Here is a 56828-nt window from a genome sequence, read left to right as displayed (position 1 = left end):
GTGCCGAACACCAGCCGGGACAGCCGGCTCTCGGTGGGCAGGTCGGCGGTGAGCACGGCCAGCTCCTCCAGGCGGCGGGCGGCGAGCGCCAGCTCCATCCGGCGGATGAACGTGTCGTGCGACAGGCGCCCCATGGCGACGCCGTCCCGGAGCACGCTCAGCGCCTTGTCGCGCTCCGCGTCGGACAGCCGCGCGGGATACGTGGGGAACTCGAAGGACGACGTCACGCAGCTGATTGTCGGTCAGCGGAGCCGGAGTGTCCAGAAAACGGGAAAACGGCGGCCGCGCCGCGCGCCGGTGTCACGACACCCGCCGCGCGCGAGGGCAATCCTCAGCGGAATGATCCCTTCGTGCTGGAACATGGACGCGCTACATCACGGTGAGCAGACGAAGGGGACCGTCCGTGCAGTTCGAGGTGTGGGCACCACAGGCCGGCCGAGTGACGTTGCGGTGCGACGGCGCCACGCGCGCGCTGGAGCGCGATCCGGAGCGGGCCGGGTGGTGGTGCGGTGAGGCTCCGGCGCGGGACGGTTCGCGGTACGGCTTCGCGGTGGACGACGGTCCGGTGCTGCCCGACCCCCGCTCGCGCCGCCAGCCGGACGGTCCCGACGGGCTCAGCGCGGTGGTCGACCACGGGCGGTACGCCTGGCGCACCGCGTGGGCCGGGCGCCCGCTGCCCGGCGGCGTCCTGTACGAGCTGCACGTGGGGACGTACACCCCCGAGGGGACGCTCGACGCCGCCGCGGAGCGCCTCGGACACCTGGCGGGACTCGGCGTCACGCACGTCGAGCTGATGCCGTTGTGCCCCTTCCCCGGGCGGCACGGCTGGGGTTACGAGGGGGTCTCGCTGTGGGCGGTGCACGAGCCGTACGGCGGGCCCGAGGCGCTGAAACGGTTCGTCGACCGGGCGCACGACCTCGGGCTCGGCGTGGTCCTGGACGTGGTGCACAACCACCTGGGTCCGTCCGGCAACCACCTGCCCGCCTTCGGCCCGTACTTCACCGACACCCACCACACGCCCTGGGGCGTCGCCGTGAACCTGGACGCGCCCGGCTCCGACGAGGTGCGGGCGTATCTGGTCGACAGCGCACTGGCGTGGCTGCGGGACTACCGGATCGACGGGCTGCGCCTGGACGCGGTGCACGCCCTGGCCGACACGCGCGCGTGCCACTTCCTGGAGCAGCTGTCGACCGCCGTGGACGGCCTCGCGGGCGACCTGGAGCGGCCGCTCTTCCTGATCGCCGAGTCCGACCTGAACGACCCGCGGATCATCACCCCGCGCGCGGAGGGCGGCCTGGGCGTGCACGCGCAGTGGAACGACGACTTCCACCACGCGCTGCACGCCGCGCTGACCGGGGAGTCGCAGGGCTACTACGCCGACTTCGCGCGCGATCCGCTGGCGGCGCTCGCCAAGACGCTGACCCGGGGCTACTTCCACGACGGTACGTACTCCGGCTTCCGGGGCCGCTCGCACGGCCGTGCGCTGGACCGGGGCCGGGTCGCCGCGCACCGGCTGACCGGCTACAGCCAGACCCACGACCAGGTCGGCAACCGCGCCCGGGGCGACCGTCTGGCGTCCCTGGTCTCCCCCGGCCTCGCCGCCTGCGCGGCCACCCTGACCCTGACCGCGCCGTTCACGCCGATGCTGTTCATGGGCGAGGAGTGGGCGGCGGGCACCCCCTGGCAGTTCTTCACCGACCACACGGACCCCCAGCTCGCCCAGGCGGTACGGCAGGGCAGACGGCGGGAGTTCGCCGCGCACGGCTGGCGGGAGGAGGACGTGCCCGACCCGCAGGACCCGGCGACGCGTGAGCGCTCCTGCCTCGACTGGTCGGAGCCGGAGCGCGAGCCGCACGCGCGCGTACTGGACTGGTACCGGCGGCTGATCGCCCTGCGCGCCGAGCAGCCGGACCTGACCGACCCGGACCTGGCCGACACCAGGGTGGCGTACGACGGCACAGGGCGCTGGCTCGCCTTCCGGCGCGGAGACATCCGGGTGGCCGTCAACCTGGGCACCGAACCGGCGGCGATCCCGCTGGGCAACCGGCCCGCCCAGGTACTCGCGGCGTGGGAACCGGTGGAGGGTCCGGGCGCGAACGGAATACTGCGGGTGCCGGGCGAGTCGAGCGTGGTGCTGGTCCAGGAGTGAGCGGGGGGTTCGAGGCGCTCAGGCGGTGTCGTCCCGGCCGTCGTCGCGCAGCTCGGTCACGCGTTCCAGGAGGATCGGTTCCCAGGCGCGTCGCAGCCGGGTCCTGAGCAGCGGCACGGCCGCGGGCAGCGGCCCGCCGGAGTGGCCGTCGAGTGCCGCCGCGAGGTGGACCACCGCGTCGCAGCGGGCCAGCCACAGGCCGCGCAGGCAGGGCCGGGCGCCGTAGCCGGCGAGGGTGGCCGCGCGGACGGCGGCCGGTGAACCCACGGAGCGGGCGAGCCCGGCGATGTCCTCGGCCGGGTCGCCGAGGACCGCGTCGCTCCAGCCGAGGACGCCGCGCACCCGGCCGTCGGCGCCGACCACGAGGTGTCCGCCGGTCAGCCCGTGGTGGACCAGGACCGCCGCGCCCGGCTGGACGCCGAGCTGGGCCGCCGCTTCCCGGGTGAGCCGCTCGGGCCGCGCGGTGTCGAACTCGTCGGCCGCGGCGAGGCGGCGGGCGGCGCGCTCGGCGGACTGGCGCAGCGCCTCCAGGGAGCGCGGGGCCGCCCGCGGTACGCCGAGCGTCTCGGCCTGCCGGACCGGCACCTCGCGCAGGCCGGTGAGCAGCGCCGCGAGGTCCGCCTCGCCCAGGGCGGACACGTCGTGGTCCTCGCCCGACCCGCCGGCCACCTTGGCGTCCAGGGTGTACGCGAGTCCCGGCGCCCACTCCCCGTGCGCCACGCTGGCCGGCAGCGCGACCGGGAGGTACGGCCGGACCAGTTCGCGCAGGCGCAGTTCGCGGCGGCCGCGCACCGCGGTCTCCCGGTCGGGGGCCAGCCGCAGGACGTGCCGGGTGCCGACCCACCAGGTGTCGGCTGCGGCGCCCCCCGCGACCGGCCGGACGTCGGGTTCCGTGCTCCCGCCCAGCAGGGAGCGGACCAGTCGGCGGACGGTGTCCGCGGTGAGTGTCGGTGCCTGGGTCATGTCGCGCCGTCGTCCTCCGGGTCTGCCGGGGCGTTCGGGTCTGCCGGGATGTTCGGGTCTGCCGGGGTGTTCGGGGTCGGTCCGTCACGGGTCACTCGACGACGACCATCTCCCGGGTGGTGTCGTTGAGCCGCCTGCCGCCGTCCTCGGTGACGGTGACGATGTCCTCGATGCGTACCCCGAACCGGCCGGGCAGATAGACGCCGGGCTCGACGGAGAAGCACATGCCGGGCACCAGGGGCTGCTCCTCGCCCTCGATCATGTACGGCGGTTCGTGCGTGGTGACGCCGATGCCGTGCCCGGTGCGGTGGATGAAGTACTCGCCGTACCCGGCGTCGGCGATGACCGCGCGGGCGGCCCGGTCGACGTCCTGGCAGGCGGCGCCGGGCCGCACCGCGCGGAAATCGGCCTCCTGCGCCTCGCGGACCAGGTCGTGCACCCGGCGCTCCTCGTCGGTGGGTTCGCCCACGTGGACGGTGCGGGAGGTGTCCGAACCGTAGCCGTCCTTGAGGCCGCCGAAGTCGAGGACGATCATGTCGCCGTCCTCGATGACGCGATCGCCCACCTCGTGGTGCGGGTTGGCTCCGTTGGGTCCGGAGGCGACGATGGTGAAGTCGACCTGGGAGTGCCCGAACCGGCGCAGCAGGCCGGCCAGGTCGGCCGCGACCTCGGACTCCCGGCGCCCGCCGAAGCGGACCTGCCGGATCTCCTCGAAGGCGGCGTCCGCTGCCGCGCCCGCCGCCGCCAGCAGCTCCAGCTCCGCCGCGTCCTTGACGGCGCGGAGCATCGGCAGCGCCTCGGTGAGGGAGGCGTACGACGTGTCGGGCAGCGTGCTCTGGAGGGCCAGCAGGTGCATGGCCCAGGCGTTGTCGCTGATGCCGAAGCGTCCGGATGCGTCGAGGAGGGCGGCGGTGGCCGCGTAGGGGTCCTTGCCGTCGGTCCAGTCGCGCAGGGTCAGGGCGGGGGCACCGGCCGCCTTCGCCGCGTCGGGGGCTTCGAGTGTCGGGACGACGAGCACGGGGTCGCGGTCCGGGGCGAGGACGAGCAGGGTGAGCCGTTCGGTGTCCGCCGTGGGCGCGTAGCCGGTGAGCCACACCAGGTCCGGGCCCGGGGCCACCAGCAGCCCGGCGAGACCGGCGTCGGCGGCCGCACGCGCGGCGCGCTCCATACGGGCCCGGTAGTCGTCGGCGGTGAAGGAAGCGGCGGGGCTGCTGCCGGTCATCCGGGCCTCCCGGGGCGGAAGAGTGGGCGGAGGGGTGAAGGGACCACGGGCAGCATCCTGCCCGCAGGACGGGGGCGACGCGAGCCGATTGGCGTTGATCGATCCCCACGACTAATGGTTGTATGCCTATCAAGCATTAGCATCGGGGGCGTCGCGGTCCGGGCGCCCGGAGGAGGCCGGCACCGTGCTCGTACTCGCCCACATCAGCGATCTGCACCTGGACGGAAGCCCGCGGGCCACCGAGCGCGCCGAGCGGGTGCGCGACCGGCTGTGGCGGCTGCCGGGGCGGGTGGACGCGCTGCTGGTCACCGGGGACATCGCGGACCACGGCACGGAGGCGGAGTACGAGGAGGCCGCCCGCGTCCTGGGGCTGCGCGACGGCTCGGCGCCGCTCCCCGTGCTCACCTGCCCCGGCAACCACGACAGCCGTGCGCCCTACCGCAAGGCCCTGCTCGGCCGCCCCGCCGCCGACGGCCCGGTCAACGACGTGCGCGTCTTCGACGGCGGCGCGGTCCTGATGTGCGACTCCAGCATCCCGGGCAGCGACGAGGGGGAGCTGGACGGGGAGACGTACGACTGGATCGAGGCCACGCTCGACGGTCTCGACGACGGCCTTCCGGCCCTGCTCGCCTTCCACCACCCGCCCACGCCCGTGCACCATCCCCTGCCCGACTCCTACCGACTGCGTCACCCCGAGCGCCTGGCCGCGCTGCTGGAGCGCAGGCCCGCGATCGCCGGGCTGATCACGGGTCACGCGCACTCGCCCGCGGCCACCGTGTTTGCCGGGCGGCCGCTGGTGGTGGGATCCGGGGTGACGTGGACGCTGCGGCTGCCCTGGGAGGGCGAGCAGGTCGCGGACCGGGACGCGCCGGTCGGGCTCGCCTTCCATGTGCTGGACGACGCCGGACGGCTCACGAGTCACTTCCGCACCGTCGCGTGACGGCGGCCTCGTGCGGCGGCACCGTCATGTGACGACGCCCGGTACCGCCGTCAGCTGCTGGTAGCCGCCGCTGCGGTGGCGCACGGTGAGCTTGACCTCCTTGCCGGGCCTGGCGCGGGCCACGGCGTGCGCCAGGTCGGCCGCCGAGTCGACGCGGGTGGTGCCGACGGCGAGCAGCACGTCGCCGCGCACCAGGCCGGCCGTGTACCCGGGCCCCGGCACGTGGACGCCCACGACCCGGGCCCCGGGCTTCTCGTCGTCCACGGCCTCCACCCCGAGGGTCGCACCGGCCGGCGCCGGGGAGGGGGACCGGCCGGCGGACGGACCGGCCGACGGGTGCGCCGGGGCGCCCCGGGTGCCCGTCGCCGTCCCCGCGGCTCCCTCCCCTCCCGCCCCTGGGGCCCCGCCCGGTCCCTGCGCCGCGGCCCGCTGCTGCAGTTCGGCGAGCTTGCTCATGCCGATCACCGTGGCGCCCACCGTGCCGAGTCCCACGCCCGCGAGGAGCAGGACGGCCGCGGCGAGCACGCCGAGCAGCAGGGTGGTGAGCCGCCGACGGCGCCGACGGCCGGGGTGCGGGTGCCGGGCACCGTCGGGCTCGGTGCCGGGCCCCGGATCCCGGCCGGGCATCGGCTTGGGACGCAACGCTGTCTGTTCCATGGATCGCCTCCGGCAGGTGCTCTACCCGGCGCACCGGCGCGTGACGAGCCACGAAAGAGTGAGACTGAACGTCGGTCAGTGCGCCAGGGCGGGACTGCTCCTCGGCACGGGCGCGGCCGGGATCCGGTCCGGCAGGAAGCCGTGGGTGCGTCCCGCCAGGTACTCGGCCTTGTAGCGCGGGACGTTCCGGTGCCAGTTGAGGATGCCGGCCATCCAGTTCTGCAGGTCGGTGACGTAGCCGCGCATGACGGCCCGCGCCTCTTCGGAGAGCTGGAAGTCGTCGTAGACGACGGGGAGTTCGTGCGCGACGACGTGCTCGAACTGGCGCATGCGCTGGTTCATCAGGTCCTGCACGACGCCCAGGGCGGCCGGGTAGTCGACGCCGAAGAAGTTCTGCACGACGAGGACCGCGTTGTGGATCTCGCCCTCGTACTCGATCTCCTTCTGGTAGGAGAAGACGTCGTTGAGCAGGCAGGCGTAGTCGATCGCCGCGTTCTCCAGGGAGCGGACGGGGCCGCTGCGGTAGACCTCGGGCGGCACCGCCGGGCCGTGTCCGGCGCGGCACAGGCCCAGGGTGAGGTCGGAGCCGAAGGTGGCGCGGCGCATCTCCAGGTAGTCCACGGGGTCGGGGACCCGGTTCTGGATCTGGTTGGACAGCTCCCACACCCAGGCCTCGGTCATGTCGTCGACGGCCTTCTTCAGCGGGCGTCGCTCCTCGGGCGTCATACCGGCCGTCGTGCGCACCCACAGGTCGATCAGGGAGCGTTCCATGGCGTTGCCGGGCGGCGGGACCGGTTCGCTGTCCAGCGGCATGCAGTCCGACAGGCGGGCGGTGGTCAGCCGGGCGGCGGCGAGGTCCCGGCGGTGGCCGTAGACCAGCGGGTAGTAGTCGTCGCCGTAGGTGCCGAAGGCCAGCCAGCCGGAGGCGAGGTCGAGCTGGTCCTGGGTGGCGTCCGGGTCGAGTCCGGCGGCGCACAGCGGGAGGTCGCAGCTTTCCAGCTTGTCCTCGTCCCAGACGCCCTCGCTGAGGATGCCCATGCTCCGGCACCACTCGGACAGGTGCCGCCGGGCACCCTCCAGGGCGGGGCTCAGCTCCAGCGGGTAGGGCATGCGGATGTCGGGGATGACGGACGGGCCGACCTTCTGGAAGGGCACGTACGTGTACGAGCGGGCCCGGCGGGCGGCGGCCTCGGCGAGCAGTGCGCCGACGTCCGCGGCGGAGGTGCCGGGCCCGGTCAGTGCCTGCCAGCCGGCCAGGGGACGCTCCCCCTTGTTCATGTAGCGGCTGGAGCGCATGTGCCACTCGTGGCCGCCGGACTGCCAGTCCTGGAGGCCCTTCGTGTACGCGCCGACGGCGGCGACCTCCGGCGGGGTCAGGCCGTTCTCCAGGGCGACGGCGGGCACCTCGGTGAACGCGGTGTGCTCGAACTGGTGCAGCCGCGAGGTGAGGACGTCGTTGACCAGTTCGGCGGCCTCCTGGGTGGTGCAGCCGAAGAAGGTCTCCAGCACCAGCACCCCGTTGCTCAGCTCGCCCTCGTCCTCGACCTCGCGCTGGTAGGAGAAGAGGTCGTTGCGCAGGTGCACGGCGTCGGAGAACGTCTCCATCAGCACCCTGAGCGGCCGGGTCCCGGCGACGGCGGCCGGCACCTCGGCGGTCGCGTACTCCACGAGTCCGGCGGACCAGGGGGCGCCGCCGACCTTGCGGCGCATCTCGATGTACTCGACGGGGTTGGCGACCCGCCCCTCGTTGATGTTGGACAGCTCCCACATGGACTCGTTGAGGAGGTGCTCGGTGGCGACGGCGAAGCGGCGGCGCCAGTCGGCCGACATCGCGGGCACCGTGCGGGTCCACAGGTCGGCGAGACCGGCCTCGACCGGGTTCCGCGGCTCGGGCATCGCGGCGGCGTCGTCGAGCGGCATGAACAGCGGGAGCCGGTCCAGGTGGGCCTTGCCGGCGAGGCGGTCCTGGCTGCGTTTGTACTTCTCCAGGAAGTGGTCGTCGAAGAAGAAGACCCACACGTACCAGTCGGTGATGAGGGAGAGCGCCGGCCCGTCGCAGTCGGGGTGGGTGTAGGCGCAGAGCAGGCCGTAGTCATGGGCTTCGAGGTCGGACTGCTCCCAGACCCCGGAGCCCTCCAGCATGCCCATCTCGCGCGCCCACGTCGTCGAGTGGGCGCGGGCCTCGTCGAGATGCGGGTTGAGCCGTGCGGGGTGCGGCAGGTAGAAGTGCGGGAGTTGGAAGGGCTGTTGCGTCATGGCCCGGCCCTACCCAGGGCTCTTCGACCGCATCCGCCGGGCCGCACATGATCACACCATCGCGTGAATCGACCCGGAATGCGGGAACTTCTCCCCGCCGCTCTCCCTCGGCTTCCCGTCGCTCTCCCTCGGCTTCCCGCGCCTCTCCCTCGGCTCCCCGTCGCTCCGTCTCAGCGCCTGACCTGGATCAGGGCGTGCGTGCCGCTCGTCCGCCAGCGCGGCTCGCCGCTCGCCTCCAACGCGGCCTCGGTCTTCGCGTCGAGCCCGGTGACCACGTCGGACTTCAGGGTGCGCAGCGCCGCGACCGGGCCGGGGAAGTACGCGGTGACCTGTGCGAAGGAGGTGGTCGGCGGCCACCACCGGTCGCCCACCAGACGCCGGTAGTTCAGGTCGCCCTTGAGGACGGTGACGGTGGCCGCGGCGAAGTCCTCGCGCAGGTCGTCGGGCATGTCCGCGTACGGCAGCGGGGCACAGGAGAAGGGGTGGGCGCGGACGGTGACGCGGCCGTCGGTCAGCGCGGTCCAGAGCCGCTCGCCGTGGGCCGCGGCCGCGCCGCCCGCCGCGACCAGCCGCCGCAGGGCGTCGAGCACGTCGGTGGGCGTGGCGTCGGAGACGTAGTACGGGTACGGCTTGACGTGCAGGACGGCCCGGTCGACGCGGCCCTCGGCGAGGAGGTGCGAGACGAGGAGCAGGTCGGGGACGAGTTCGCGGCCCGCGTTGTCGGCGACCAGGCACAGCGTGGCCGGACCCCGGTCCGCGGGGCCGGTCCCGGGGGCCGGGAGCAGGGACCATAGGGTGTCGCTGTCGTCGGCGACGAGTGCCTCCACCGCGCCCTCGGTGCCGGTGCCCCGGTCGGAGAGGCGGAAGCCGAGGTCGGCGCGGTTGCCCCAGAGCGAGCCGTGCAGCAGTGCCCGGGTCCGCTCCTCGGGGGACAACGCGTCGAGGCCGTCGAGCGCGGCGAGTTCCTCGTCCGTCTCCGGCGCGTCGAGTTCGGCCAGTTTGGCGGGCCGGAAGGGGTCGACGCCCTGCCAGGGGCCGGGGCCGAAGTAGCCGGCGGCGTCGAGGAGCCGGCGGTAGAAGTGGCTCTCGGCCCACAGCCAGGGCACGTCGTACCAGGAGAGGCCGGCGTACACGTCCATGCCCCACCGCGCCCAGCGGTCCCGGTCGCGGCCGGTGGGGTCGGCGTCGGCGGGCAGCGGCTCGACCACGCCGTCGGCGCAGCTCGCGAGCAACGCGTCGAGCGCGCGGCGCCGTTCGGAGTCGAAGGGGAAGGCGTCCCGCACCTGCCGCACGATGGCGGGGTGCCGCTCGGCGAGCACGCCGTGCGGGAAGGAGCCGGGCTCGTCGCCGAGGATGACGGGGGCGGTCACGGACGGGGTGTCGGGCATGCGCGTCACCGTACCGGTCGGACCGCGCGCGCCCCCGTTCCGCGTGGTCGGACCGCGCGCGTCCCCCGTTCCGCGCGGTCGGACCGTGCGCGTCCCCGTCCCCGGCAGTCGAGCCGAGCGCGTCTCCCGTTCCCTGCGGTCAGGCCGGGCCCGTCTGCTGCTTCAGGCGGGCCGCGAGGGTGACGTAGCGGGCCCGCCGGGGCACCGGGACCATGCCCCGGATCAGGATGTACCACATCTCGGCCAGGCGACGGGGCCCGCGCCCGGCCGGTTCGAGGGTGCCGCTCACGACGCGGGTGCCGACGACGGAGCAGACGAGGGTGTGGGCGACGGAGTCGACGTCGATGTCCGGATGCACGTCGGACTGCCGCACCGCGCCCAGCAGCCGGGCCCCGGCCATCTCCCGCCACTCGGTGAAGGGGTGCGGCAACGGCGGCCGTACCGGTACGCCCGCGGTGGCGAGGCGCAGCCCGGCCCGCAGCACCGGCCCCTCCTCGCAGAGCCGGGCCATGCCGAACGTGAGGCGCATCAGCGCCTCCAGCGAGGAGTAGCCCCGCCCGTCCAGGTCCTTCGCCAGCCGGCGGGAGATGCGGGACTGCATCTCCATGATGGCGTGCGCGAGGTCTTCCTTCGCCGCGAAGTGGAAGTACAGGGCGCCCTTGGTGACCCCGGCGTGGGCGACGATCTCGCTCAGGGTCGTCGACTCGTAGCCGTGGCGGTCGAACAGGTCGGCCGCCGCACCGACGATCGTCGCGCGGGTCCGTTCGGCGCGTAGCTGCCTCGCCATCGGCTGGACTCTCCCGGGCTGAAACTCGACAGACCGTGCCGCCTGTCTTTACCCCCCGCACACGATAACTCACCGACTAACGGACCATCAGATCAGCTCCGTGGCCCCGTGATCGCCCGCGGACGCCGCCGGGCATACCGCCCGGCATTCCGCTTCGGCCCGCTTTCGCCACCCCCGTTCATCACGATGCGGCACCGACAACTCAGAGCAGTTCGCTGGTCACTTGACTACCAGCGGTCACACACGGTTTGCTCCGGCCAGGCGAGTTTCACCCGGTTGGCGCACTGACCCGCGGCTCCGGGCCGTCCCGCCCCGTTCCTCCTGCTCGGCCGCACAGCGAGGTGCCCCCGCCCCCATGAGTACAGCTCCCCCGCCCACCCACTCCCCCGGACCCGCGCGCGCCGCGGCCCTCACCGCGGCCGTCTGCCTGCTGGTGGCCGGCTGCTCCGCCCTCGGCGGGGACGAGGACGGCTCGGCGGCGGACGCCGCGGGCGGGTCCGGCGGCGACCGGATGAAGATCGTCATGGTCACCCACGGCGGTGAGGGCGACGCCTTCTGGGACCGGGTGCGCAAGGGCGCCGAGGCGGCGGCCGCCAAGGACGGCGTCGACCTGACCTACGCCGGGGACGCCGACACCGCCGGCCAGGCCGAACTCGTGCGGGACGCCATCCGCGACAAGGCCGACGGCATCGCCGTGACCCTGGCCAAACCGCAGGCGATGAAGGCTCCGGTCGCCGAGGCGAAGGCCGCCGGGATCCCGGTGGTCGGCCTCAACTCCGGCATCGACGCCTGGCGGTCCACCGGGCTCCTGGAGTACTTCGGGCAGGACGAGAGCGTCGCGGGCCGGGCCGTCGGCGACAAGCTGGACGACCTCCGGGCGAAGCACGCCCTGTGCGTCATCCACGAGCGCGGCAACGTCGCCCTGGAGGCCCGCTGCGCCGGTGTGAAGAAGACCTTCGGCGGCCGGACCGAGATGCTCTACGTCGAGGGCACCGACATGAAGGCGGTCGGCGCGGCCGTCACGGCGCGGCTGCGGCAGGACCGCAGCATCGACGAAGTCGTCATGAACGGCGCGGCGTTCGCCCTCACCGCGGTCGAGGCCGTCGAGGAGGCGGGCAGCGACGCCCACGTCGCCACCTTCGACCTCGACAACGACCTGGTGGCCGCCGTCAAACGCGGGGACGTCCAGTTCGCCGTGGACCAGCAGCCGTATCTGCAGGGCTATCTCGCGGTGGACGGGCTCTGGCTCCACCGCACCAACGGCAACGTCAGCGGCGGCGGCGTGGCCCCCGTGCTGACCGGCCCCGCGTTCGTGACCCGGACCAACGCCGACTCGGTCGCCGAGTTCGCCGCGGGCGGCACCCGGTGACCGGGCCCCGCGGCCGCCGGCACCTCCGCCTCCCCGCCCCACTGATCGCCTAGGACGACGATGCCTGCACGGAAGTCACGGAAGTCACGGAAGAAGGGTGCCCGGCGCCGCCTCGGCTCCATACGTCTGTCCCTGATCCTCCTGGCCCTGGTCCCCGGCGTCACCCTCGCGGCCGTGTGGGGCGTCACGACGATCCAGATGTTCTCGGAGGGCCTGCGGCTGCGCGCGCAGACGGAGCTGAGCCGCGACACCGGCGCGATGGGCACCGAGGCCACCCTGGCCCTGCAGAAGGAGCGCAGCCTGTCGGCCGCCTGGCTGGCCGCCCCGGACGGCGACCGGAGCGAACTGGACGCGCAGCGCAAGAAGACGGACGAGGCGGTCGCGCAGTTGGTCGGCCAGTCCGACGCGATCGAGAGCGCGCCCTCCCGGGTCTCGGACCGGCTGTACTCGGTACTCGGTTCGGTGGGCAGCCTGGAGTACTACCGCAACCAGGTGGACGACCCCAGCGACATCACCGCCGAGCAGGCGCTCGACCAGTACACCTCGATCGTCGACGAGCAGATCCACGCCTTCCAGGAGCTCTCCCAGGTCGACGACGGCGACCTCACCTCCCAGGCCGGTCCGCTGGTCGCCCTGGAGCACGCCGCCGAGCTGGTCTCCCAGGAAGACGCCCGGCTCACGCTGGCCTGGCCGTCCGACCGGATGGACGAGGAGCAGTGGTCCCGGTTCGCCCAGCTGGTGCACACCCGCCGCTGGCTGGTGCAGGACCAGATCGTCCCCTCGCTGACCGGCAGCGCGAAGACCCAGACCGAGCGGATCCTCGCCGGCTCCGAGTGGAAGTCCATGCAGGACGTCGAGGACCAGGTGCTTGAAGCCCGTTCGGCGGACGGGGGCGACCGGATCGACCTGCCGGACGCGCGGCAGCGCTGGATCACCGCGTTCGAGGAGATCTCCACCCAGTACGGGCAGCTCATCCGGCAGCAGACGGACGGGCTCCTCGACCGCAGCGCCGCTGAGGCCCGGAGCCTGCTGATCAAGGCCGGTGTCCTCAGCGCGGGCGGCCTGATCGCCCTGCTGCTGTGCATCGTGATGTCCTGGCGCATCACCCGCTCGCTGTCCCGGCGGCTGCGCGGGCTGCGGCTGGCCACCCTGAGCCTGGCCGAGGAGCGGCTGCCCGACGTGGTGGCCCGCCTGGAGCGGGGCGAGACGGTCGACGTGGAGTCCGCGACGCCCCCGCTGGACTACGGACGGGACGAACTCGGCCAGGTCGCGCAGGCGTTCAACACGGCCCAGCGCACCGCCGTGCACACCGCCGTCGAACTCGCCGACACCCGGCGCGGCTTCCAGAAGGTCATCCTGGGCATCGCGCGGCAGAGCCAGAACCTCGTCAACATGCAGCTCGGCAAGCTGGACGCGCTGGAGCGGGAGCACACGGACCCCGAGATCCTAAAGGGCCTGTACGAACTGGACTCCACCGCCAGCCAGCTGCGGCGCTACGAGGAGAACCTCGTCATCATCAGCGGCGAGCAGCCCCGGCGCACCTGGCGCGAGCCGGTGTCGCTGGTCGACATCCTGCGCAGCGCCGTCGGCGAGGTCGCCGAGTACCAGCGGGTGGAGCTGCACGCCGACGAGGAGGTGGCCCTCGCCCCGCCCGCGGTGGCCGACGTGATCCACCTGCTGGCCGAGCTGATCGACAACGCGACCGCGTACTCCCCCGCGCCCAACCCGGTCGGGGTGAGGGCGGCGCTGGTGGCCAAGGGCTTGGCCGTCGAGATCGAGGACCGCGGGCTCGGCCTGTCGGAGGAGGACTACGCCTCGTTCAACGCCCAGTTGGCGGTGGCCCCGCAGTTCGACGTGGTGGCGCTCGCCGACGACCTGCGGCTCGGCATGTTCGTCGTGGCCCGCCTCGCGCACCGGCACGGCATCACCGTCACGCTGCGCCCCTCGCCGTACGGCGGGACCACGGCGATCGTGCTGATCCCGCACGAGATCGTGGTGCGCGAGCCGGCCGGCGGCGCGGACGGCACCGGTGCCGCGGCGAACGGCGCACGGGTCCCCTGGGTCGCCGGGGCCACCGCGCCCGACTCGGCCGACCCCGCGGGCCCGGTCACCGGCGCCGGTCCGGCCGCCCCGGCCACCGCCGCCGACCCGGACGACGGTCCCCGGCCGGTGCGCCCCGCACGGTCGTCCCGGCCGGCTCCCGCGAGCCCGTCCGCGGCCGCGGCGGGGTCCCCCGGCGGCCGCTCCGGCGACTTCGGCCCCGGCTCCTCCGACGGGCGCGGCGGACTGGCGCCGCTGCCCCGCCGGGTACCGCAGACCAGCCTCGCCGCCGAACTGCGCGACGAGGATCCGGGCGGCCGCCGGGACGGCCCGGACGACCCGGCCGGCGACGACTACGCCGACTTCACGGCCGAGCGCGCCGCCTCGTCCCTCGCCGGTTTCCAGCGGGGCACGCTGCGGGCCCACACCGTTGACGAAGCAGCCGAGCCGGCCGACGCAGCCGACGCGCACGAAGCACATGAAGCACACGAGGCGGACGAGGACGCCGGTCGCGCGGGCGACCGCGCCACCGACGGGCACGCGCTCTCCTCCGCCGCCCACTCGACCCCGACCGCCGACCGCCGACCGCCCACGAAGGACACGCGATGACCCGACCCTCCCCCGCCACGCACACCGAGCTGGACCAGTTGCTCACCGGACTCGTGGAGCGGGTCGCCGACGTGAACCAGGCCGTGGTGCTCTCCGAGGACGGCCTGGTCGTCAGCAAGTCCACCGGGTTCCTGCGGGACGACGCCGAGCGGCTGGCGGCGACCGCGTCGGGCCTGATGAGCCTCAGCAAGGGCGTCAGCATGGACTTCCGGGGCGGCCCGGTGCGCCAGGCGCTCATCGAGATGGCCAACAGCTATCTGATACTCACCTCCGCGGGCCCCGGGGCGCACCTGGTCGTGCTCACCGGGCCGAACGCCGACGTCGGCGTGGTGGCGTACCAGATGAACATGCTCGTGAAGAAGATCGGCGAGCACCTGAGCGCGGCACCGCGGGCCACCGCCGGCCCCGGCGAGTGACGTGACCGGAGGCGACGCTGCGGGCCGGCTCGTGCGGCCGTTCACCCTGACCGGCGGCCGGACCAGGCCCAGCCGCGCCGACTTCACCCTCATCACGACGGTGACCGCGATCGACCCGCAGCCCGCCCGGGCGGCGCGGCCGCAGCCCGAGCACCTGCGGATCCTGCGGCTGTGCGCCGAGCCGATGGCCGTGGCGGAGATCGCGGCCCGTCTCGACCTGCCGGTGAGCGTGGTCGTCATCCTGCTCTCGGACCTGCTGGAGGCCGGCCGCATCACCGCCCGGCCGCCGCACCCGGTCTCCCGCGCCACCGACGACCTGGACCTGCTGCAGAAAGTGAGGGACGGCCTTGGCCGGCTCTGAGCGCGTCGCCGAGACGCCCACGGCATCCGCCCGCGCCACCGCGCCCGAGGCGGTGAAGATCCTGATCGCGGGCGGCTTCGGCGTCGGCAAGACCACCATGGTCGGGTCGGTCAGCGAGATCGCCCCGCTGCGCACCGAGGAACCGCTGACCGCGGCCGGCCTGGACGTCGACGACCTCAACGGCATCGAGGAGAAGCGGGCCACGACGGTGGCCCTGGACTTCGGCCGGATCACCATCGGCCGGGACGTGGTGCTGTACCTCTTCGGCACGCCCGGTCAGCAGCGGTTCTGGTTCATGTGGAACGACCTGGCGATCGGGGCGCTCGGCGCGGTGGTCCTGGTCGACGTCCGCAGGCCCGAGTCGAGCTTCGCCGCGATCGACTTCTTCGAGCGGCGGGGCATTCCGTTCGTCGTCGCCGTCAACGGCTTCCACGGCCGGCACCCGTACCCGGCGGCGGAGATCCGCGAGGCCCTCGCGCTGCCGGAGCACGTGCAGGTGCTGCTGTGCGACGCGCGGGAGCGGACCTCCAGCCGGGACGTCCTCATCGCCCTGATCGACCAGCTGATCGACGCCGCGACCGGGGCCGCGGCGTCGTAACAGGTCGTAGCGGGTCGTGGCGAGGCGTCTTCGGGCGTCCGTCAGACCAGGCCCGCGGACTTCAGCCACTCCTTGGCCACGTCGAGCGGGTCCTTCTTGTCCAGCTGGACCTGGGCGTCCAGGTCGAGGAGCGTCTCGGTGTCCAGCTTGGCGGAGACCGCGTTGAGCGTGGCCACGCCCTCCTCGTTCAGCCCGTCCTTGGTGACCAGCGGGGTCACGTTCGCGTGGCCGAAGAGGTTCTCCGGGTCCTTCAGGACGACGAACTTCTCCTTGATGATGGTCGGGTCGGTGGTGAAGACGTCCGCCGCCTGCACGTCGTTCTTGGTCAGCGCCGACTGGGTCAGCGGGCCGCCCGCGTCGAGCGCCTTGAAGGACTTGAACTTCAGTCCGTACACCGACTCCAGGCCCTTGAGCCCCTGCTGCCGCGTCTGGAACTCGGGCGAGCCGCCGATCACCAGGTCCGGTGCGACGTCCTTGAGGTCGGCGAGGGTCGACTCGGCGGTGAGGCCGTGCTTCTTCGCGGTCTCCGCGTTGACGCTCACCGAGTCCTTGTTCTCGGCCGGTGACGACTCCAGCAGCGTCAGTTTCTTGTCGAGCTTGGCCTTCGCCGCCTCGTTAACGGCCTCGACGGACTTCTGCTGGGCCTTCGGGTCGAGGTAGGCGAGCAGCGAGCCGTTGTACTCCGGCAGCACCGTGACGGAGCCGTTCTTCATCATGCCGTAGGTCGTCTCCCGGCTGCCTATGTTGTGCTTGTAGGTGACCTTGAGGCCCTTGGCCTTGAGCGCCTCCCCGTAGATGTCGGCGAGCAGGGTGCTCTCGGCGAAGTTGTTCGAGCCGACGACGACGGTGCCGGCCTCCGCCTTGTCACCCGCGAGCGGGTTGTCGGAGGCGTTGTCGGAGTCGGAGGAACAGCCCGCGAGCAGCGCCGCCGCGGCGGTGAGCGCGACGGCCGCCGCGCCGGTGTGCCTGGTCCTGGACCTGCTGCTCTTCGCGGTGAAATTCATCCGTCGATCCAAACGATCCGCTTGCCGGTGAGTCAAGTACGGCCTGGTTACGGTTTCTCCGCGGCCCGGGCGCTCAACGCCTGCGCACCCCCGGCGAGACCGCGATCCGTCCCGCCGCCCAGAAGACCGCGAGGGTGACCAGGGCCAGGACGGCCACCAGGGTGGCGCCGCCGACGACCTTCTCGTAGTCGCGCTGGTAGAGCCCGTCGATGATGTAGCGGCCGATGCCGCCGAGGCTGACGTAGGCGGCGATGGTCGCCGTCGACACGACCTGGATGGCGGCCGAGCGCAGCCCGCTGAGGACCAGCGGGAGGGCGACCGGGAGTTCGACCCGGAAGAGGATGCCCGACTCGTGCATGCCCATGCCCCGGGCGGCGTCCACCGGCGAGGGGTCGACGGAGCGGACCGCCTCGTAGGTGGTGACGAGGATGGGCGGGACCGCGAGCACGACGAGCGGGACCATCACGGGCAGCAGGCCGATGCCGACGACGACGGCGATCAGCACCAGCAGACCGAAGCTGGGCAGGGCGCGGGCGGCGGTGGCGACGAAGGCGACGGCGTTGCCGCCGCGTCCGGTGTGCCCGGTCAGCAGCCCGACGGGCAGCCCGACGGCGGCGGCGAGTCCGAGGGCCATCAGGGTGTACTGGACGTGTTCCAGCAGGCGCGTGGGGATGCCGTCGTAGCCGTGCCAGTGGGCGCTGTCGCTGAAGAAGGCGTTGACGAAGTCGAGGACGTTCACCGGGTCGCCGCCTCCTGCGGTTCGGGCCGCTCCTGCCGTACGGCGGCGTCGTCCTTGGCGCGCCGCCCCTTGCCGCGCGGCATCCACGGCGTCAGCAGGTTGCGGGCCAGGACGAGCAGCGCGTCGCACAGGACGGCCAGTACGGCGGTCGTCAGGACCGAGTTGACCGCCAGCTCGGGCCGGCCGTACTTCTGGGCGTCGGCGAGGAGGTTGCCGAGGGCGCCCTGGTTGCCGATCAGGGCGCCGACGCTGACCAGGGAGATGCTCGCCGACACGGCGACCCGCAGCCCGGCGAGAATCGCGGGCACGGCGATCGGCAACTGCACCTGGAGGTAGCGCCGTACGGGCCCGAAGCCCATGGCGCTGGACGCGGCCAGCGTCTCCTCGGGCACCGAGCGCACGCCGTCGACGATCGCCGGGACGAGCACCACGAGGCTGTACACGGCCAGCGGGATCATCACGGTCAGTTCGGTCTGCCCGGTGTAGTCGATGAGGACCACGAAGACGGCCAGCGACGGGACGGCGTAGAAGACGGTGGTCACGCCGAGCACCGGCGGGTACAGCCAGCGGAAGCGCACACAGAGCTGGGCGAGGGGCAGGGCGGCCAGCAGCCCGGCCAGGACCGGCAGCAGCGCCTCGCGCAGATGCAGGCCGATCAGGCCGAAGTAGGTGTTGTCGAGGTCGCTCGGTATGTCGAAGAAGCCGTTCACGGGGCGACCTTCGTGACGTCGCCGGGCTCCTCGGCCCGCGCGTCGCCGGGGGTCCCCGCGTCAGGGGCGCCCGCACCGGGGCTCCCCGCGCCGTGCGCGGCGCGGATCGCCTCCGCGATGGTCTGCTGGGAGACGACGCCGGTCACTCGCCCGTCGGAGTCCACGGCGACCGCCCAGCCGGTGGGCGAGAGCACGGCGCAGTCGAGGGCGGCCCGCAGCGAGTCGGTGCCGGGCACGAACGGCCGCCCGTAGGACAGCAGCCGCCCGGCCGCGAGGTCCCCCGCGGCCGGATCGCCCGGCTCGGCCCAGCCCAGCGGCCGGTCGTTGGCGTCGGTCACCAGCAGGTGGGCGGCGCCGTCGGCGGCAGCGATCTGCTCGGCTCCGGCGTCGGCGCGCACGACCGGGCCGGTGGTCAGCTCCAGGCCTGCGGACGGGAAGAAGGAGAGCCGCCGGATGCCGCGGTCGGCGCCGAGGAAGTCCTCGACGAATTCGTCCGCGGGGTCGGACAGCAGCTCGGCGGGCGGTGCGAACTGGGCGAGCCGGCCACCGGTGCGCATCACCGCGACCATGGTGCCCAGTTTGATCGCCTCGTCGATGTCGTGCGTGACGAAGACGATGGTCTTGCCCAGCTCGTCCTGGATGCGCAGGAGTTCGTCCTGCAGCCCCTTGCGGACCACGGGGTCGACGGCGGAGAACGGCTCGTCCATGAGCAGCACCGGCGGATCGGCGGCGAGCGCCCGGGCCACGCCGACGCGCTGCTGCTGGCCGCCGGAGAGCTGGTACGGGTACCGCTTGGCGAGGGAGGCGTCGAGCCCCACCCGTTCCATCAGCTCGGCGGCCCGCTCCCGGGACTTCTGCTTGCCCCAGCCGATCATGCGGGGCACGGTGGCGATGTTGTCGAGGATCGTGCGGTGCTGGAAGAGACCGGCGTTCTGGATGACGTATCCCATGGACCGGCGCAGTGTGGTGACGGGCTGCTGCTGGAGGTCCTCGCCGTCGAGCAGGATCGTCCCCTCGGTGGGCTCGACCATTCTGTTGATCATCCGCAGGGTCGTCGTCTTGCCGCAGCCCGAGGGCCCGACGAGGACCGTGATCGAGCGGTCGGGTATCTCCAGCGACAGCCGGTCGACCGCCACGGTGCCGTCCGGGTACCGCTTGGTGACTGTGTCCATCCGTATCAAAACGCCGAATACCCTTCGGGTCTGGCAGAAGCTGCCCGCTCCGGCCGCGGTCGGTGGGGCCGTCGCCGGTCGAGTGTAGACGCCTGGTCCGCGGGGCCCCCGTTGCTCCGGGGCGACTCCTTCCCGCTGTTCGGGCGTTCACACTCGGGCGTTCACACCGCAAACCCGCCAGACCGGCGGCGGCCGGGAGCGACGGTGTCCACCGTGCCGCTCCCGGCCGCCGTTCACCGGGCGGTTCAGCCCGCCTTCGGCTCCAGCCGCAGCGAGATGCTGTTGATGCAGTACCGCTGGTCGGTCGGGGTCGGGTAGCCCTCGCCCTTGAAGACGTGACCGAGGTGGGAACCGCAGCGGGCGCAGCGCACCTCGGTGCGGACCATCCCGTGGGAGCGGTCCTCGATCAGCTCGACCGCGTCGGTGTCCCTCGGGTCGTAGAAGGACGGCCAGCCGCAGTGCGACTCGAACTTGGTCGTGGAGGTGAACAGCTCCGCACCGCAGGCGCGGCAGGAGTAGACGCCCTCGGTCTTGGTGTCGGTGTACTCACCGGTGAAGGCCGGCTCGGTGGCGGCCTCGCGCAGCACGGCGTACTCGGCCGGGGCCAGCTCGGCCCGCCACTGCTCGTCCGGCTTCTCGACGTCGTACGACATGAGTCTCAGCCCCTTACTTCGACAGCTCGTCCAGAATGCGCGGTCCGAGGTCCGTGACGTCGCCCGCGCCCATGGTGAGAACGAGATCACCGGCCTTCGCCATTCCCGCGACCAGCGCGGGCGACGCGTCCTTGTCATGGACCGGTGTGACGTCGGCGCCGGCGGCGCGGGCCGCCTCGACGATCAGCTCGCTGGTGATGCCCGGGATCGGGTCCTCGCGGGCCGGGTAGATGTCGAGGACGACCGAGGCGTCCGCGAGGGCCAGGGCCTGGCCCATCTCCTTGCCCAGCTCCTGGGTGCGGGAGAAGAGGTGCGGCTGGAAGAGGACCAGGATGCGGGCGTCGCCGACCGCGGCGCGCATGGCCTCCAGGTCGGCGGTCATCTCGGTGGGGTGGTGCGCGTAGGAGTCGACGACCTGGACGCCGGCCGCCTCGCCCTTGAGCTGGAGGCGCCGCTTGACGCCCGTGTAGGCGGCCAGCGCGGGGGCCAGCTCGGCGGCGGGGACGCCGAGGGCGGCGCCCGCGGCGAGGGCGGCGACGGCGTTGTGGGCGTAGTGGCGGCCGGGGACGGAGACGGCGAAGGTCAGCTGGGCGCCGTCCATGACGACGGTGACCTCGCTCTTCAGGCCCTGCGGGACGACCGACAGGATGCGCACGTCGGCGTCCTCGGACTCGCCGTACGTCACCGTCCGCACCCGGCCGGCCAGCCGTCGGGTCAGCTCCCGGGCGCCCTCGTGGTCGGCCGCGATCACCAGGGTGCCGCCGGGGACGATCTTGTCGGCGAAGGTCTCGAAGGACTCGTAGATCTCGTCCATCGAGGCGTAGTTGGCGTGGTGGTCCAGCTCGACGTTGAGGACGATGGCGACCTCGGGGGCGTACTTGTGGAAGCTGCGGTCGCTTTCGTCCGCCTCGGCGACGAAGATCTCGCCGTCGCCGTGCAGGGCGTTGGAGCCGGGCGCGTCCAGGTCGCCGCCGATCGCGTACGACGGGTTCAGGCCCAGCTCGGACAGGGAGACCGCCAGCATCGAGGTGGTGGTGGTCTTGCCGTGCGTGCCGGCGACCGCGAGCGGGCGCAGGCCGTTCATCAGGGCGGCGAGGGCGTCGGAGCGGTGCACGACCGGGATGCCCAGCTCGGCGGCGCGGACCAGCTCCGGATTGTCCTCGCGGATGGCCGAGGACACGACCACGCAGCTCGCGTCGCCGGCCAGGTGCTCCGCCGCGTGCCCGATGTGCACGGTGGCGCCCAGCGCGCGCAGCGCCCCGGCGGTCGCGGACTCCTTGGCGTCGCTGCCCGCCACGGCGGCCCCGCGCTGGGAGAGGATCTTGGCGATGCCCGACATTCCGGCGCCGCCGATGCCGATGAAGTGCGGTCGGTCCATGGCGGTGGGAAGGCCGGGTGCCATGCGCTGTTCTCCCAGAGTGATCCGTTGGTGGTCCGTTGGGGCCGCGCCCCCTCGGCGGGGGCGCGGCCCCAGCCTATGCCTTGCTGTGGGAGAAGAGTTTCAGGACCGGTACGCCGACCTTGTGCCGGGCCCGGGAGGCCCAGTCCCGGTGGAAGAACTCCTCCACGTAGTGGGGGTCGGTCAGGACGATCACCTCGTCGGCCCCGATCTCCATGACCAGGGCCTTCAGCTCCTCCAGCGGGTGGTCCTCGATCAGTCGCCCGTCGGCCTGCGCACCGGAGGCGCGCAGGGCGGTCAGCGACACCTCCAGGGCCCGCTCCCCGACGCTCTGCGCCTCCCGGCCCTCCGGGGTCTCCCCCTCACGCACGGCGTCGTCCAGCTCGCCGAGCGCGACGTCGTCGATGGCGCGCAGCAGCCGGTCCGCCTGATCGCCGCGCGGCTGGAGCAGCACGTGGAAGCCGACCTGCTCGTCCCCGTGCAAGGTGGTGACGAACTCCACGTCGGCGGACGTCAGGGCCTTCTCGATCATCAAAACGCTTGTGAACACCAGGCGCCCCTTCTCCTTCGAGGGCCCGTGGGCCCACCCTCCGTAGGCCGTACCAGACCCTGCGGAAACCATCCTGCCCCGTGATCGCACGGGTACTGCCGGAATCAGTGTGCCCGGCGCGGACTAAACGGAACGGAAGATTCCGCCGATTCCCGGATGCGCGGTAACGACCGAACCCGTGTCCGGTCGCCGCCGCCCGCCCGGGTCCCGGGATCCCCTAGTCGCGCCGGTACCGGCCGAAGAGGAAACCTTCCTCCTCCAAGAGGGACACCAGTGCGAATCGCCGGGGCATCCCGACGGCCGGTCCGCCCGCGATCCGCTGCGCGTCCCCCGCGGTCAGCATCGGGGAGACGGTCAGGCACAGCTCGTCGAGCACCCCGGCCGTGACGAACTGCCCCAGCAGCCGCGGGCCGCCCTCGGTCAGCAGCCGGGTGTGCCCAAGCTCCGCGAGCGCCGCGAGCGCACGGGCCGGGTCCACACCGACGCCGTCCCCCGCGATCACCACCCGGGCCCCGGCCCGCTCCGCGGCGGCGATCCGGTCCGGGGCCGCCGCGGCGCCGGTCAGGACCAGGGTGGGCACGACCGGGGAGGTGAACAGCGGCAGGGAGAAGTCCAGCTCCAGGCTCGCGCTGACCACCGCGATCACCGGCACCGGCGCCTGACCGGCCGCCCGCCGCGCCTCGGCGAAATCCGACCGCGCGCGTCCCGGGCGGTACCCCTCCTGCCGTACGGTCTCGGCGCCGGCGATCACCACGTCAGCCAGGGCCCGCAGGGTGCCGAAGACCCGCATGTCGGCCGCGCTGGAGATGGGCTGGGAGCGGCCGTCGTGCTGGGCGGCGCCGTCGAGGGTGGAGACCATGTTGGCCCGCAGCCACGTCCGCCGGTGCCCGTCCGGCTCGGGGTACGCGTAGGCGGCGGCCAGCTCGGCCAGGCTCCACTCCCGGTCGGCCTCGGCGCCGCCGCCCGGACCGGCGGTCGGATCGGTCACGGAGGACACGGGGGACACGGGGGACACGGGGAACAGGCGTCGCATGGGGTGCAGTGTTCCACGCACCCGCCGCCCCAACCGCGCAGGCCGGAGGCCCTGCCCCGTCCCCCCGCACACACCGCACCCACGACGCCGGGCCCGCGCCTGGCCCCGCGTGGCGCCCGTTTTCCACCCCGGGGCCCCGCACCACCGCGGCGCCCCGCCGCACGAGCGTCCGGCACCGTGCCCGCCCGCCTCCCCGCGCCCCGCCCGCGCCGCCGCCGGCCGACGCCGGGGCCCTCCGCGCAGGCCCTACCATTGAGTACCGTGTCGTCCTCCTCCCCCGCCTCCGTCCCCGCCCCGATAACCGGGACGGCTCCGGCCACGGTCTCCCTGTGCGCCCGAGAGCCCCGAGTCCCCGCGGACCGCCTGGTCGCCGAGATGGTGCCCCCGCCCCGTTTCGACTCCGTCCGCTTCGGCACGTACCTCCCGGACCCGAACCAGCCCAGCCAGAGCGAGGCCGTCCGGGTCCTGGAGGGCTTCGCCGCCGGACTGAGCGAGGCACCCGGCACGGGAGGCGGCAGGCGCGGCTTCCTCGGGCTGGGCCGCGGCAGGGCGCCGAAGAAGCCGGCCGGACCCCGCGGCGTGTACCTCGACGGCGGTTACGGCGTCGGCAAGACCCACCTGCTGGCCTCCCTGTGGCACGCCACCCCGGCCGAGCCCTCCCGCAAGGCCTTCGGCACCTTCGTCGAGCTGACCAACCTCGTCGGCGCCCTCGGCTTCCAGCAGACCGTGCAGACCCTGTCCAGGCACCGTCTGCTGTGCATCGACGAGTTCGAGCTGGACGACCCGGGCGACACCGTCCTCGTCTCCAGCCTGCTCGCCCGGCTCGTCGAGGCCGGTGTGGCGCTCGCCGCCACCTCCAACACGCTGCCGGGCAGGCTCGGCGAGGGCCGGTTCGCGGCGGCCGACTTCCTGCGCGAGATCCAGGGTCTGTCCGCCCACTTCCGCGCCCTGCGCATCGACGGCGAGGACTACCGCCACCGCGGTCTGCCCGAGGCCCCGGCGCCGTACTCCGACGAGCAGGTGACCCGGGCCGCCGAGGCCACCGAGGGCGCCTCCCTGGACGACTTCACCGCCCTCCTCGACCACCTCGCCCGCGTCCACCCCAGCCGCTACGGCGCCCTGACCGACGGCCTGACGGCGGTGTGCCTCACCGGGGTGCGTCCGGTGCCGGACCAGTCGACGGCGCTGCGGCTCGTGGTGCTCGCGGACCGGCTCTACGACCGCGAGGTGCCCGTCCTGGCCTCCGGGCTGCCCTTCGACCGGCTGTTCGGCGAGGAGATGCTGAGGGGCGGGTACCGCAAGAAGTACTTCCGGGCCATCTCCCGGCTCACCGCGCTGGCCCGGGACGCGGCGCGGCTCGTCGAGACCTCCTGAGGGCCGTCGTACGGACACGGGCCCGGCGCGCGCCTGACCCACGCCTGACACGGGCCCGGCGGCGGGCCTATCGTGACAGTAAGGGTGAAAACCGTCCTCCGTGCGAGGAGGTCGTCATGGTCCAGGAGCTTCTCACCGCGGCCGCCGCCGTCGGCAGCGCGGGCGTCCTGTACGTCGCCTCGGCGGCGCGGGTCGTCAAGCAGTACGAGCGCGGGGTGGTCTTCCGGCTCGGACGGCTCGCGGGGCAGGCACGCGGCCCCGGGTTCACCATGATCGTGCCGTTCGTGGACCGGCTGCACAAGGTGAACATGCAGATCATCACGCTGCCCGTGCCCGCCCAGGAGGGCATCACCCGCGACAACGTCACCGTGCGGGTGGACGCGGTCGTGTACTTCAAGGTGGTCGACGCGGCCAACGCGCTGGTCCGGGTCGAGGACTACCGGTTCGCCGTCTCGCAGATGGCCCAGACCTCGCTGCGCTCCATCATCGGCAAGAGCGACCTGGACGATCTGCTGTCCGACCGGGAGAAGCTGAACCAGGGGCTGGAGCTGATGATCGACAGTCCCGCGGTCGGCTGGGGCGTGCAGATCGACCGGGTCGAGATCAAGGACGTGTCCCTGCCGGACACCATGAAGCGCTCGATGGCCCGCCAGGCCGAGGCGGACCGGGAGCGACGCGCCCGGGTGATCAACGCGGACGCCGAGCTGCAGGCCTCGAAGGTGCTCGCGGAGGCCGCCAGGGAGATGTCCGAGACGCCCGCGGCCCTGCAACTGCGGTTGCTCCAGACGGTCGTGGCGGTGGCCGCCGAGAAGAACTCCACCCTGGTGCTGCCCTTCCCCGTGGAGCTGCTGCGGTTCCTGGAGAAGGCGCAGGAGCACCCCGTCGATCACCCGGTCGAGCGGTGACACGAGCAACGCGCGTGGTTCCCGGGACTCCTGGCAGGTGATAGACACAGCGGGGTCACAGTCCTGTCCGCCAGCAGGAAGGTTTCCCCATGTCCACGTCCCAGAACGCGGCGACCCGCCGCCAGGTGCTCGCGCGTACCGGAGCCCTGGGCGCAGGCATCGCCTTCACCGGCGCCCTCTCCGAACTCTTCGCCGGCACCGCCGCCGCCCAGTCCCTCGGCCACTCCGGCTACGGCCCCCTGGTCCCCGACCCCGACGGACTGCTGGACCTGCCCAAGGGCTTCCGCTACCGGGTGCTGTCCCGCGAGGGCGACCGGCTGCGCTCCGGGGAGGGCCCGGTGCCCTCCAACCACGACGGCATGTCCGCCTTCCCGGGGCGCTCCTCCGGCAGACACGGCCGCACCACCCACCTCGTCCGCAACCACGAGAACCGCGAGGACGGCCGCGTCCCGGTCCCGACGGTCGAGGGCCTCACCTACGACCCTGAGGGCAAGGGCGGCTGTACGGCGCTGACGCTGGACTCCCGCAACCACGTCCTGTCCGAGCGGGTCGCGATCGCCGGTACGGCCGTCAACTGCGCGGGCGGCCCCACGCCCTGGCACACCTGGCTGACCTGCGAGGAGACCGAGGACCGGGCCGGGACCAACGGCTACACCAAGGACCACGGCTTCATCTTCGAGGTCGACCCGGCCGACCCGCACCGCACCGGGGCGGTGCCGCTGACCGCGATGGGCCGCTTCCAGCACGAGGCGATCGCCGTGGACCCGCGGCGCGGGGTCGTCTACGAGACGGAGGACGCCTTCGAGCGGCCGTTCGGCCTGTTCTACCGGTTCCTGCCGGAGAAGCCGCTGGGCGGCCGGGGCTCGCTGCGGGCGGGCGGCCGGCTCCAGGCGATGCGCGTGCCCGGCGTGCCCGACCTGTCCTCGATCCAGGAGACGGGCGCGACCTTCGACCGCATCGAGTGGGTGGACGTGCCCGACCCGCTGGCGGACGGGACGCCCATCCGCTTCCAGGACTTCGGCCGGGGCGGCATCACCCACGCGCAGAAGCTGGAGGGCTGCTACTGGGGCGGGCGGAGCGTGTACTTCGTGTCGTCCTTCGCCCACAGCGACGAGGGTTCGGCGGCCGACCACTACGGCCAGATCTGGCGCTACGACCCCGAGCGGCGCCGCCTCACCCTGGTGATCGTCTTCGGTCCGGACACCGACGTGCAACTGCCGGGCGAGTCCCCCGACAACATCTGCCTGGCCCCCAGCGGCGGCCTGATGGTCTGCGAGGACGGCAACGGCGCCCAGCACGTCTTCGGTGTCACCCGGCGCGGCGAGGTGTACGCGATGGCCCGCGGCGCCCAGAACATCGGCACGCGGGAGGAGCCGGAGTGGGGTGAGTTCGCCGGCGTCACCTTCTCCCCCGACGGCGACACGATGTACGTCAACTGCTACACGCCGGGCACCACCTTCGCGGTGACCGGTCCCTGGCGCAGGTAACCGCGGGGCACCGGCGGGGCGCGCCGTCCGGTCACTGAAGCCGCGGCCACGGGGTACCCGGGCCGCATGACTCAGAACGTGCGGGTCGGCGAGTCGTACTGGCTTCGGACGGCACCGGGCGGCGCACCCCGTCCCGCGCTCGCGGAGGATCTCGACGTCGACGTCGCCGTGATCGGCGCGGGTGTCGCGGGCCTCAGCACGGCCTGGGAGCTGACCCGGGCCGGGCGGAGCGTGGCGGTGCTGGAGGCCGGGCGGGTCGCCGCCGGGGTCACCGGGTACACCAGCGCCAAGCTGACCGCCCTGCACACCCTGGTCTACGACCGGCTGCGCCGCACCCGCGGCCCCGAGGGCGCCCGGCTGTACGCCCGCTCGCAGTCCGAGGCGATCGAGCACGCCGCCGGGATCGTCGCCGAGCTGGGCATCGACTGCGACTGGGAGACCCGGGACGCCTGCACGTACGTCCGGGACCCGGGCCGCGTGGACGAGGTGCGCGCCGAGGCGGCCGCGGCGAAGGAGGCGGGGCTGCCCGCGTCGTTCGTGACGGAGACCGGGCTGCCGTTCCCGGTGGCGGGCGCCGTGAAGGTGACCGGACAGGCGCAGTTCCACCCCCTCAAGTACCTGTCGACCCTCGCCGGGAACCTGGCGGCGCGCGGCGGGCGGATCTTCGAGGACACCACCGTCCAGGGTCTGGGAGAGGGCGAGCCCTGCCGGGTGAGGACGGAGGCGGGGGCGACGGTCACCGCCCGGGACGTCGTGGTCGCCACCCACTACCCGGTCTTCGACCGGGCGCTGCTCTTCGCCCGCCTCTCCCCGCGCCGCGAGCTGGTCGTCGCCGGGAGCATCGAGGCGGACCGCGACGTCGACGGCATGTACATCACGCCGGAGGACAACACCCGCTCGGTGCGCACGGCACCCCTGGCCGACGCGGGCCGCCGCCTGCTCGTCGTCACCGGGGAGCATTTCACCCCCGGCACGGGCGACACCCGCGAGCGCTTCGAGACCCTGGCCGCCTGGGCGGACGAGCACTTCCCCGGTGCCGAGCGCACCCACGCCTGGGCCACGCAGGACATCGACCCCACCGACACCGTGCCGATGGCGGGCCCGCTGCACCCGGGCGCGCACCACACCTACGTCGCCACCGGCTTCGGCGGCTGGGGGCTGAGCGGCGGCATCATGGCGGGCCGGCTGCTCACCGCGCAGATCACCGGCGAGGAGTGCGCGTGGAGCGGGCTGTACGACCCGCGCCGGCTGCGCACGGCGGTGCGTGAGGCACCCGCGCTGCTCAGGACGCAGGCCGAGGTGGCCCGGCACTTCGTCGGCGACCGGCTGCGGCCCACCCCGCCGGTGGAGGCGCTGCCGCCGGGCGAGGGCGCGGTGGTCCGGGCGGGCGGCGACCGGCTCGCGGTCCACCGGGACGAGGACGGCGCCCTGCACGCCGTATCGGCGCGCTGCACCCACCTGGGCTGCCTGGTCGGTTTCAACGCGGCCGAACGCGCCTGGGAGTGCCCCTGCCACGGCTCCCGCTTCGGCACGGACGGCAAGGTGCTGGAGGGCCCGGCGACCAAGCCGCTTCAGCGGCGGGACATCTGACGCCCGGGGTCTGAGCCGGGCGGGTGACCGAGGCGGCACGTCACCCCTCATAGTCATACAAAACGAACATCGCACTCCTACGTTCGTACGGTGATCTCTCTCGTACGACGCGCCACCGCGCTCTGTGTCCTGGGTGCCGCCCTCGCCGCCTGCGGAACCACCGGTGCCGAGCGGGCCCCCCGTCCGGCACCCTCGGCCCCCGCCCCGTCCCCGTCCCCCTCCCGGACGCCCACCCCCACCCTCGCCCCCGGCCCCGCGGGCCTGACCCCCGTCTTCGAGCACGGCCCGCGCACGGACGGCACGAAGGACGCCGGACGGGACGGCAAGCCGGTCGCCCTCACCTTCGACGCCGACATGACCGCCGACCAGGGGCCGCGGGCGGCGTCGGGCGAGCGGTTCGACAACCCGGGGCTGATCGCGGCGCTGCGGGAGCTGAAGGTGCCGGCCACGGTGTTCATGACCGGCCGCTGGGCCGAGGAGTACCCGGACGAGGCCCGCTCCATCGGCCGGGACCCGCGGTTCGAGATCGCCAACCACTCCTACAGCCACTACGCGTACACCGACGACTGCTACGGCCTGCCCACCGTGTCCGAGGACCGCATGCGCGCGGACCTGGAGCGGGCGTACACGGCGTTCGAGAAGGCCGGGGTGCCGAACCCGATGCCGTACTTCCGCTTCCCCGGCGGCTGCTACGACAAGGCGGCCCTCAAGGAGCTGTCGGCCACCGGGGTCACCGCCGTGCAGTGGGACGTGGTGAGCGGGGACGCCTTCGCGACGGACGCCGACGCGGTGACCCGGCAGGTGCTCGACGGGGTGCGGCCGGGTTCGGTCGTCGTCATGCACTGCACGCGCAGCGCCGCCCCGGTGACCGAGGAGGTGGTGCGGGCGGTGGTGCCGGAGCTGCGCCGCCAGGGGTACCGCTTCGTGAAGGTCTCGGAGCTGGTCGGCGCCGCGAACGGGCACGCCTGACGTCCTACGCTGGAGACATGGACAGCGACCACGAGCACGAGCAGGACCCGGACGGCGCCGGCTGCGAGCCCGGCGGCTACTGCCTGATCGACGCGCCCCGGCCGCCGCAGGCCGACGGCCCGCCGTACGCCGAGTGCGTGCAGTGCCGGGAGCCGACGGAGTACCCGGAGTCCTACAAGGGCATCACGCTCTGCCCGGTCTGCGAATGGCAGGAGGCCCAGCGCACCGCCTGCTCAGGCTGACGGGCCTGCTCAGGCTGACGACCTGCGCGAGCCGAGGGCACAGGCCACGGCGATCGCGCCCGCGGCGATGACCGCCGCCCCGGCCAGCGGCAGCAGCGGCAGTGGGACCGCGCCCGATCTGGACCCGGTGACCAGGCCGCTGACCGCCGCCCGCGCCGGGGATCCCGACGCCACCAGCGCCAGCAGGGCCGCCAGCAGCAGGGCGGGCACCGCGCGGCCGGGCGAGCGCAGCACCGGCCAGGCGGTGAGCGCGCCGACGGCGGTGCCGAGCAGGGCGCACACCAGCGCGGCGAGCAGTCCGGCGCCGGCCGCCGGGAGCAGGGGTACGCGCGTGCCGCGACCGGTACCGACCGGGTCGCTGATCAGCGTCACGACGGCGGTCGCGACGGCGCCCAGGACGACGGCGGCGGCCAGCGCCACCAGCACGGCGGCCAAGTGGGCCCGCGCGGGACCCCGTGCCGCCGACACGCACCCCCGCGCGGCGGGCGGCTCGCCCGTGACGCAGATCCGCACCAGCCAGGCCGCGACCGGCAGCAGCACGGCCGCCGCCCAGCCCAGCGAGTCGAGCACCGGCTGCCCGCCCTGCACGCCGATGCCGAGGGCGGCGGCGTACAGGACGACGGGCGGCAGCCAGCGCTGGGAGCGCAGCAGGAGCGCGGACTGGTAGCGCAGCAGAGCGGTCATCGGCGGTCCTCGGGAGCGTGCACGCTCACCACGTGCCAGGGCGGCCGGGCGGTCAGGAGGGTGCGCAGCAGGACGTCGGAGTGCGAGGCGGGAACGGTGAGCGTGTGGCAGCCGGGGCCGGTCTCCTCAGCCGAGGCGGCCGCCCGGTGCGCGTCGGCGGGGAGTCCGGCGCCGGGCGGTCCCTGCACCCGCACGACGACCCGCGGCCCCGCGGACGCCGGGGCGGGTCCGGTACGGCTGTGCAGGGTGCCGTCGCGCACGGTGTACACGGCGTCGGGCGCCCCGGCCAGGCGGCGCGGATCGTGGTCGACGAAGACGACGGCACCGCCGGCCGCGGTCCGTTCGGCGACCGCCCGCTCCAACTCACCCCGCGCGTCCGCGTCCAGCCCGGTCCAGGCCTCGTCGAGCACCAGCAGCTCCGGCTCGGCGAGCAGCGCCTGCGCCACCGCCACCTTCTGGCTGCTGCCCTTGGACAGCCGGGCGAGCCGTGTGTCGGCGTACCCGGCGGCCCCCAGCCGCTCCAGCCACTGCCCCGCGGCACGGGCCGCCGCCCGGCGGGACAGGCCGTGGACGGTGCCGAGGTGGGTGAGGTACTGGGCGGCGGTGAAGGGCAGGGCGGGCGGGAAGCGTTCGGGGACGTAGGCCGTGCGCGGGCGGCCGGTGACCCGGCCCTCGGTGGGGGTGTCGATCCCGGCGAGCAGGCGCAGCAGGGTCGACTTGCCGCTGCCGTTGGCGCCCTCGACGCGGACGAGGGCGCCGGGCGGCACGCCCAGCTCGATGCCGCGCAGCACCCAGGGGCCGCGCAGACCGTAGCGGCGGCCCACACCGTCCAGCCGTAGCTCGCGTCGCATGGGGCCATACTCTCCCAGGCGCGCGGGTTGGCAGACTGTAGGGCGTGAGCAACGACCCGACGACACCCGTCCCCGCGCCCGTTCCCGTCCCCGACAGCCCCTTCCGTCCCGAGCCCGGCGACCGCGACCTCGCGCCGCAGTTCGTGCTGCCGCTCGTGGTGCGCATCGAGCGGGCGGCGCCGCCGTCCCGTACCGACGCGCTGGAGACCGCGGCCCGGGCGGTGCTGGTGCTGCTCGGCGACGAGCGGTCGACCGGTGACGGCACGTGGGCGCGGGCGATGCGGGACTGGCAGGACGCGCGCATCCGCAAGGTCGTGCGGCGGGCCCGCGGCGCCGAGTGGCGGCGGGCCGAGGCGCTGCCCGGCATCACGGTCACCGGCAAGAGCGCCGAGGTACGGGTCTTCCCGCCGGTGCCGCTGGACGGCTGGCCCAAGGACCTGGCCCGCCTCCAGGTCTCCGGCACCGACCTCGACGACCCCGAGCCGCCGGCCGACGCCGACCCCGCCGCGCCGGTGCTCTGGCTCAACCCCGACCTGGACATGTCGGCGGGCAAGGCGATGGCCCAGGCGGGCCACGGTGCGCAGCTCGCCTGGTGGGAGCTGTCCGACGACGAGCGGACGGCGTGGCGCGACGCGGGCTTCCCGCTGTCGGTGCGCACCGCGGACCCGGCCCGCTGGACCGGCCTCACCACCGGCGGCCTGCCGGTGGTGCGGGACGCCGGGTTCACGGAGATCGCGCCGGGTTCGTGCACGGTGGTGGCGGACCATCCGGCGCTGCGGCGGGCGCGCCCGTAGCCGGCGGAGGGCGACCCGGCCGGCCCCCCTTGACGGCCCGCGAACCTCAAATGTTCCTCTGAAGGCGCCCTGAGCGGGGTTCGGGCCCGGTCGCACGGGCGATACCCCGGTCATGACGACGCGGAGGGAGGGATCGGCCATGCGACGACTGGGCACCGGCATCGGATGGCGGCCGGAGATCGCGGACGCCGTCGAGGAGATGCCCGGCATCGACTGGGTCGAGGCCGTGTCCGAGAACCTGTGTCCCGGGCATCTGCCCGACTCGCTGCTGCGGCTGCGCGAGCGCGGCGTGACCGTCGTGCCGCACGGGGTCTCGCTCGGCCTCGGCGGCGCGGACCGGCCGGACCCGGGACGGCTGGCGGCGCTGGCCGAGCGGGCCGAGGCGCTCGGGTCGCCGCTGGTCACCGAGCACATCGCGTTCGTGCGCGCGGGCGGGGCACTGACCGCGTCGCCGTCGCTGGAGGCGGGCCACCTGCTGCCCGTGCCGCGCACGCGCGACGCCCTCGACGTGCTGTGCGAGAACGTGCGCGTCGCGCAGGCCGCGCTGCCCGTCCCGCTCGCCGTGGAGAACATCGCCGCGCTCGTCTCCTGGCCGGACGAGGAGCTGACGGAGGGGCAGTTCCTGTACGAGCTGGCCGACCGGACCGGCGTGCGGCTGCTGATCGACGTGGCGAACCTGCACACCAACCATGTCAACCTGGGTGAGGAACCGGCCCGGGCACTCGGTGAACTGCCCCTGGAGGCCATCGCGTACGTCCACGTCGCGGGCGGCTTCGAGCGGGACGGCGTCTGGCACGACAGCCACGCCCACCCCGTCGCACGGCCGGTGCTGGACATCCTGACCGACCTCGCCTCGCGCGTCGCACCGCCGGGCGTCCTGCTGGAGCGGGACGAGAACTTCCCCGACGGCGACGAGCTGCGGGGTGAGGTGGAGGCGATCCGCGTCGCCGTGGAGAAGGGCCGGGCGGCGGCCACCGGGACCGGAGCGGCCGCCCGCACCTCGCGCACCGGTACCCGTGCGGCCTTCGGCGCCGACGACGCCGTACGGCAGCGGCTCGGGCTCGCGCAGACCGCGCTGCTGTCCGCGCTGGTCGCGGGGACACCGGCGCCCGAGGGGTTCGACCGGGTGCGGCTGGGGGTGCAGGCGCGGGCGCTGGCCGGGAAGCGGGCCGACGTGGTCGGCAAGGTCGCGCCCGAGCTGCCGGTGATCCTGGGCGCGCGGTACCGCCCCGCCTTCCTCGCCTACGCGCAGGACCGTCCGATGACCAGCGGCTACCGGCGGGACGCCCTCGGCTTCGTCGAGCACGTGCTGCGGACGGCACCGGGGGAAGGCGAGGACCCGGGGGTGCGGCGGGAGTTGCGGGAGTGGTGGCTGGAGCGGTCGGGACCGGTGCCGCGGTCGTCGCGCCCCGGGGCCCGGCTGGCCCGTGCGACCAGGCGTGTTCTGCTGCGCCGCTGAACCGGGTGACGACATCGGGGGCATCGCCGAGCGGAACGTCACATACCCGCAACGCTGCGTCCCGGAATGTGAAAAGGGCATGGCGCCGGCGAAAGCCTTTGGCATAGAAGTACGGCATGTTCTGGGTCCTTTTCCTCCTGTCGGCCTGGGCCGTCGCCGGCCTCGCGTGTCTGCGGCTGTGCCTGGCCGCCGTACGCGCGGCGGCCGTGGAACCGCGCGCCGTCGTCCGTGAGCACACGCTGACGCTGTACGAGGCGGCGTTCCTGTCCGGCGGTCCGCGGCGGGTGGCGGACCTGACGCTGGTCTCGATGGCGCGCCAGCGGCGGCTGCTGCTCGCGCACACCGGCTGGGCGACCGTCGTGGACCCGCGCGGGCGGGACGACATGGAGCGGTCGGTCATAGGGGCGATAGGCCCGGGGGGACAGTCCCGGATAGCGCCGGTACGGGCCGCCGCGGCCGCCGCCGACGCGGTACGGAGTCTGGCCGACCGGCTGGTCGGCGCGGGCCTCGCCGTGCCCGACGGCGGCGCCCGGGGGATCGCGGCCGGGGTGCGGCGGGTGCGGGTCGCCGCGGTGACGGTGTGCGCGCTCGGCCTGGTCGCCCTGGCGCTGCCGCTGCCCGCCACCGAACCGCGCCTGCTGATCGCCCTCTGGTTCGCGCTGCCGCTCGCCCTGACCCTGGGGTGCCTGGCCATCACGCGGATGGAGATCCACCCGTACTCGCGCTGGGCCTCCCCCGCCGGGCAACGGCTGGTCGGCGCCCTGGTCCAGCGGGCCGACGGCACGGCGGACGACCGGACCTTCCTCACCTCGGTCGCCGTGCGCGGCGTGCACGCGATCGGCGAACCGGACCTGCGTGCGGCCTTCGCCCACCGCGAGAGGTACGCCGGGGACCACGGGGAGCGCCGGGCCTGACGCTCCGGGGGCGTACGGGGGCACTCGGCGCCGACACCCGCGGCCGGTGCTTGCCCCGCCCGGCCGCCGCACCAAGCATCCCTTGTGTCACACCGTGCACCGAAGGGATACGCGATGCGAGCTGCCGCCCTCTACTCGGCCGCCGGGTCCTTGCTGCTGACCACCCTCACCGCCGCCCCCGCGCAGGCGGCGCCGCCGGCCGGGCCCGGATCCGCCGAGGCGCTCGGCACCGCCGTGGCGGCCCGGCGCGCGGCGGCGGCCGGGGTGGACTTCGGCCGGTGCCCGAAGGCGGAGGAACTGCCGGACGGCATCCGCTGCGGCACCGTGACCGTGCCGCTGGACTACGCCCACCCCGACGGGAAGCGGATCGAGCTGACCGTCAGCCGGGTGCGGGCCACCCACGAGGACCCGGACGGCGGCGGGCGCGAGGTTCCGGGCCAGGGCGCCCTCCTCTACAACCCGGGCGGCCCCGGCGCCTCCGGGCTGTACTTCCCGCTGGTGGGCATGGTGCCCGAGTGGAAGCGCATCGCCGCCGCCTACGACCTCGTCGGATACGCCCCGCGCGGGGTCGCGCCCTCCGCGCCGCTGTCCTGCCAGGACCCCGGCGACTTCTTCAAGGGGCCGCGGCCCGCCCCGACCCGGCCCTCGGACGCCTACAAGGAGCAGCGCGCCGCCGAGGCCGAGGCCTACGCGCGCGACTGCGCGGAACGGGGCGGGGAGGCGCTGCGGCACTACCACTCGCTCAACAACGCCCGGGACCTGGAGGTCGTGCGCGCCGCGCTGGGCGAGCGGCGGCTCACGTTCATGGGCGCGTCCTACGGCACCTACCTCGGCGCGCTGTACGCCGAGCTGTTCCCCTCGCACGTGCGGCGGATGGTGTTCGACGCGGTGGTGAACCCGGACCCCGAGCAGATCTGGTACCGCAACAACCTGGACCAGTCGGAGGCGTTCGAGGACCGCTGGGACGACTTCAAGGAGTGGGTCGCCCGGCACGACGCCGTGTACGGGCTCGGGGACACGGCGAGGCAGGTGCAGGACAGCTACGAGGAGGCGAGCGCGCGGCTGGCGGCGGAGCCGGCGGGCGGCACGGTGGGGCCCGCGCAGTTGCAGGGGGCGTTCCTGAAGGCCGGGTACTACGACGACTACTGGCCGCACCGCGCCGAGGCGCTGTCGGCGTACCTGAAGGGCGATCCGCAGCCGCTGGTCGACCAGGCGGGCACGCGGACCCCGGAGGGCGCGGTGCGGTCGGAGAACTCCAACGCCGTGTACACGGCCGTCGAGTGCAACGACGCGCCCTGGCCGGCCGACTTCGAGGTCTGGGACCGGGACAACACGCGGCTGGCCCGCCGGGCGCCGTTCGAGACCTGGGACAACGTGTGGACGAACCTGCCGTGCGCCTACTGGCGGGCGCCGCGGCAGCAGCCCCTGGACGTGCGCACCGCGCCGGGTGAGCTGCCGCCGACGCTGGTCCTGGCCGCGGAACGCGACGCGGCGACGCCGTACGAGGGGGCGCTGGAGCTGCGGCGGCGGCTGTCGGGCTCGGTGCTGGTGACCGAGCGGGACGCGGGGACGCACGGCATCGCGGGCGGGCCGAACGACTGCGTCAACGGCCACCTGGAGGCGTACCTGCTGGACGGCCGCCTCCCGGCGCGGGACACGTCGTGCGCCCCGCGCCCGGAACCGGAGCCGAGGGCCTGACTAGGCGAGCCCGGCGACCAGCTCGGCGATGTCCTTGCGGCGCCCCGTGTAGAACGGGATCTCCTCGCGGACGTGGCGGCGGGCCTCGGAGCCGCGCAGGTGGCGCATGAGGTCGACGATGCGGTGCAGTTCGTCGGCCTCGAAGGCGAGGATCCACTCGTAGTCGCCCAGCGAGAAGGAGGCGACCGTGTTGGCGCGCACGTCCGGGTAGCCGCGGGCCATCTTGCCGTGGTCGGCGAGCATGCGGCGGCGGTCCTCGTCGGGCAGCAGGTACCAGTCGTAGGAGCGCACGAACGGGTAGACGCTGATGTAGTTGCGCGGCGTCTCGTCGGCCAGGAAGGCCGGGATGTGCGAGCGGTTGAACTCGGCGGGGCGGTGCAGCGCCATGTTCGACCAGACCGGCTCCAGCGCACGGCCGAGCTTCGTGCGGCGGAAGAGGTTGTACGCCTCCTGGAGCTGGTCGGCGGTCTCGGCGTGCCACCAGATCATCAGGTCGGCGTCCGCGCGCAGCCCGGACAGGTCGTAGGTGCCGCGGATCGTCACGTCCTTCGCGGCGAGCTGGTCGAACAGCTCCTGGACCTCGTCGGCGTACCCGGCGCGGTCCTCGGGGAGGGTGTCCTTGAGCTTGAAGACGGACCAGAGGGTGTAGCGGATGACCTCGTTGAGGTCCTTGGCCAGTTTGCCCTTGTTCGGGATCCGCTCGGCGGCGGGGGTGGAGGCGTCGTCACTCATGGTCCTATTCTCCCGCTCCGCCGTGCAGGCTCTGCACCGGGTGGGCCGTGAGCTGCTCCACACCGGCGAGGTCGCCCCGGATCTGGTCGGCGGCGGCGTACGCGCTCGCGATGCTCGCCGGGATGCCGACGCCGTCGTAGGCCGCGCCGCACACCGCGAGGCCGGGGAGCTTCGCGACGTGTTCGCGGACGCGGGCCACGCGCGCGTGGTGGCCGACGGGGTACTGCGGCAGGCCGTCCTGCCAGCGGGTGAGGCGGGTGGCGACCGGCGCGGCGGTCAGGCCGGTGGCCTCGCCCAGGTCGTGCCGGGAGACGGCGACGAGGCCCGCGTCGTCGCGGCCGAGGATCTCCGTGTCGCCGTACCGGCCCACCGAGGTGCGCAGGACCACCAGGTCCGGGTCCTCGTCGGCGATCCAGCCCCACTTGCGGGAGGCGAAGGTGGACGCCTTGATGGTGTGCCCGTCGACCGGCGGTACGAGGAAGCCGCTGCCCTCGGGGAGCGCGGCGGCCTCCGAGCGGCGGTAGGCGAGGGTGATCAGGGCCATCGAGGCGTACTCCACCGCGGACAGCTCGGCCGCGGCGGCGGGCGCCTCGGCGCGCAGCAGCTCGGCGGCGGGCCCGGCCGGGACGGCGACGACGACCGCGCCGGCGTGCAGCACCCGGTCGCCGGCGACGATCCGCCAGCCGTCGGACGCGGTGCGGCGCAGCTCGGTGACGGGCGCGTGGGTGACGATCTCGCCGCCGCGGGCGCGGACCGAGTCGGCGACGGCGGGCGGGAGGGTGCCGATGCCGCCCTCGATGCCCATGAAGACCGGGCCGCTCGGCGGTGAGGTGGCCGTGCGGCCCTGGAGGGCGCGGACCGCCTCGGTGAGCGAGGTGTGGGTGCGGGCGGCCTCGAAGAGCTGCGGCACGGCCGAGCGGAGCGAGATGCGGTAGGCGTCGCCCGCGTAGACGCCGCCCAGGAGCGGCTCGACGAGGCGGTCGACGACCTCGCGGCCCAGGCGCGCGGCGACGTACTCCCCCACGGCCACGTCGTCGCCGACCTCGGTGCGGGGCAGCTCGGCGTCGCGCCCGATGCGGGCGAGGCCCTCCTCGGAGAGCACGCCGGACAGGGCGGCGGCGGTGCCGGGGACGCCCATGACGTGGCCCTTGGGCATGGGGCGCAGGGCGCCGCGGGTCCACAGGGAGGCCGTCGCGGTGGACGGCGGCTGGAGGCGGTCGGCGAGTCCGGCCGCGCGGGCCAGGCCGACGGCCTCGGGGCGGCGGGCCAGCATCGACTCGGCGCCGAGGTCGACGCGTACCCCGGCGATCTCGCCGGGCAGCAGCTTGCCGCCGACGCGGCCGGACGCCTCCAGGATGGTCACCCGGGCGCCGGCCTCCAGGAGGCGGTGGGCGGCGGCCAGTCCGGCGATGCCGGCTCCGACGACGACTACGTGTCCGGGTGCCTGTTCCGGTGGGAACTCGCCCGCCGGGGTCTCACTTGCGCTCATGACCCCAGCGTCTCAGACGCCACCGACACCGCCCCGGGGCCGGACGGCCCCGGCCCCGGGCCCACAGGTCCCGCGCGCCCCGCACGCCCCGTGCACCCGCACGGACCGTGCACCCGTCCGGTGCCCGTCCGGCCGCGAGTCCGGACCGTGATCTCTTCGGAACCGTTCCGCGCCGTCGTGCGCGCCCCTCCGCGCGTCGTAGAGACATCAGTTGCCGACAACCAGGGGGGACCCACGATGCAGGCACGACGGCAGGCGACAGGAAGAACCGCGGCCCCGAGGCCCGTGCCACCCGCCCGGGCCCTGGCCGGCCTGCTGCTGGTCGCGGCGCTCGCCCTCACCGGCTGCACCGCCTCGGACGCCGGCTCCGACGCGGGCGGCAACGCCAAGGCGGCCGCGCCGCAGCAGGGCTCGCAGGCGGAGGGCTCGCAGACCGACGGCAAGCCGGGCGCGGCCGGTGAGGGCGGGTCCGACGGCGCCGGTGCGAGCGCGCCGCCGAAGCTCGCCCCGGCCCACATCATCCGCACCGTCTCCCTGAGCGTTCAGGTCAAGGACACGCCCAGGGCGCTCGACGCGGCCCGCACCGCGACCGAGAACGCCGGCGGCTACGTCGGCGACGAGTCCACCACCCGCGACGCCGAGGGCCACGAGCGGACCGAGGTGACGCTGCGCGTGCCCGTGGAGCGCTACGAGGACGTGCTCGACGATCTGGAGGGGGCCGGGAAGCTGCTGCGGCGCGACGCGAAGGCGGAGGACGTCACCGACCAGGTGGTGGACGTGGACAGCCGCGTGAAGTCGCAGCGGGCGAGCGTGGCCCGCGTCCGGGAGCTGATGGACCGGGTGACGCGGCTGAGCGACGTGGTGACCCTGGAGGGCGAGCTGAGCACCCGTCAGGCGGAGCTGGAGGCGCTGCTCGCCCGGCAGGCGGCCCTGAAGGACCGCACGAGCCTGGCCACCATCACCCTCTCCCTGTCGGAGACGCCGGTGAAGCACGAGGAGAAGAAGGAGGAGGACGAGGACCCGGGGTTCACGGACGCGCTGGCCGGCGGCTGGGACGCCTTCGTGACGATGCTGCGCTGGGTGGCGGTGGTGCTCGGCGCGGTGGCGCCGTTCGCCGCGGTGGCCGCGCTGCTCGCGCTGCTGTGGCTGCGGGTCGTACGCCCCCGGCTGCCGCGCCGTCCGAAGGCGCCGCGCGGGTCGGAGCCCGGGGCGCGGGACTGAAGGATCCCGTCCACGTAGCGTGTTCGCATGAACATGAGTGCTGGGGGCGGGAAGAGCGAGCGGCTGGTCGTGATCGGCGGCGACGCCGCGGGCATGTCCGCGGCGTCGCAGGCGCGTCGGCTGAAGGGCCCGGAGGAGCTGGAGATCGTGGCGTTCGAGCGCGGTCACTTCAGCTCGTTCTCGGCGTGCGGCATCCCGTACTGGGTCGGCGGCGACGTGACGGAACGGGACGCGCTGATCGCGCGCACGCCGGAGGAGCACCGCGCCCGGGACATCGACCTCAGGATGCGCACCGAGGTCACGGAGATCGACGTGGCCGGCGGCCGGGTACGCGCGCGTGACGTCGATTCCGGGGCTCAGTCCTGGACGTCGTACGACAAGCTGGTGATCGGGACCGGGGCGCGGCCGGTCCGGCCGGAGCTGCCGGGCATCGACGCGCCCGGCGTGCACGGGGTGCAGACGCTGGACGACGGGCAGGCGCTGCTCGACACGCTGGCAGGCACGCGCGGCCGTCGCGCGGTGGTCGTCGGCGCCGGGTACATCGGCGTGGAGATGGCCGAGGCGCTGATCAGCCGCGGCTACGAGGTGACGGTCGTCAACCGCGGCCGGGAGCCGATGTCGACGCTGGACCCGGACATGGGCCGCATGGTGCACGCGGCGATGGAGGGTCTGGGCATCACCATGGTCAACGACGCCGAGGTCACCGAGGTGCTGACCGGGGAGGACGGCCGGGTCCGGGCGGTGGCGACCAAGGACGCCGAGTTCCCGGCGGACGTGGTGGTGCTCGGCATCGGTGTGCGCCCCGAGACGGGGCTCGGCGCGGCGGCGGGGCTGCCGCTCGGCGCCCACGGCGGGCTGCTCACCGACCTCGCGATGCGGGTGCGCGGCCACGAGAACATCTGGGCGGGCGGCGACTGCGTGGAGGTGCTCGACCTGGTCTCCGGTCAGGAGCGGCACGTTCCGCTGGGTACGCACGCCAACAAGCAAGGGCAGGTCGTCGGCACCAACGTGGGCGGCGGCTACGCGACGTTCCCGGGCGTGGTCGGCACGGCGGTCAGCAAGGTCTGCTACCTGGAGATCGCGCGGACCGGCCTCAGGGAGAAGGACGCGCTGCGGGCGGGGCTGCGGTTCGTGACGGCGACCATCGAGTCCACCAGCCGCGCGGGCTACTACCCGAACGCCTCCGCCATGACGGTGAAGATGCTGGCCGAGCGGCGCACCGGGCGGCTGCTCGGCGTGCAGATCGTCGGCCGTGAGGGCGCGGGCAAGCGGGTCGACATCGCCGCGGTGGCCCTCACGGCCGGGATGACGGTCGAGCAGATGACCGCCCTGGACCTCGGTTACGCGCCGCCCTTCTCGCCGGTGTGGGACCCGGTGCTGGTGGCCGCGCGCAAGGCGGCGAGGGAGGTCGAGCGGCAGCGCTGAGGGGCGCCCGCCGGTCAGGCCGTGCCGTTGATCCGGTCGATGGCCTGCCGTGCCTGCTCGGCCGGGGGCCGCGCCGGCAGGGAGGACACGGACGCCGGGGCGCCCATCGACGCCGGGGCGGTCGCCGGTACCGGGGTGCGTACCGCGGGCGGTTGCTCACCGGCCGGCTTGGCGTGCGACGCGCCGCGCGCGGAGCGCAGCCGGTGGCTCACCGCCTCGTCCAGTGTCACCGGCCGCTGCATCTGCGCCGCCAGCCGCCCCGCCTCCTGACCGAGGCGGGCGACGTCCTCCCAGGGGAGGCGGAGGACGAGGGCGACCTCGGCCTCGCCGTCGGGCAGGGCGTGCATCGCCGGAGCCGGTGTGACCCGTTCGTTCATCGCCACTTCCTCACGTCGTCCCCGCGTCCCGCCTTCCCCGGGCCGCGGGCGGTTGAGAGGGCATACGTACACACGGACGGGGGCGTTCAACGGGGCGGACCGGTTCCGCGGGCGGCGGGCGCGGCCAGGGTGGTGGACGGCGGGCGGGGTCCGCTCAGGCGGGGGTCGCCTCGCTCTGCGCGGCGGGGGCCGGTTCGGTCCAGCTGATGCGGGTGCTGCACAGGGCGACGGCGCCCGCCGAGGCGGCCACGGCGCCCATGCCCCACGCCAGGTTGCTCGCTCCGGCGATGAAGCCGATGAGCGGCGGGCCGGCCAGCAGCCCCGTGGTGCCCATGGCGGCGACCAGGGTCAGCGCGTCCGAGCCCTGCCGGGCGGCGGCGGCGTAGACGCAGGGGGTCACGGCCGCGATGCCCAGGCCCATGCAGGCGAAGCCCGCGAGCGCCGGGGCGACGCCGCCGGTGACCAGGGCGACGGCGAGACCGGCGGCGGCCACGGCGCTGCCCAGCAGGACGACCCGTCCGTCGCCCCAGCGGCCGCGCCAGCCGTCGGCGAAGAGGCGGGCGACGACCATCATCCCGGACACCACGGCGATGCCGAGCGGGGCGAGTTCCGCCGAGGCCTCGGCGATGTCCTTCAGGTAGAGGGCGGACCAGTCGTTCATGGCGCCCTCGGCGACCGTGCCGAAGACCATGGCGCAGCACATCCACAGGGTCAGGCGGGAGGGGACGGTCCAGCGGCGGCGGACCGGCTTCGGACCGGCGGCGGCCGGGCTGTCGGCCTGGGCCCCGTCGTCGGCGGTCTCCGGCCGGTCGGCCGGGGCGTCCTCGTCCAGCAGTCCGGTGCGCGCCGTCAGGCCCAGCGCGGCGAGGAGGACGACGGCGACACCGAAGTGCGCCGGGACCGATCCGGTGGCGGCGGTCATGCCGGAGGCGAGCAACGCCGCGAGCAGGGAACCGGCGCTGAAGACGGCGTGCAGCTTCGCCATCGTGTTGCGTTCGTGCCGTGTCTCCAGGGCCGCGCCCTGCGCGTTCATGGCCACGTTCAGGCAGCCGACGAGGACGCCGTCGGCGCACATCACCAGCAGGGCCACCGGGTAGTTGGGCGCCGCCGCCAGGGCGAGCAGCAGCAGGGCCAGGCCCAGCTGGGACAGCAGGGCCAGCCGCCGCGAGCCGATGCGGCGCATCAGCCAGGCCACCGCCGGGAAGGACACCGCCGCCCCGACCCCCGCGGCCATCAGGAGCACCCCCACCTCGGCCGCGCTCAGGTCGAGGTCGGCCTTGATGGCGGGGATCCGCGCGGCCCACGTGGCGTACTGGAAGCCGAGGGACAGGAACAGCGCGGCGATCGCCAGCTGGCCGCGCCGGAAGGGGTCGTGGAGACGGGTCACGCGCAATCAGCTCACTTCGCGCAGGGTGGGGTCGGGCGGGGAGAGGGACGGGCGGACCCGGGTCCGCCGGGCGGCCGCCACCGGCTTGGACATGTAGACGGCGTCGCCGCCGTACTCACCGGCCGGCACCACGCCCGGCTCGGCCACGAAGCCGCGGGCCGACCAGAACCGCTCGGTGCCGCCCACGGCGACCAGGGAGATCCGCTCGTCCCCGCGGGCCCGGGCGGTGGCGGTGAGGTGGTGCAGCAGGTACCGCCCGAGCCCCCTGCGGCGCAGTCCGGGGGCGACGACGATGTCGTGGAGGTGGAGGTTCCCGGGTCCGGGGGCGCCCCGGGCCGCCTCCGTCCGCGTCAGGTCCGGGTAGCGGTGCGGCGGATAGGGCAGCGCGAGCACGTAGCCCGCCGTACGGGCGCCGACGTCCACCACGAAGCAGGTCTCCGGCGACGCCGCCGCCCTGGACTGGAGCGCGGCCCGGCCCTCCGACAGGCCGAGGCCGGTGTAGGCGTCCCGCTCCAGCGTCACGACCGCGTCCCAGTCCCCTTCGGCGAGGGGGCGTACGCGCACGGTCTCAGTCATCGGCGCCGGTCCCCTCCGGGCGGCCCGCGAAGGCGTACGGGAGCGGGGCGAAGCCGTTGAAGCCCCGGGTCGTGTAGCTGGTCGCGTAGGCGCCGCAGGACAGCACCCAGACCGGGTCGCCCGAGGCCAGCGCCTCGGGCACCGGGACCAGCCCCTCCTCGTGGGAGTAGGCGTCGTCGCTGTCGCAGGTGGGTCCGGCGACCACGGCCGGGACGTAGGGGCCGTCGGGGTGGCCCGGGAAGACCAGCCGGTACTGCAGGGCGTCCATCTCGTACAGGCCGTTGAACTTGCCGCAGCTGAGGTAGAGCCAGTGCTGCCGCTCGCCGTCGGCCGCCCGGCGTTCGGTGAGCCGGGCGACGTGGGCGCGGATGGCGCCGTGGTCGGCGACGAGGTGCCGCCCGGGTTCGACGACGAAGTCCAGGGGGCCGCCGTGGATCCGGCGCAGCTCCTCCATGCCCTCCCGGATCACCGCGAAGATCTTGTCCAGCGGTGGGTCCAGGCGGGCGCCGTGCCGGTCGCGGTAGCCGAGCGCGGGCAGGCCGCCGCCGAGGTTGACGTGGTCGACGCGGATGCCGCGCCGGCCCAGTGCGCGCAGCACGTCGCCGAGGTCGTCGACGGCGCCGTGCCAGGCCTCGCTCGTCATCTGCTGGGAACCGACGTGCACGGACAGACCGGCCGGTACCAGCCCGGCGTCCCGGGCCGCCGCCAGCACCCGGACGGCGTCGCCGGGCGGGCAGCCGAACTTGTTGCTCAGCCCCCACAGCGCGCCCGCCCCGCCGGTCGCCACCCGGCAGAACACGCGGGCGCCGGGGGCGTGGGCGGCGAGGGCGGCGACGTCCTGGAGGCTGTCGGTGGCGAAGGTGCGCACGCCGAGCCGGTGGGCCTCGGCGATGTTCCGGTCGGACTTGACGGTGTTGCCGTAGTGCACGCGCCCGGCCGGCACCCCGGCCCGCAGCGCCTGCTCGACCTCGCCGGGGCTCGCCGCGTCGGCGCCGGCGCCCCGGCCGGCCAGGGCGGCGAGGACCTCGTCGACCGGGCAGGCCTTCATCGCGAACCGCACGTGCACGCCCGGCAGTTCCTCCCGCAGTGTGTCCAGGCGCCGCTCGATGCCGGCCAGGTCGTAGACGAGCCGGTCCTCGGTGGCGGCGGCGAGCGCGGCGGCCAGGGGTTCGCCGAGGTCCGCGGCCGTCAGGGCGCTCACCGCGGCTGCCCCTCGGACAGGCGGACCGGGGTGGTCCTCGCCGCGGCCACCATGGACTCCCACGCCTCGGTCAGCAGCGCGAAGTCGGCCATGTCGCCGCGCGCCTCGTCCAGGAGGCGGGCGCGGCGGCCGGCCAGCAGGTCGGCGAAGTCGGCGTATCTGCCGCCGAGTCGGCGGTAGGCGGTGTCGAGGGCGTCGAGCCTGCGGACGTTCTCCGCGGTGTCCAGGCCGGTGCTCTCGCGGGCCAGGGCGGCGACGGTGCCGGGGCGGACCCGGCCGTGCTCGTCCAGCAGGGCGTCGCCCGCCTCGGCCATGCGGTCGTAGACGTGGTGGAAGTAGAGCATCGACAGCAGGAACTTGACGAAACGGGTCTGGTAGGCGAGGAAGCCGGACCCCGTCCGGCGTTCGCCGGTGTAGTAGTTGACGATGTTCCGGTTGTGCAGCACGCCCGGCAGCCGGGCGTCGTGCACGAGGTGGATGAGGAAGTAGTCGCTGCCGATGGTGTCCCGGGCGGGCGGCAGCGGCACGCGTTCGCTGACCGTCGGGCCGTGGAAGGCGATGTTGCACATGTCCACGCGCATCGGGTCGACCACCGTCAGCAGCGAGTGGTCCGCCGTGAAGGGTTCGGTGCCCGCGCCGGTGAAGGACTCCTCGACCAGGGCGCGTTTCTGCTCGGCGGACCAGCCCTCGGGCGCCCACAGGGAGACGACGTCGTGGTAGACAGCGGGGTCGGCGTCCCGTATCTGCGCGATGTCGACGGAGAGTTCGCCCACGAAGGAGCTGCCGACCATGGCGACCCGCCGCTCACGGAGGTCGTTGTCGAGGGCGACCGGCTCGGTGACGCCTGCCGCGGCGTCGGCGGCGCGTTCGCCCAGCGACAGCAGCTCGTGGTGGACGGGGAAGACGGTACGGCCGTCCACGCTCTGGTAGCGGCTGTCGGAGTCCCTGCGGTGGACGGACTCGCAGCCGAGCGCGGCCGCGATCAGGAAGGCGCGGTTGGTGCAGGCGCCGTAGGACAGCCCGTCGGGGAGCATCAGGTCGAGGAGCAGTTCGGGCTTGGCACTCTGGGAGCGTGCCGCCACCCGGGTCAGGAAGTCCCGCTGGGCGGCCTCGTCGAGGTGGTGCGCCGTGATCCGGGGGTGGGCTGGCAGGCGCCGTAACGCGGCGGCGTGCGCGGCGCGTTCCTCGGGCGGGCAGGAGTCGAGGACGAGCAGGTGGACATCGATGTCGAAGTGGTCTGCCGCGTAGGCGGCTTCCTCGCCGAGGGCCGTGACGGTGTCCGGGCAGTGCCGGTTGGTGGGGAGGGTCAGGCAGATGCCGCGCATGCGCCGTCCCCGGTGGCCTCGTTCCGGTCGCTGCTGCGGTCGCCGCCTTCCGCGCCGTCGTCCGCGTGCCAGGACTTCAGGCCGAGCAGCCTGGCGCCGAGGTCGGTCAGTTCGGCGGGGCCGTAGCGTTCCGACTCGTGCCGGTGGGCGTCGCCGAGGAGGGTGACGTTCCAGTCGGGGGTGGCGAGGGTGCGCCAGGAGTCGATCCGGGAGTCGCGCAGGGTGCGGTGGTTCTCCAGCGCGGGCATCATCGACAGGTACTGCACGGCGCGCACGCCTTCGCCGGAGATGTTCGGGGCGACGCCGTGGGCCAGCAGGCCGTTCCAGATGAGCAGGTCGCCGGCCTCCAGGTCGGGCCGTACGACGGGCATGTCCTCGCGGTCGATCGCGGGCCTGATCGGGTCGCGGCCGTCGGGCTGGAGGGCCTTCCAGCGGTCGAAGCGGCGGAACAGCTCGGGGCAGCACTGGAAGCCGCCGTGGTCGGGCTTGGTGTCGTTGAGCGCGATGATGCCCTGGACCCGCTGGGGCAGGACGCCGAGCGTGGTGTCCACGTCCCAGTGCAGGTCGATGTCGAAGCCGCGGTCCGGCTTGTTGATCAGGGCGCGGTCGCGGTTGCCCGTGTTGGGCGGGTTGAGGTTGAGCCGGTCCAGGGTGACCCACAGCTCCTCGCAGTCCCACACGTCGACGAAGGCGTCGTAGACGCGCTGCGTCTGGCGGCTGTCCCAGATGAGCTGGTGGTGGTAGGCCTCGACGAAGCCGTAGATGTGCAGCTCCCGGTCCAGGTCGGAGCGGTACTCGCGGTCCTGGTACCAGGTGTCGGGGCGTTCGGGATCCAGGCCCTGGAACTCCCAGGCGAAGTCGAGCAGTCGGCGCGCGGAGTCGGCGGGTATCGCCTCCTTCACGACGACGTAGCCGTACGTCTGCCAGTGGGCGAAGTCCTCCTCGGACAGCACCCGCAGCGGACGTGTCTTGTCGAGGTCGCGCAGCTGGGTGCGGGCCAGGTAGGTGTCGGCGTCCGCGCTGAAGTAGGGCAGGTCCGACGGGGCTCGGTGGAGGTAGGAATCGGGCGTCGCCATGTGGTGCTCCAGATCCTCGCCGTCGCCCCGTGCGGGCAACGGCGGTGTGTGCGACGGTGGTCGGCCGTCGCACATGAGGTCGGTGGTGGCAGCGGGCCCGCTCGCGGCACGGGGCGGGAGCGGGGCGAGGTCCGGGGTGGTCGTCACGGAAGTCGTCGTACGGAAGTCGTCGCCGCGACGGCGGACTTCGCAGTCCGGCCGCGGCAGGCGCCCGACGCGGAAACTGACGTCACATCCGTCCCTCGCCGAACTTGCGCCTCACAATGGACTAGACCAAGGCGGGGTGTCAACACCCGTTCCGACCAGTCGAGTTGTTACTTCCGGGTTCGGCGCCGGCACCTTGACACGATTGGTTAACCTGAACGCGCACATCCTTGGTCTATACCAAGAATCCACCCGAAAGGCGCGGCCGATGTCCTCCAGCAAGCACAGCAGCGAATTGCGTCGGCTCGCGCTCTCCGTTCTGCAGCCGGGTTTCGTCGGCACCGAGGCCCCGGACTGGGTCCTGCGCGACATCGGCGACGGACTGGCCTCCGTCGTGCTCTTCTCCCGCAACATCGTCTCCACCGAGCAGGTCGCCCGGCTGACCGCGCAGCTGCGCGCCGAGAACCCCGACCTGATCGTCGCGATCGACGAGGAGGCGGGCGACGTCACCCGCATCGAGTCCGCCACCGGGTCGTCCCGGCCGGGCAACTTCGCCCTCGGCACCGTCGACGACCCGGAGCTGACCGAGGCCGTCGCCGCCGACCTCGGCCGGCAGCTGCGCACCGCCGGGGTGAGCCTCGACTACGCGCCCAGCGCGGACGTCAACTCCAACCCGGACAACCCGATCATCGGCGTGCGCTCCTTCGGCTCGGACCCCGAGGTGGTCGCGCGCCACACCGGCGCGTGGATCCGCGGCCTCCAGTCGTCCGGCGTCGCCGCCTGCGCCAAGCACTTCCCCGGCCACGGGGACGTCGCCGTCGACTCCCACCACGACCTGCCCGCCTACCCGGCCGGCCGGGACGAGATCGCCGCCCAGGCGCTGCCCCCGTTCCGGGCGGCCGTCGCGGCCGGCGTGCGCGCGGTCATGAGCGGCCACCTGCTGGTGCCCGCCTACGACCCCGACCTGCCGGCCACGCTGAGCCGGCGGATCCTGCACGGCCTGCTCCGCGAGGAGCTGGGCTTCGACGGCCTGGTCGTCAGCGACGCCATCGAGATGGGCGCCGTCACCCGCCGCTACGGCATCGACGGCGCCACGGTCAAGGCCGTCGGCGCCGGGGTGGACGCCGTCTGCGTGGGCGGCGAGAGCGCCGAGGAGGCCACCGTCGCGCTCCTGGTCAAGGCGCTGACCGCCGCGGTGACGGGCGGGGAACTGGCCGAGGACCGGCTGGCCGAGGCGGCGGGCCGGGTACGGGAGTTCGCCCGCTGGTCGGCCGGACTGCGGGCGTCCGGCGCCGCCGGGGAAGTGGCCGGGGACGGCATAGGCCACGTCGCCGCCCGCCGGGCCGTGCGGCTCACCGGCGCCGCGCGGGCCGCCCTGCCGCTGACCGCCGCGCCGCACGTGGTCGAACTGGCCCCGGTGACCAACATGGCCATCGGCAAGGAGACCCCGTGGGGCGTGGCCGAACCGCTGCGCGAGCGCCTGCCGGGCACGACCTCCGTGCGGGTGCGCGGGCAGGAGCTGGAGCAGGGGACGGTGGCGCTGGAGAGCTGCGCCCTCGAACCGGCCGTCGGGCGCCCGCTGGTGATCGTCGCCCGCGACGCGGCCCGGCACCCGTGGATGAGCCGCGCCGTGACCGGCCTGACCGCAGCCCGCCCGGACGCGATCGTGGTGGAGATGGGCCTGCCGGGCGACGGCTCCGCCGCCGCGGCCCAGATCTTCACCCACGGCGCGAGCGCGGCCTCGGGTGTCGCCGCGGCGGAGGCCCTGACGGGGGCGTCGGCGCTCTGAGCCGGAACCCCGCCTCGGGCGAGTGCCCTCAGCGGGCGGTCTGCGTGTGGACGTACTCCACGAGGCGGGTCAGCGCGTCCGGGTCGGTGGCCGGCAGGACGCCGTGGCCGAGGTTGAAGACGTGGCCCTCCAGGCCCGCCGCCGCGTCCAGGATCTCTCGGGTCTTGGTCTCGACCGCCTCCCGCCCGGCGAAGAGGACGGCCGGGTCCAGGTTGCCCTGGAGCGCCTTGCCCGGGCCGACGCGGCGGGCCGCCTCGTCCAGCGGGACGCGCCAGTCGACGCCGACGACGTCCGCACCGGCCTCGCCGAGCAGGCCCAGCAGCTCGCCGGTGCCGACGCCGAAGTGGATGCGCGGCACGCCGTACCCGGAGACGGCCTCGAAGACCTTGCGGGAGGCGGGCAGCACCGAACGGCGGTAGTCCGCGGGGGAGAGCGCGCCGACCCAGGAGTCGAAGAGCTGGACGGCGCTCGCGCCCGCCTCGATCTGCACCTTCAGGAAGGCGGCCGTGATGCCGGCCAGCCGGTCCAGGAGGTCGGCCCACAGCTGCGGGTCGCCGTACATGAGGGCCTTGGTGTGCTCGTGGTTGCGGGACGGGCCGCCCTCCACGAGGTAGCTGGCGAGGGTGAACGGCGCGCCCGCGAAGCCGATCAGCGGGGTGGCGCCCAGCTCGCGGGTGAGCAGGCCGAAGGCCTCCGTGACGTAGGTGACGTCCTCGGGGGTGAGGTCGCGCAGCCGTGCCAGGTCCGCGCGGGTGCGGATCGGGTCGGCGATGACCGGGCCGACACCTGGCTTGATCTCGAGGTCGATCCCGATGGCCTTGAGCGGGACCACGATGTCGCTGAAGAAGATCGCCGCGTCCACGCCGTGCCGGCGCACCGGCTGGAGGGTGATCTCGGCGACCAGTTCCGGCCGCATGCAGGACTCCAGCATCGGGATGCCCTCGCGCGCCTTCAGGTACTCCGGCAGTGAGCGCCCGGCCTGCCGCATGAACCACACCGGGGTGTGCGGCACCGGCTCACGCCTGCACGCCTTGAGGAACGCGGAGTCGTACGTGGCGGTCGGCGGCTGGCCCGCGGGGCTCTGGTTGGCACTCACACCGGCAAGTCTCGCATGCCCCCGGAACGGCTCCGGACCACGGGTGGGGCGGCTCCTGCGCGCCCCCGCGGGGCCGCGTGATCCGGACATCGCGTCCGCACGCGGGTGTCCCTCCCTGCGCCGGGCCGCCGTTCCGCTTAATGTTCCCCGCATGGCTGCGGCTCAGGGACGACTGTCGGACGGCGCTGGCGGAATGGACGAGGCGAAGGGGACCGAGGAAGAGGCCCGGCACAAGGGGAGTCACAAGGGGAGTCAGAACGCAAGCAACGGAAGCGGCGGGGGCAACGGGAGTACGGCGCCGCCGGCCTTCGCGGCCGCCGTGGAGGCGCTGCGGGCCGCGCGGCTGCGGCCGCAGATCGAGGTGGAGGCGACCCGCGCCCCGCAGCGGCTCGCCCCGCACGCCTACGCGCTCGAGGCCGCGGTCGTGGACGGCGACGAGGACCTGGCGGACGGGCGGCTGGTGCTGCTGCACGACCCGGCCGGGCACGACGCCTGGCACGGGACCTTCCGGCTGGTGACGCTGGTGCGGGCGGAGCTGGAACCGGAGATGGCGGCGGATCCGCTGCTGCCGGACGTGTGCTGGTCCTGGCTGACCGGCGCGCTCCAGGCGCGCGGGCTGACGTACGGGGAGCCCAGCGGCACGGTCACGCGTGCGAGTTCCCACTATTTCGGAGGGCTCTCGGCGCGCCCGTCCGCCTCGCAGATCGAGATCCGGGCGTCCTGGACGCCGCGCGAGGGTCTGGGCGGTGTCCCGGACACCGCGGCGCACCTCTCCTCGTGGTGCGATCTGCTGGCCCAGGTCGCGGGTCTGCCGCCGGCGGCACCGGGCGACGCCTCGGTCGTGACGCTGCCGCAGCGGCGCGGCCCGCAGTCGCGCTGACCCGTCACCAGTCGTCGTTCATCGTTCCGGACGGGGGGTCCGCACGTCCGGAGAAGGTTCCGTCACTTTGTCGACACGGCCACTTTCGGCCCCGTATCGACAAAGTGCGAAACCGTTCGATCTTCGAATGATCGACAGCGTGTCCGAATTGCTCGGATTGTTACTCACCAGATCGTGATCATTCTCTAAAGGCGGACGCGTTCGGTGCCGAAGACGACTGTGACCTTGAAAGCACGGTTCGTCCCGGCTTCACCCCCATGAGCCGGCTCCGTCCCCGCACCCCAGGAGGCCTGGTGTCCGTTCTCCTCGAGCAGCCTGCAAGCCTGGTCGCCTACCGCCCGAACAAGCCGACCGCCATGGTGGTCGTGGCCGACCCGCGCGTCCGTTCCACCGTCACCCGCCACCTGTGGGCGCTCGGTGTGCGCGACGTCATCGAGGCCTCGTCCGTCGCGGAGGCTCGTCCCCGCATCGGCAACCCCCGCGACATCTGCGTCGCGGACGTCCACCTCCCCGACGGCTCCGGCCTGACCCTGCTGTCGGAGACCCGCGCCGCGGGCTGGCCCAACGGGCTCGCCCTGTCCGCCGCCGACGACATCGGCGCCGTGCGCAACGCCCTCGCCGGCGGCGTCAAGGGCTACGTCGTCACCGGCACCCGGACCAACGTCGGGCTCCCCACCCGGCCGGGCGCCGCCCCCATCGGCGCCGCCGCCGCCCGTCTGCACCGCCGCCCCCCGGGCGCCCCGAGCCACCCGGGCGGCTACCGCGAGCTCTCCGGCCGCGAGGTCGAGGTGCTGCGGCTGGTCGCGGAGGGCCAGTCGAACAAGGCGATCGGCGTCTCGATGGGCCTGTCCGCCCTGACCGTCAAGAGCCACCTGGCCCGCATCGCCCGCAAGCTCGGCACGGGCGACCGCGCCGGGATGGTCGCGGTGGCCCTGCGCACGGGCATCATCCACTGACCGCTCCGATCTCCGATCTCCGACTCCCGGTCCCCACTCCCCCTCTCGCTCCCCAATTCCCCTCTCGCTCCCCACTTCCCGCTCCCCCGACAACGCGCCGTGAAGCCGGTCTTTCACTGACCTGACTGGTTTACGACCCCCCGCAGCCCGCCGACGGAACGTTCCGTCGGCGGGCTGCGTCGATCCACCGATACCCTTGACAGGTGACCGACGCCCACGAAACCGCAGCAGACCGTCCACTGCGAACCACCGGAGGCGCCCCTCCGGACGACGCCGGATCTTCTGCGAGTCAGGCGCCGATCCCCTTGCTGGAACCACGCGAGGGCATTCCACCGGTGATCGCCGACGCGGCGGCCCTCGCCGAGGTGACCGCCGCCTTCGCCGCCGGGAGCGGCCCCGTCGCCGTCGACGCCGAGCGCGCCTCCGGCTACCGCTACGGCCAGCGCGCGTACCTGGTGCAGCTGCGCCGTGCGGGCGCGGGGTCCGCGCTGATCGATCCGGTGGCCTGCCCCGACCTCTCGGGCCTCGGCGCGGCGATCGCCGACGCGGAGTGGGTGCTGCACGCGGCCACCCAGGACCTGCCGTGCCTGCGGGAAATAGGGATGGTGCCCACCCGCATCTTCGACACCGAGCTGGCCGGGCGGCTCGCCGGCTTCCCGCGCGTCGGCCTCGGCGCGATGGTGGAGAACGTCCTGGGCTTCGTCCTGGAGAAGGGCCACTCCGCCGTCGACTGGTCGACGCGCCCGCTGCCCGAGCCCTGGCTGCGCTACGCCGCGCTCGACGTCGAGCTGCTGGTCGACCTGCGGGACGCCCTGGAGAGGGAGCTGGACCGCCAGGGCAAGCTGGAGTGGGCCCGGCAGGAGTTCGACGCGATCGCCTCGGCCCCGCCGCCCGAGCCGCGCAAGGACCCGTGGCGCCGTACGTCCGGCATGCACAAGGTGCGCCGGCGCCGCCAGCTCGCCGTGGTGCGGGAGCTGTGGCAGGCCCGGGACCGGATCGCGCAGCGCCGGGACGTCTCCCCCGGCAAGGTGCTCGGGGACGCGGCGATCGTCGAGGCCGCCCTCGCGCTGCCGCCCAACGCGCACGCGCTGGCCGCGCTGAACGGGTTCGGCAGGGTGAACCGCCGCCAGCTGGAGCAGTGGCAGCTGTCGGTCGACCGGGCCAGGGCGCTGTCCGAGTCGCAGTTGCCGCAGCCCGGCCAGCCGGTGACCGGTCCCCCGCCGCCGCGGGCCTGGGCCGACAAGGACCCGGCCGCCGCGGCCCGGCTGACCGCGGCCCGCGCGGCGGTGACCGCGCTGGCCGAGCGGCTGGGCATGCCCCAGGAGAACCTGATCACGCCCGACACGGTGCGCCGGGTCTGCTGGGAGCCGCCCGCGACCGTCGACGCCGGGTCCGTGGGCGCGGCGCTGGCCGGACACGGGGCCCGGCCCTGGCAGGTGGAGCAGGTGACACCGGTGCTGGTGGCGGCGCTGAGCCAGGAGGCGGCGTAGCAGGAGCGTCGGATTCCGGCCAAGGTCGTGGTGCGGTGCGTCCTCCGGTGGTGTGACGGGCGGGTGTGACCTTCGCCGCTCCCGCCGGGGGGACTGGGCAGCTACGTTACTCATAAGTAGCATGGGGCTGAGCGCGCGCTCAGTGCATGCGTGCCGCAGCAGTGCCATCCCGCACCCTGGAGGAGAGCCATCGTGCCTCGTACCGTCAGGGACGTCGTCTTCGTCGACGGCGTCCGCACCCCGTTCGGCAAGGCGGGCCCGAAGGGCGTCTACCACGAGACCCGCGCCGACGACCTGGTCGTGAAGGCGATCCGGGAGCTGCTGCGCCGCAACCCCGGTCTCGACCCCAAGAAGATCGACGAGGTCGCCGTCGCCGCGACCACGCAGATCGGCGACCAGGGCCTGACCATCGGCCGCACCGCCGGCATCCTGGCGGGCCTGCCCACCTCGGTCCCGGGCTACTCCATCGACCGCATGTGCGCGGGCGCCCTGACCGCCGTCACCTCGGTGGCCGGCTCGGTCGCCTTCGGGGCGTACGACGTCGCGATCGCGGGCGGTGTCGAGCACATGGGCCGCCACCCGATGGGCGAGGGCGTCGACCCGAACCCGCGGTTCGTCAGCGAGAAGCTGGTCGACGAGTCCGCCCTGTTCATGGGCATGACCGCGGAGAACCTGCACGACCGCTACCCGTCGATCACCAAGCAGCGCGCCGACGAGTACGCGGTGCGTTCGCAGGAGAAGGCCGCCAAGGCGTACGCCAACGGCCAGATCCAGGCCGACCTGGTGCCGGTCTCGGTGCGCCGCACCAACGAAGAGGCGGGCGAGACGGGCTGGGGCCTGGTCACCGCCGACGAGCCGATGCGTCCGGGCACCACCCTGGAGAACCTGGCGGGCCTGAAGACGCCGTTCCGCGTGCACGGCCGGGTCACCGCGGGCAACGCGGCCGGTCTGAACGACGGCGCGACCGCCTCCCTCATCGCTAGCGAGGACTTCGCCCGCGAGAACAACCTCCCCGTCAAGATGCGCCTGGTCGCGTACTCCTTCGCGGGCGTCGAGCCGGAGGTCATGGGCTACGGCCCGATCCCGGCCACCGAGAAGGCCCTGGCCCAGGCCGGGCTGTCCATCGACGACATCGGCCTGTTCGAGATCAACGAGGCCTTCGCCGTCCAGGTCCTCGCGTTCCTGGAGCACTACGGCATCGCCGACGACGACGCGCGCGTCAACCAGTACGGCGGCGCCATCGCCTTCGGCCACCCGCTGGCCTCCTCCGGCGTCCGGCTGATGACGCAGCTGGCCCGGCAGTTCGAGGAGCAGCCGCACGTCCGCTACGGCCTGACCACCATGTGCGTCGGCTTCGGCATGGGCGCGACGGTCATCTGGGAGAACCCGCACTTCGAGGGGGACAAGTGAGCACCACCGCAGAGCTGCTGAAGGGTGCGGCCGAGCTGTTCCCCGGCGAGGTCGTCACCAGCGCCCACGTGCGCCACTTCGACCTCCCCCTGGGCGCTGGGCGCTTCGCCCTCATCACCCTGGACAACGGCCACGACCACACCAAGCCGACCACGCTCGGTCCGCAGTCGCTGGCGAACATCGACGCCGCGCTCGACCAGGTCGAGAAGGAGGCCGCGGACGGCGACATCGTCGGCGTCGGCGTCACCGGCAAGCCGTTCATCTTCGCGGTGGGCGCCGACCTCAAGGGCGTCGAGCTGCTCAAGCGGCACGAGGACGCGCTGGCCATCGGCAAGGGCGGCCACGACGTCCTCAAGCGCCTGGCGAACCTCGCGGTGCCGTCCTTCGCGTACTACAACGGCGCGGCCATGGGCGGCGGCGTGGAGATCGGCCTGCACTGCACCTACCGCACGGTGTCGGCGGCCCTCCCGGCCTTCTCCCTGCCCGAGGTCTTCCTCGGCCTGGTCCCCGGCTGGGGCGGCTGCACGCTGCTGCCGAACCTGATCGGCGCCGACAAGGCCGTCTCGGTGATCATCGAGAACAGCCTCAACCAGAACAAGCAGCTCAAGGGCAAGCAGGTCCACGAACTCGGCATCGCGGACGCGATCTTCGAGGGCGCGGACTTCCTGGAGCAGTCGCTGCTGTGGACGGCGTCCGTCCTCAAGGGCGAGATCACCGTCGAGCGTCCGCTGATCGACCGCGGCGAGGCCTGGGACCAGGCGGTCGCCAAGGGCCGCTTCATCGCCGACGGCAAGGTGCACGGCGCCGCCCCGGCCGCCTACCGCGCCCTGGACATCATCGCCGCCGCCAAGAACGGCGACCTCCAGCAGGGCTACGACGCCGAGGACCGGGCCCTCGCCGACCTCATCATGGGCGGCGAACTGCGCTCCGGCATCTACGCCTTCAACCTGGTCCAGAAGCGCGGCAAGCGCCCCGCCGGCGCCCCGGACAAGGCGCTGGCCCGCCCGGTCACCAAGGTGGGCGTGGTCGGCGCCGGTCTGATGGCCTCCCAGCTCGCGCTGCTCTTCCTGCGCCGCCTGGAGGTCCCGGTCGTCCTGACCGACATCGACCAGGAGCGCGTCGACAAGGGTGTGGGCTACGTCCACGCCGAGATCGACAAGCTCCTCGGCAAGGGCCGTGTCAACCAGGACAAGGCGAACCGCCTCAAGGCCCTGGTGACCGGCGTCCTGGACAAGGCCGAGGGCTTCGCGGACGCGGACTTCATCATTGAGGCCGTCTTCGAGGAGATGGGCGTCAAGCAGAAGGTCTTCGCCGAGGTCGAGGCCGTGGCCCCCGCGCACGCGATCCTGGCCACGAACACCTCCTCGCTCTCCGTCTCGGAGATGGCGTCGAAGCTGAAGCACCCCGAGCGGGTCGTCGGCTTCCACTTCTTCAACCCGGTCGCGATCCTCCCCCTGCTGGAGATCGTGCGCGGCGAGCAGACCGACGAGGCCTCGCTGGCCACGGCGTTCGGCGTCGCCAAGAAGCTGAAGAAGACCGCGGTCCTGGTCAAGGACGCCCCGGCGTTCGTGGTCAACCGCATCCTGACCCGCTTCATGGGCGAGATCCAGAACGTCATCGACGAGGGCACGCCGGTCGCGGTGGCGGAGAAGGCGGTGGAGCCGCTCGGCCTGCCGATGTCCCCGCTGGTCCTCCTGGAGCTGGTCGGCCCGGCCATCGGCCTGCACGTCTCGGAGACCCTCAACCGGGCCTTCCCGGAGCGCTTCACGGTCTCCCCGAACCTCAAGGCGGTCGTCGAGGCGGGCAAGCGCGGCTTCTACGTCTACGACAGCGGCAAGCCGGAGCTGGACCCGGAGGTCGCCGCGCTCCTCAAGCAGGGCGACTCCGTCCTGGCCGAGGAGCAGGTCCGCGACCGCGTCCTGGACGCGGTGGCCCAGGAGATCGGCCTGATGCTCGACGAGGGCGTCGTCGCCGAGGCCCAGGACATCGACCTCTGCCTGATCACCGGCGCCGGCTGGCCCTTCCACCTGGGCGGCATCACGCCCTACCTGGACCGCGAGGGGGTCTCTGAGCGGGTGACCGGGAAGCGGTTCCTGGAGGCGGGGGTGGCGTCGGTTCCGGCATAGCCCCGGACCGCGGGACGAAGTCACCTGCGAAGGGCCCGGTCGGCGCGAACGCGCCGACCGGGCCCTTCGCACGAGCGGCGCGGGGCGGGGGGGCCCCGGCCCCCCCCCCCCCGCGGGGGGGGCACCCCCGCCCCCACCCCCCCACT

Annotated in this window: 51 protein-coding genes (1 of these 51 running past the window's edge); 25 read left to right on the top strand and 26 right to left on the bottom strand. The window is 73.8% G+C overall.

Translation table 11 applies throughout. The features are described from left to right. On the bottom strand, positions 1-227 hold the start of the coding sequence (locus ACH4D3_RS01665) for an FHA domain-containing protein (protein WP_398315219.1). 325 nt of this gene lie to the left of the window's left edge; 227 of the gene's 552 nt are visible here — the first part of the coding sequence; it begins with the start codon at positions 225-227; the stop codon falls past the left edge of the window. Positions 228-403: 176 nt separating this feature from the next. On the opposite strand from ACH4D3_RS01665, the gene treZ reads away from it, so the two are divergent. Then, positions 404-2149, top strand: a complete 1746-nt coding sequence (gene treZ / locus ACH4D3_RS01660; protein WP_398315217.1) for a malto-oligosyltrehalose trehalohydrolase — start codon at positions 404-406, stop codon at positions 2147-2149. Positions 2150-2167: 18 nt separating this feature from the next. On the opposite strand, the gene ACH4D3_RS01655 is transcribed toward treZ, so the two are convergent. Further along, a complete protein-coding gene (locus tag ACH4D3_RS01655) occupies positions 2168-3112 on the bottom strand; it encodes an aminoglycoside phosphotransferase family protein (RefSeq protein ID WP_398315215.1) in 945 nt (314 codons plus the stop codon). A 91-nt stretch (positions 3113-3203) separates the two neighbouring features. Then, positions 3204-4334, bottom strand: a complete 1131-nt coding sequence (locus ACH4D3_RS01650) for an aminopeptidase P family protein (RefSeq protein WP_398315213.1) — start codon at positions 4332-4334, stop codon at positions 3204-3206. A 184-nt stretch (positions 4335-4518) separates the two neighbouring features. Here ACH4D3_RS01650 and ACH4D3_RS01645 point away from each other — a divergent pair, with 184 nt between their 5' ends. After that, on the top strand, positions 4519-5274 hold the full coding sequence (locus tag ACH4D3_RS01645; RefSeq protein ID WP_398315211.1) for a metallophosphoesterase: 756 nt from the start codon (positions 4519-4521) through the stop codon (positions 5272-5274). A gap of 24 nt (positions 5275-5298) precedes the next feature. Here the strand turns inward: ACH4D3_RS01645 and ACH4D3_RS01640 are convergent, their stop codons facing one another. The 4 genes from ACH4D3_RS01640 to ACH4D3_RS01625 all read right to left on the bottom strand — a co-directional run bounded on the left by ACH4D3_RS01640 (position 5299) and on the right by ACH4D3_RS01625 (position 10362). After that, on the bottom strand, positions 5299-5931 hold the full coding sequence (locus ACH4D3_RS01640) for a PDZ domain-containing protein (protein WP_398315209.1): 633 nt from the start codon (positions 5929-5931) through the stop codon (positions 5299-5301). 75 nt (positions 5932-6006) lie between these two features. Continuing rightward, complete coding sequence (cyc2, locus tag ACH4D3_RS01635) at positions 6007-8187, bottom strand: germacradienol/geosmin synthase Cyc2 (protein WP_398315207.1); 2181 nt, start codon at positions 8185-8187, stop codon at positions 6007-6009. 170 nt (positions 8188-8357) lie between these two features. Then, the gene (locus tag ACH4D3_RS01630; protein WP_398315205.1) at positions 8358-9575 is read right to left on the bottom strand and encodes a damage-control phosphatase ARMT1 family protein; all 1218 of its coding nucleotides are present in this window, start codon (positions 9573-9575) and stop codon (positions 8358-8360) included. A 139-nt stretch (positions 9576-9714) separates the two neighbouring features. Continuing rightward, a complete protein-coding gene (locus tag ACH4D3_RS01625) occupies positions 9715-10362 on the bottom strand; it encodes a ScbR family autoregulator-binding transcription factor (protein WP_398315203.1) in 648 nt (215 codons plus the stop codon). 355 nt (positions 10363-10717) lie between these two features. On the opposite strand from ACH4D3_RS01625, the gene ACH4D3_RS01620 reads away from it, so the two are divergent. The 5 genes from ACH4D3_RS01620 to ACH4D3_RS01600 are packed head-to-tail and all read left to right on the top strand — an operon-like array spanning position 10718 to position 15755. Continuing rightward, positions 10718-11731: a substrate-binding domain-containing protein gene (locus ACH4D3_RS01620; RefSeq protein ID WP_398315201.1), complete on the top strand. Its 1014-nt coding sequence runs from the start codon at positions 10718-10720 to the stop codon at positions 11729-11731. 60 nt (positions 11732-11791) lie between these two features. Next, positions 11792-14380, top strand: coding sequence for a nitrate- and nitrite sensing domain-containing protein (locus tag ACH4D3_RS01615; RefSeq protein ID WP_398315199.1), 2589 nt, complete (start codon positions 11792-11794; stop codon positions 14378-14380). Beyond that, a complete protein-coding gene (locus tag ACH4D3_RS01610; RefSeq protein ID WP_003972853.1) occupies positions 14377-14796 on the top strand; it encodes a roadblock/LC7 domain-containing protein in 420 nt (139 codons plus the stop codon). The genes ACH4D3_RS01615 and ACH4D3_RS01610 overlap by 4 nt, the downstream gene beginning before the upstream one ends. Before the next feature lies 1 nt (position 14797). Next, positions 14798-15157 (top strand): DUF742 domain-containing protein, encoded by a 360-nt coding sequence (locus ACH4D3_RS01605; protein ID WP_356857034.1) that lies wholly within the window; start codon positions 14798-14800, stop codon positions 15155-15157. Beyond that, positions 15144-15755: an ATP/GTP-binding protein gene (locus tag ACH4D3_RS01600; protein ID WP_385929401.1), complete on the top strand. Its 612-nt coding sequence runs from the start codon at positions 15144-15146 to the stop codon at positions 15753-15755. Before ACH4D3_RS01605 ends, ACH4D3_RS01600 begins: the two co-directional genes overlap by 14 nt. Positions 15756-15796: 41 nt before the next feature. Here ACH4D3_RS01600 and ACH4D3_RS01595 read toward each other — a convergent pair whose 3' ends face one another. The 8 genes from ACH4D3_RS01595 to ACH4D3_RS01560 form a co-directional block, all read right to left on the bottom strand. Then, a complete protein-coding gene (locus ACH4D3_RS01595) occupies positions 15797-16759 on the bottom strand; it encodes an ABC transporter substrate-binding protein (protein WP_398315196.1) in 963 nt (320 codons plus the stop codon). Positions 16760-16832: 73 nt separating this feature from the next. After that, positions 16833-17498: an ABC transporter permease gene (locus ACH4D3_RS01590; protein ID WP_398315194.1), complete on the bottom strand. Its 666-nt coding sequence runs from the start codon at positions 17496-17498 to the stop codon at positions 16833-16835. Continuing rightward, complete coding sequence (locus tag ACH4D3_RS01585; RefSeq protein ID WP_398315192.1) at positions 17495-18208, bottom strand: ABC transporter permease; 714 nt, start codon at positions 18206-18208, stop codon at positions 17495-17497. Before ACH4D3_RS01585 ends, ACH4D3_RS01590 begins: the two co-directional genes overlap by 4 nt. Beyond that, complete coding sequence (locus ACH4D3_RS01580; protein ID WP_398315190.1) at positions 18205-19389, bottom strand: ABC transporter ATP-binding protein; 1185 nt, start codon at positions 19387-19389, stop codon at positions 18205-18207. Before ACH4D3_RS01580 ends, ACH4D3_RS01585 begins: the two co-directional genes overlap by 4 nt. A 236-nt stretch (positions 19390-19625) precedes the next feature. Next, positions 19626-20033 (bottom strand): peptide-methionine (R)-S-oxide reductase MsrB, encoded by a 408-nt coding sequence (gene msrB, locus ACH4D3_RS01575; RefSeq protein WP_003972860.1) that lies wholly within the window; start codon positions 20031-20033, stop codon positions 19626-19628. 13 nt (positions 20034-20046) lie between these two features. Beyond that, positions 20047-21435 (bottom strand): UDP-N-acetylmuramate--L-alanine ligase, encoded by a 1389-nt coding sequence (murC, locus tag ACH4D3_RS01570; protein ID WP_398315188.1) that lies wholly within the window; start codon positions 21433-21435, stop codon positions 20047-20049. A gap of 73 nt (positions 21436-21508) precedes the next feature. After that, positions 21509-21982, bottom strand: coding sequence for an indole-3-glycerol phosphate synthase (locus ACH4D3_RS01565; protein ID WP_398315186.1), 474 nt, complete (start codon positions 21980-21982; stop codon positions 21509-21511). A 217-nt stretch (positions 21983-22199) separates the two neighbouring features. Next, complete coding sequence (locus ACH4D3_RS01560; RefSeq protein ID WP_398315184.1) at positions 22200-23015, bottom strand: pyrimidine reductase family protein; 816 nt, start codon at positions 23013-23015, stop codon at positions 22200-22202. A 261-nt stretch (positions 23016-23276) separates the two neighbouring features. Between ACH4D3_RS01560 and zapE the strand changes: the two genes are divergently transcribed. The 6 genes from zapE (at position 23277) to ACH4D3_RS01530 (ending at position 29582) form a co-directional block, all read left to right on the top strand. After that, the gene (gene zapE / locus ACH4D3_RS01555) at positions 23277-24389 is read left to right on the top strand and encodes a cell division protein ZapE (RefSeq protein ID WP_398315182.1); all 1113 of its coding nucleotides are present in this window, start codon (positions 23277-23279) and stop codon (positions 24387-24389) included. Positions 24390-24505: 116 nt separating this feature from the next. Beyond that, on the top strand, positions 24506-25294 hold the full coding sequence (locus tag ACH4D3_RS01550; RefSeq protein ID WP_109029724.1) for a slipin family protein: 789 nt from the start codon (positions 24506-24508) through the stop codon (positions 25292-25294). 89 nt (positions 25295-25383) lie between these two features. After that, positions 25384-26781 carry a PhoX family protein gene (locus ACH4D3_RS01545; RefSeq protein WP_398315180.1) on the top strand — a complete coding sequence of 466 codons (1398 nt, stop codon included), beginning with the start codon at positions 25384-25386 and terminating at the stop codon, positions 26779-26781. Positions 26782-26847: 66 nt separating this feature from the next. Beyond that, positions 26848-28371 carry an FAD-dependent oxidoreductase gene (locus ACH4D3_RS01540; protein WP_398315178.1) on the top strand — a complete coding sequence of 508 codons (1524 nt, stop codon included), beginning with the start codon at positions 26848-26850 and terminating at the stop codon, positions 28369-28371. A 90-nt stretch (positions 28372-28461) separates the two neighbouring features. Beyond that, complete coding sequence (locus ACH4D3_RS01535; protein ID WP_398315176.1) at positions 28462-29340, top strand: polysaccharide deacetylase family protein; 879 nt, start codon at positions 28462-28464, stop codon at positions 29338-29340. A 17-nt stretch (positions 29341-29357) separates the two neighbouring features. Further along, positions 29358-29582 carry a hypothetical protein gene (locus ACH4D3_RS01530; RefSeq protein ID WP_398315174.1) on the top strand — a complete coding sequence of 75 codons (225 nt, stop codon included), beginning with the start codon at positions 29358-29360 and terminating at the stop codon, positions 29580-29582. Positions 29583-29591: 9 nt separating this feature from the next. On the opposite strand, the gene ACH4D3_RS01525 is transcribed toward ACH4D3_RS01530, so the two are convergent. Together ACH4D3_RS01525 and ACH4D3_RS01520 are read right to left on the bottom strand one after the other, a co-directional pair. Further along, complete coding sequence (locus ACH4D3_RS01525) at positions 29592-30266, bottom strand: ABC transporter (RefSeq protein ID WP_398315172.1); 675 nt, start codon at positions 30264-30266, stop codon at positions 29592-29594. After that, positions 30263-31117, bottom strand: a complete 855-nt coding sequence (locus ACH4D3_RS01520) for an ATP-binding cassette domain-containing protein (protein WP_398315170.1) — start codon at positions 31115-31117, stop codon at positions 30263-30265. The genes ACH4D3_RS01525 and ACH4D3_RS01520 overlap by 4 nt, the downstream gene beginning before the upstream one ends. A 44-nt stretch (positions 31118-31161) precedes the next feature. Between ACH4D3_RS01520 and ACH4D3_RS01515 the strand changes: the two genes are divergently transcribed. From ACH4D3_RS01515 to ACH4D3_RS01500, 4 genes are all read left to right on the top strand, one after another. Next, the gene (locus ACH4D3_RS01515) at positions 31162-31911 is read left to right on the top strand and encodes a peptidyl-tRNA hydrolase (RefSeq protein ID WP_398315168.1); all 750 of its coding nucleotides are present in this window, start codon (positions 31162-31164) and stop codon (positions 31909-31911) included. Positions 31912-32050: 139 nt separating this feature from the next. Beyond that, entirely contained in the window at positions 32051-33370 is a 1320-nt protein-coding gene (locus ACH4D3_RS01510) for a DUF692 domain-containing protein (RefSeq protein WP_398315166.1), read from the top strand. A gap of 116 nt (positions 33371-33486) precedes the next feature. Beyond that, positions 33487-34284: a TIGR04222 domain-containing membrane protein gene (locus ACH4D3_RS01505; protein WP_398315164.1), complete on the top strand. Its 798-nt coding sequence runs from the start codon at positions 33487-33489 to the stop codon at positions 34282-34284. A gap of 114 nt (positions 34285-34398) precedes the next feature. Then, positions 34399-35982 carry an alpha/beta hydrolase gene (locus ACH4D3_RS01500; RefSeq protein ID WP_398315162.1) on the top strand — a complete coding sequence of 528 codons (1584 nt, stop codon included), beginning with the start codon at positions 34399-34401 and terminating at the stop codon, positions 35980-35982. Here ACH4D3_RS01500 and hemQ read toward each other — a convergent pair whose 3' ends face one another. Together hemQ and hemG are read right to left on the bottom strand one after the other, a co-directional pair. Further along, positions 35983-36714 (bottom strand): hydrogen peroxide-dependent heme synthase, encoded by a 732-nt coding sequence (gene hemQ, locus ACH4D3_RS01495; protein WP_398315160.1) that lies wholly within the window; start codon positions 36712-36714, stop codon positions 35983-35985. Between the two features lie 4 nt (positions 36715-36718). After that, entirely contained in the window at positions 36719-38203 is a 1485-nt protein-coding gene (gene hemG / locus ACH4D3_RS01490) for a protoporphyrinogen oxidase (protein WP_398315158.1), read from the bottom strand. Positions 38204-38440: 237 nt separating this feature from the next. Here hemG and ACH4D3_RS01485 point away from each other — a divergent pair, with 237 nt between their 5' ends. Beyond that, positions 38441-39424, top strand: coding sequence for a DUF4349 domain-containing protein (locus ACH4D3_RS01485; protein ID WP_398315156.1), 984 nt, complete (start codon positions 38441-38443; stop codon positions 39422-39424). A 27-nt stretch (positions 39425-39451) separates the two neighbouring features. Further along, entirely contained in the window at positions 39452-40849 is a 1398-nt protein-coding gene (locus ACH4D3_RS01480) for an FAD-dependent oxidoreductase (RefSeq protein WP_398315154.1), read from the top strand. Between the two features lie 14 nt (positions 40850-40863). Here the strand turns inward: ACH4D3_RS01480 and ACH4D3_RS01475 are convergent, their stop codons facing one another. The 6 genes from ACH4D3_RS01475 to ACH4D3_RS01450 all read right to left on the bottom strand — a co-directional run bounded on the left by ACH4D3_RS01475 (position 40864) and on the right by ACH4D3_RS01450 (position 46791). Next, complete coding sequence (locus ACH4D3_RS01475; protein WP_115744787.1) at positions 40864-41226, bottom strand: hypothetical protein; 363 nt, start codon at positions 41224-41226, stop codon at positions 40864-40866. A 154-nt stretch (positions 41227-41380) separates the two neighbouring features. After that, a complete protein-coding gene (locus ACH4D3_RS01470) occupies positions 41381-42613 on the bottom strand; it encodes an MFS transporter (RefSeq protein ID WP_398315152.1) in 1233 nt (410 codons plus the stop codon). Between the two features lie 6 nt (positions 42614-42619). Then, on the bottom strand, positions 42620-43189 hold the full coding sequence (locus tag ACH4D3_RS01465) for a GNAT family N-acetyltransferase (RefSeq protein ID WP_398315150.1): 570 nt from the start codon (positions 43187-43189) through the stop codon (positions 42620-42622). Beyond that, positions 43182-44390 (bottom strand): type III PLP-dependent enzyme, encoded by a 1209-nt coding sequence (locus tag ACH4D3_RS01460; protein ID WP_398315148.1) that lies wholly within the window; start codon positions 44388-44390, stop codon positions 43182-43184. Before ACH4D3_RS01460 ends, ACH4D3_RS01465 begins: the two co-directional genes overlap by 8 nt. After that, on the bottom strand, positions 44387-45715 hold the full coding sequence (locus tag ACH4D3_RS01455; protein ID WP_398315146.1) for a DUF6271 family protein: 1329 nt from the start codon (positions 45713-45715) through the stop codon (positions 44387-44389). The genes ACH4D3_RS01460 and ACH4D3_RS01455 overlap by 4 nt, the downstream gene beginning before the upstream one ends. Next, the gene (locus ACH4D3_RS01450; RefSeq protein ID WP_398316606.1) at positions 45697-46791 is read right to left on the bottom strand and encodes a phytanoyl-CoA dioxygenase family protein; all 1095 of its coding nucleotides are present in this window, start codon (positions 46789-46791) and stop codon (positions 45697-45699) included. The genes ACH4D3_RS01455 and ACH4D3_RS01450 overlap by 19 nt, the downstream gene beginning before the upstream one ends. Before the next feature lie 412 nt (positions 46792-47203). On the opposite strand from ACH4D3_RS01450, the gene ACH4D3_RS01445 reads away from it, so the two are divergent. Further along, positions 47204-48724 carry a glycoside hydrolase family 3 protein gene (locus ACH4D3_RS01445; RefSeq protein WP_398315144.1) on the top strand — a complete coding sequence of 507 codons (1521 nt, stop codon included), beginning with the start codon at positions 47204-47206 and terminating at the stop codon, positions 48722-48724. 28 nt (positions 48725-48752) lie between these two features. Here ACH4D3_RS01445 and hemE read toward each other — a convergent pair whose 3' ends face one another. Then, entirely contained in the window at positions 48753-49820 is a 1068-nt protein-coding gene (hemE, locus tag ACH4D3_RS01440; RefSeq protein ID WP_398315142.1) for a uroporphyrinogen decarboxylase, read from the bottom strand. 151 nt (positions 49821-49971) lie between these two features. Between hemE and ACH4D3_RS01435 the strand changes: the two genes are divergently transcribed. The 5 genes from ACH4D3_RS01435 to ACH4D3_RS01415 all read left to right on the top strand — a co-directional run bounded on the left by ACH4D3_RS01435 (position 49972) and on the right by ACH4D3_RS01415 (position 56682). After that, entirely contained in the window at positions 49972-50700 is a 729-nt protein-coding gene (locus ACH4D3_RS01435) for a DUF3000 domain-containing protein (RefSeq protein ID WP_398315140.1), read from the top strand. A gap of 293 nt (positions 50701-50993) precedes the next feature. Beyond that, a complete protein-coding gene (locus ACH4D3_RS01430; RefSeq protein WP_003972894.1) occupies positions 50994-51656 on the top strand; it encodes a response regulator transcription factor in 663 nt (220 codons plus the stop codon). Between the two features lie 203 nt (positions 51657-51859). Then, a complete protein-coding gene (locus ACH4D3_RS01425) occupies positions 51860-53146 on the top strand; it encodes an HRDC domain-containing protein (RefSeq protein WP_398315137.1) in 1287 nt (428 codons plus the stop codon). A gap of 192 nt (positions 53147-53338) precedes the next feature. After that, positions 53339-54556: an acetyl-CoA C-acyltransferase gene (locus ACH4D3_RS01420; RefSeq protein ID WP_007445303.1), complete on the top strand. Its 1218-nt coding sequence runs from the start codon at positions 53339-53341 to the stop codon at positions 54554-54556. Further along, positions 54553-56682, top strand: coding sequence for a 3-hydroxyacyl-CoA dehydrogenase NAD-binding domain-containing protein (locus tag ACH4D3_RS01415; protein WP_398315135.1), 2130 nt, complete (start codon positions 54553-54555; stop codon positions 56680-56682). Before ACH4D3_RS01420 ends, ACH4D3_RS01415 begins: the two co-directional genes overlap by 4 nt. The last annotated feature ends 146 nt before the right edge of the window (positions 56683-56828 follow it).

The sequence above is a fragment of the Streptomyces sp. NPDC018026 genome (genome assembly GCF_044327745.1).
Taxonomy (GTDB): Bacteria; Actinomycetota; Actinomycetes; order Streptomycetales; family Streptomycetaceae; genus Streptomyces; species Streptomyces rubrogriseus.
This window is presented reverse-complemented; position numbering and strand designations above follow the sequence as displayed.

Coding starts and splice junctions, on each gene's coding strand:
- ACH4D3_RS01500 (WP_398315162.1), top strand. CDS start 34,399: ATGCGAGCTGCCGCCCTCTACTCGGCCGCCGGGTCCTTGCTGCTGACC.
- murC (WP_398315188.1), bottom strand. CDS start 21,435: ATGGCACCCGGCCTTCCCACCGCCATGGACCGACCGCACTTCATCGGC.
- ACH4D3_RS01625 (WP_398315203.1), bottom strand. CDS start 10,362: ATGGCGAGGCAGCTACGCGCCGAACGGACCCGCGCGACGATCGTCGGT.
- ACH4D3_RS01620 (WP_398315201.1), top strand. CDS start 10,718: ATGAGTACAGCTCCCCCGCCCACCCACTCCCCCGGACCCGCGCGCGCC.
- ACH4D3_RS01450 (WP_398316606.1), bottom strand. CDS start 46,791: ATGGCGACGCCCGATTCCTACCTCCACCGAGCCCCGTCGGACCTGCCC.
- cyc2 (WP_398315207.1), bottom strand. CDS start 8,187: ATGACGCAACAGCCCTTCCAACTCCCGCACTTCTACCTGCCGCACCCC.
- ACH4D3_RS01525 (WP_398315172.1), bottom strand. CDS start 30,266: ATGACCGCTCTGCTGCGCTACCAGTCCGCGCTCCTGCTGCGCTCCCAG.
- ACH4D3_RS01475 (WP_115744787.1), bottom strand. CDS start 41,226: ATGAACGAACGGGTCACACCGGCTCCGGCGATGCACGCCCTGCCCGAC.
- ACH4D3_RS01480 (WP_398315154.1), top strand. CDS start 39,452: ATGAACATGAGTGCTGGGGGCGGGAAGAGCGAGCGGCTGGTCGTGATC.
- ACH4D3_RS01550 (WP_109029724.1), top strand. CDS start 24,506: ATGGTCCAGGAGCTTCTCACCGCGGCCGCCGCCGTCGGCAGCGCGGGC.
- ACH4D3_RS01520 (WP_398315170.1), bottom strand. CDS start 31,117: ATGCGACGCGAGCTACGGCTGGACGGTGTGGGCCGCCGCTACGGTCTG.
- ACH4D3_RS01510 (WP_398315166.1), top strand. CDS start 32,051: ATGCGACGACTGGGCACCGGCATCGGATGGCGGCCGGAGATCGCGGAC.
- ACH4D3_RS01505 (WP_398315164.1), top strand. CDS start 33,487: ATGTTCTGGGTCCTTTTCCTCCTGTCGGCCTGGGCCGTCGCCGGCCTC.
- ACH4D3_RS01595 (WP_398315196.1), bottom strand. CDS start 16,759: ATGAATTTCACCGCGAAGAGCAGCAGGTCCAGGACCAGGCACACCGGC.
- ACH4D3_RS01465 (WP_398315150.1), bottom strand. CDS start 43,189: ATGACTGAGACCGTGCGCGTACGCCCCCTCGCCGAAGGGGACTGGGAC.
- ACH4D3_RS01485 (WP_398315156.1), top strand. CDS start 38,441: ATGCAGGCACGACGGCAGGCGACAGGAAGAACCGCGGCCCCGAGGCCC.
- ACH4D3_RS01650 (WP_398315213.1), bottom strand. CDS start 4,334: ATGACCGGCAGCAGCCCCGCCGCTTCCTTCACCGCCGACGACTACCGG.
- ACH4D3_RS01435 (WP_398315140.1), top strand. CDS start 49,972: ATGGCTGCGGCTCAGGGACGACTGTCGGACGGCGCTGGCGGAATGGAC.
- ACH4D3_RS01560 (WP_398315184.1), bottom strand. CDS start 23,015: ATGCGACGCCTGTTCCCCGTGTCCCCCGTGTCCCCCGTGTCCTCCGTG.
- ACH4D3_RS01615 (WP_398315199.1), top strand. CDS start 11,792: ATGCCTGCACGGAAGTCACGGAAGTCACGGAAGAAGGGTGCCCGGCGC.
- hemG (WP_398315158.1), bottom strand. CDS start 38,203: ATGAGCGCAAGTGAGACCCCGGCGGGCGAGTTCCCACCGGAACAGGCA.
- ACH4D3_RS01630 (WP_398315205.1), bottom strand. CDS start 9,575: ATGCCCGACACCCCGTCCGTGACCGCCCCCGTCATCCTCGGCGACGAG.
- ACH4D3_RS01540 (WP_398315178.1), top strand. CDS start 26,848: ATGACTCAGAACGTGCGGGTCGGCGAGTCGTACTGGCTTCGGACGGCA.
- ACH4D3_RS01610 (WP_003972853.1), top strand. CDS start 14,377: ATGACCCGACCCTCCCCCGCCACGCACACCGAGCTGGACCAGTTGCTC.
- hemQ (WP_398315160.1), bottom strand. CDS start 36,714: ATGAGTGACGACGCCTCCACCCCCGCCGCCGAGCGGATCCCGAACAAG.
- msrB (WP_003972860.1), bottom strand. CDS start 20,033: ATGTCGTACGACGTCGAGAAGCCGGACGAGCAGTGGCGGGCCGAGCTG.
- ACH4D3_RS01445 (WP_398315144.1), top strand. CDS start 47,204: ATGTCCTCCAGCAAGCACAGCAGCGAATTGCGTCGGCTCGCGCTCTCC.
- ACH4D3_RS01455 (WP_398315146.1), bottom strand. CDS start 45,715: ATGCGCGGCATCTGCCTGACCCTCCCCACCAACCGGCACTGCCCGGAC.
- ACH4D3_RS01530 (WP_398315174.1), top strand. CDS start 29,358: ATGGACAGCGACCACGAGCACGAGCAGGACCCGGACGGCGCCGGCTGC.
- ACH4D3_RS01640 (WP_398315209.1), bottom strand. CDS start 5,931: ATGGAACAGACAGCGTTGCGTCCCAAGCCGATGCCCGGCCGGGATCCG.
- ACH4D3_RS01545 (WP_398315180.1), top strand. CDS start 25,384: ATGTCCACGTCCCAGAACGCGGCGACCCGCCGCCAGGTGCTCGCGCGT.
- ACH4D3_RS01655 (WP_398315215.1), bottom strand. CDS start 3,112: ATGACCCAGGCACCGACACTCACCGCGGACACCGTCCGCCGACTGGTC.